Source organism: Asanoa hainanensis (assembly GCF_900188485.1).
GTDB lineage: Bacteria > Actinomycetota > Actinomycetes > Mycobacteriales > Micromonosporaceae > Asanoa > Asanoa hainanensis.
In genome coordinates, this window is sequence record NZ_FZPH01000016.1 from 1 (window position 1) to 57,192 (window position 57,192).

48 protein-coding genes (1 of these 48 only partly in view) are annotated in these 57,192 nt (G+C 70.7%); 23 read left to right on the forward strand and 25 right to left on the reverse strand.

Going from position 1 to position 57,192, the window contains the following annotated elements; genetic code table 11:
• The coding region (locus CHC05_RS31125) for a transposase (protein ID WP_144022854.1) at window positions 1–319 on the forward strand (319 nt) is incomplete at its 5' end.
• Between the two features lie 180 nt (window positions 320–499).
• Here the strand turns inward: CHC05_RS31125 and CHC05_RS31130 are convergent.
• From CHC05_RS31130 to CHC05_RS31175, 10 genes are all read right to left on the reverse strand, one after another.
• Complete coding sequence (locus CHC05_RS31130) at window positions 500–1,810, reverse strand: Nramp family divalent metal transporter (RefSeq protein ID WP_089254198.1); 1,311 nt, start codon at window positions 1,808–1,810, stop codon at window positions 500–502.
• A 10-nt stretch (window positions 1,811–1,820) separates the two neighbouring features.
• Window positions 1,821–3,512 (reverse strand): chaperonin GroEL, encoded by a 1,692-nt coding sequence (gene groL, locus CHC05_RS31135; protein WP_089254199.1) that lies wholly within the window; start codon window positions 3,510–3,512, stop codon window positions 1,821–1,823.
• Window positions 3,513–3,524: 12 nt separating this feature from the next.
• Window positions 3,525–4,550 carry an NAD(P)-dependent alcohol dehydrogenase gene (locus CHC05_RS31140; protein WP_089254200.1) on the reverse strand — a complete coding sequence of 342 codons (1,026 nt, stop codon included), beginning with the start codon at window positions 4,548–4,550 and terminating at the stop codon, window positions 3,525–3,527.
• A complete protein-coding gene (locus tag CHC05_RS31145; RefSeq protein ID WP_089254201.1) occupies window positions 4,547–5,239 on the reverse strand; it encodes an iron-sulfur cluster assembly protein in 693 nt (230 codons plus the stop codon). The genes CHC05_RS31140 and CHC05_RS31145 overlap by 4 nt, the downstream gene beginning before the upstream one ends.
• Complete coding sequence (locus tag CHC05_RS31150) at window positions 5,236–6,285, reverse strand: amidohydrolase family protein (protein ID WP_089254202.1); 1,050 nt, start codon at window positions 6,283–6,285, stop codon at window positions 5,236–5,238. The genes CHC05_RS31145 and CHC05_RS31150 overlap by 4 nt, the downstream gene beginning before the upstream one ends.
• Before the next feature lie 5 nt (window positions 6,286–6,290).
• Window positions 6,291–6,662 (reverse strand): propane 2-monooxygenase effector subunit MimD, encoded by a 372-nt coding sequence (mimD, locus tag CHC05_RS31155; protein ID WP_089254203.1) that lies wholly within the window; start codon window positions 6,660–6,662, stop codon window positions 6,291–6,293.
• Window positions 6,659–7,825 (reverse strand): ferritin family protein, encoded by a 1,167-nt coding sequence (locus CHC05_RS31160; RefSeq protein WP_089254204.1) that lies wholly within the window; start codon window positions 7,823–7,825, stop codon window positions 6,659–6,661. Before CHC05_RS31160 ends, mimD begins: the two co-directional genes overlap by 4 nt.
• Complete coding sequence (locus CHC05_RS31165; RefSeq protein WP_089254205.1) at window positions 7,822–8,868, reverse strand: FAD-binding oxidoreductase; 1,047 nt, start codon at window positions 8,866–8,868, stop codon at window positions 7,822–7,824. Before CHC05_RS31165 ends, CHC05_RS31160 begins: the two co-directional genes overlap by 4 nt.
• Window positions 8,869–8,877: 9 nt before the next feature.
• Window positions 8,878–10,530 carry a ferritin family protein gene (locus CHC05_RS31170; RefSeq protein ID WP_089254206.1) on the reverse strand — a complete coding sequence of 551 codons (1,653 nt, stop codon included), beginning with the start codon at window positions 10,528–10,530 and terminating at the stop codon, window positions 8,878–8,880.
• A 69-nt stretch (window positions 10,531–10,599) separates the two neighbouring features.
• Entirely contained in the window at window positions 10,600–10,839 is a 240-nt protein-coding gene (locus CHC05_RS31175; RefSeq protein WP_089254207.1) for a hypothetical protein, read from the reverse strand.
• Window positions 10,840–10,990: 151 nt separating this feature from the next.
• Here CHC05_RS31175 and CHC05_RS31180 point away from each other — a divergent pair, with 151 nt between their 5' ends.
• From CHC05_RS31180 to CHC05_RS31195, 4 genes are all read left to right on the forward strand, one after another.
• Entirely contained in the window at window positions 10,991–12,787 is a 1,797-nt protein-coding gene (locus CHC05_RS31180) for a sigma-54-dependent Fis family transcriptional regulator (RefSeq protein ID WP_089254208.1), read from the forward strand.
• 254 nt (window positions 12,788–13,041) lie between these two features.
• Window positions 13,042–13,560 (forward strand): hypothetical protein, encoded by a 519-nt coding sequence (locus CHC05_RS31185; protein ID WP_144022855.1) that lies wholly within the window; start codon window positions 13,042–13,044, stop codon window positions 13,558–13,560.
• Window positions 13,547–14,158 (forward strand): helix-turn-helix domain-containing protein, encoded by a 612-nt coding sequence (locus CHC05_RS31190; protein ID WP_144022856.1) that lies wholly within the window; start codon window positions 13,547–13,549, stop codon window positions 14,156–14,158. Before CHC05_RS31185 ends, CHC05_RS31190 begins: the two co-directional genes overlap by 14 nt.
• On the forward strand, window positions 14,155–14,592 hold the full coding sequence (locus tag CHC05_RS31195; RefSeq protein ID WP_089254211.1) for a hypothetical protein: 438 nt from the start codon (window positions 14,155–14,157) through the stop codon (window positions 14,590–14,592). The genes CHC05_RS31190 and CHC05_RS31195 overlap by 4 nt, the downstream gene beginning before the upstream one ends.
• A 13-nt stretch (window positions 14,593–14,605) precedes the next feature.
• Here the strand turns inward: CHC05_RS31195 and CHC05_RS31200 are convergent, their stop codons facing one another.
• A complete protein-coding gene (locus CHC05_RS31200; RefSeq protein ID WP_089254212.1) occupies window positions 14,606–14,962 on the reverse strand; it encodes a PRC-barrel domain-containing protein in 357 nt (118 codons plus the stop codon).
• A 10-nt stretch (window positions 14,963–14,972) separates the two neighbouring features.
• A complete protein-coding gene (locus CHC05_RS31205) occupies window positions 14,973–15,806 on the reverse strand; it encodes a LysR family transcriptional regulator (RefSeq protein WP_179266464.1) in 834 nt (277 codons plus the stop codon).
• Between the two features lie 104 nt (window positions 15,807–15,910).
• Between CHC05_RS31205 and CHC05_RS31210 the strand changes: the two genes are divergently transcribed.
• Together CHC05_RS31210 and CHC05_RS31215 are read left to right on the forward strand one after the other, a co-directional pair.
• Window positions 15,911–16,396: a nuclear transport factor 2 family protein gene (locus CHC05_RS31210; RefSeq protein ID WP_089254214.1), complete on the forward strand. Its 486-nt coding sequence runs from the start codon at window positions 15,911–15,913 to the stop codon at window positions 16,394–16,396.
• The gene (locus CHC05_RS31215; protein ID WP_089254215.1) at window positions 16,393–17,394 is read left to right on the forward strand and encodes an NADP-dependent oxidoreductase; all 1,002 of its coding nucleotides are present in this window, start codon (window positions 16,393–16,395) and stop codon (window positions 17,392–17,394) included. Before CHC05_RS31210 ends, CHC05_RS31215 begins: the two co-directional genes overlap by 4 nt.
• Here CHC05_RS31215 and CHC05_RS31220 read toward each other — a convergent pair.
• Entirely contained in the window at window positions 17,326–18,183 is an 858-nt protein-coding gene (locus tag CHC05_RS31220) for a helix-turn-helix transcriptional regulator (protein ID WP_089254216.1), read from the reverse strand. The genes CHC05_RS31215 and CHC05_RS31220 overlap by 69 nt on opposite strands.
• Before the next feature lie 75 nt (window positions 18,184–18,258).
• On the opposite strand from CHC05_RS31220, the gene CHC05_RS41760 reads away from it, so the two are divergent.
• From CHC05_RS41760 to CHC05_RS31235, 3 genes are all read left to right on the forward strand, one after another.
• Complete coding sequence (locus CHC05_RS41760) at window positions 18,259–18,756, forward strand: cyclophilin-like fold protein (RefSeq protein WP_089254217.1); 498 nt, start codon at window positions 18,259–18,261, stop codon at window positions 18,754–18,756.
• A 64-nt stretch (window positions 18,757–18,820) separates the two neighbouring features.
• Window positions 18,821–19,240: a DoxX family protein gene (locus CHC05_RS31230; protein WP_089254218.1), complete on the forward strand. Its 420-nt coding sequence runs from the start codon at window positions 18,821–18,823 to the stop codon at window positions 19,238–19,240.
• Between the two features lie 66 nt (window positions 19,241–19,306).
• The gene (locus CHC05_RS31235) at window positions 19,307–20,617 is read left to right on the forward strand and encodes an NAD(P)/FAD-dependent oxidoreductase (protein ID WP_089254219.1); all 1,311 of its coding nucleotides are present in this window, start codon (window positions 19,307–19,309) and stop codon (window positions 20,615–20,617) included.
• Here the strand turns inward: CHC05_RS31235 and CHC05_RS31240 are convergent.
• Window positions 20,614–22,614, reverse strand: a complete 2,001-nt coding sequence (locus CHC05_RS31240) for a S9 family peptidase (RefSeq protein WP_089254220.1) — start codon at window positions 22,612–22,614, stop codon at window positions 20,614–20,616. The genes CHC05_RS31235 and CHC05_RS31240 overlap by 4 nt on opposite strands.
• A gap of 143 nt (window positions 22,615–22,757) precedes the next feature.
• Between CHC05_RS31240 and CHC05_RS31245 the strand changes: the two genes are divergently transcribed.
• Window positions 22,758–27,680 carry a carbohydrate-binding protein gene (locus CHC05_RS31245; protein ID WP_089254221.1) on the forward strand — a complete coding sequence of 1,641 codons (4,923 nt, stop codon included), beginning with the start codon at window positions 22,758–22,760 and terminating at the stop codon, window positions 27,678–27,680.
• A 42-nt stretch (window positions 27,681–27,722) separates the two neighbouring features.
• Here the strand turns inward: CHC05_RS31245 and CHC05_RS31250 are convergent, their stop codons facing one another.
• The 3 genes from CHC05_RS31250 to CHC05_RS31260 are packed head-to-tail and all read right to left on the reverse strand — an operon-like array spanning window position 27,723 to window position 30,846.
• Window positions 27,723–29,171 (reverse strand): hypothetical protein, encoded by a 1,449-nt coding sequence (locus tag CHC05_RS31250; protein ID WP_089254222.1) that lies wholly within the window; start codon window positions 29,169–29,171, stop codon window positions 27,723–27,725.
• Window positions 29,168–30,112 carry a radical SAM family protein gene (locus CHC05_RS31255; protein WP_089254223.1) on the reverse strand — a complete coding sequence of 315 codons (945 nt, stop codon included), beginning with the start codon at window positions 30,110–30,112 and terminating at the stop codon, window positions 29,168–29,170. The genes CHC05_RS31250 and CHC05_RS31255 overlap by 4 nt, the downstream gene beginning before the upstream one ends.
• Window positions 30,109–30,846 carry a hypothetical protein gene (locus tag CHC05_RS31260; RefSeq protein ID WP_089254224.1) on the reverse strand — a complete coding sequence of 246 codons (738 nt, stop codon included), beginning with the start codon at window positions 30,844–30,846 and terminating at the stop codon, window positions 30,109–30,111. Before CHC05_RS31260 ends, CHC05_RS31255 begins: the two co-directional genes overlap by 4 nt.
• A gap of 262 nt (window positions 30,847–31,108) precedes the next feature.
• Between CHC05_RS31260 and CHC05_RS31265 the strand changes: the two genes are divergently transcribed.
• Complete coding sequence (locus CHC05_RS31265) at window positions 31,109–31,744, forward strand: hypothetical protein (RefSeq protein ID WP_144022859.1); 636 nt, start codon at window positions 31,109–31,111, stop codon at window positions 31,742–31,744.
• A 412-nt stretch (window positions 31,745–32,156) separates the two neighbouring features.
• Here the strand turns inward: CHC05_RS31265 and CHC05_RS31270 are convergent, their stop codons facing one another.
• Both CHC05_RS31270 and CHC05_RS31275 read right to left on the reverse strand, forming a co-directional pair.
• Entirely contained in the window at window positions 32,157–33,428 is a 1,272-nt protein-coding gene (locus CHC05_RS31270; RefSeq protein ID WP_089254226.1) for an MFS transporter, read from the reverse strand.
• A gap of 5 nt (window positions 33,429–33,433) precedes the next feature.
• Window positions 33,434–33,949, reverse strand: coding sequence for a hypothetical protein (locus CHC05_RS31275; RefSeq protein WP_089254227.1), 516 nt, complete (start codon window positions 33,947–33,949; stop codon window positions 33,434–33,436).
• Window positions 33,950–34,051: 102 nt separating this feature from the next.
• Between CHC05_RS31275 and CHC05_RS31280 the strand changes: the two genes are divergently transcribed.
• Window positions 34,052–35,485 carry an alpha-amylase gene (locus CHC05_RS31280; protein WP_089254228.1) on the forward strand — a complete coding sequence of 478 codons (1,434 nt, stop codon included), beginning with the start codon at window positions 34,052–34,054 and terminating at the stop codon, window positions 35,483–35,485.
• A gap of 44 nt (window positions 35,486–35,529) precedes the next feature.
• Here CHC05_RS31280 and CHC05_RS31285 read toward each other — a convergent pair whose 3' ends face one another.
• The 3 genes from CHC05_RS31285 to CHC05_RS31295 form a co-directional block, all read right to left on the reverse strand.
• Window positions 35,530–37,365: a laminin G domain-containing metallophosphoesterase family protein gene (locus CHC05_RS31285; RefSeq protein ID WP_089254229.1), complete on the reverse strand. Its 1,836-nt coding sequence runs from the start codon at window positions 37,363–37,365 to the stop codon at window positions 35,530–35,532.
• Window positions 37,366–37,475: 110 nt separating this feature from the next.
• The gene (locus CHC05_RS31290) at window positions 37,476–38,120 is read right to left on the reverse strand and encodes a response regulator transcription factor (RefSeq protein ID WP_089254230.1); all 645 of its coding nucleotides are present in this window, start codon (window positions 38,118–38,120) and stop codon (window positions 37,476–37,478) included.
• Window positions 38,111–39,856 (reverse strand): sensor histidine kinase, encoded by a 1,746-nt coding sequence (locus CHC05_RS31295; protein ID WP_144022860.1) that lies wholly within the window; start codon window positions 39,854–39,856, stop codon window positions 38,111–38,113. Before CHC05_RS31295 ends, CHC05_RS31290 begins: the two co-directional genes overlap by 10 nt.
• 107 nt (window positions 39,857–39,963) lie before the next feature.
• Here CHC05_RS31295 and CHC05_RS31300 point away from each other — a divergent pair, with 107 nt between their 5' ends.
• On the forward strand, window positions 39,964–41,454 hold the full coding sequence (locus CHC05_RS31300; RefSeq protein ID WP_245871319.1) for a TRAP transporter substrate-binding protein: 1,491 nt from the start codon (window positions 39,964–39,966) through the stop codon (window positions 41,452–41,454).
• A 5-nt stretch (window positions 41,455–41,459) separates the two neighbouring features.
• Here CHC05_RS31300 and CHC05_RS31305 read toward each other — a convergent pair whose 3' ends face one another.
• Together CHC05_RS31305 and CHC05_RS31310 are read right to left on the reverse strand one after the other, a co-directional pair.
• Window positions 41,460–43,001, reverse strand: a complete 1,542-nt coding sequence (locus CHC05_RS31305) for an ATP-binding protein (protein ID WP_089254233.1) — start codon at window positions 42,999–43,001, stop codon at window positions 41,460–41,462.
• A gap of 6 nt (window positions 43,002–43,007) precedes the next feature.
• On the reverse strand, window positions 43,008–43,361 hold the full coding sequence (locus tag CHC05_RS31310; RefSeq protein ID WP_089254234.1) for a response regulator: 354 nt from the start codon (window positions 43,359–43,361) through the stop codon (window positions 43,008–43,010).
• Between the two features lie 115 nt (window positions 43,362–43,476).
• On the opposite strand from CHC05_RS31310, the gene CHC05_RS31315 reads away from it, so the two are divergent.
• From CHC05_RS31315 to CHC05_RS41765, 5 genes are all read left to right on the forward strand, one after another.
• The gene (locus CHC05_RS31315; RefSeq protein ID WP_089254235.1) at window positions 43,477–44,052 is read left to right on the forward strand and encodes a dihydrofolate reductase family protein; all 576 of its coding nucleotides are present in this window, start codon (window positions 43,477–43,479) and stop codon (window positions 44,050–44,052) included.
• Between the two features lie 33 nt (window positions 44,053–44,085).
• On the forward strand, window positions 44,086–44,310 hold the full coding sequence (locus CHC05_RS31320) for a peptidoglycan-binding domain-containing protein (RefSeq protein ID WP_179266466.1): 225 nt from the start codon (window positions 44,086–44,088) through the stop codon (window positions 44,308–44,310).
• 73 nt (window positions 44,311–44,383) lie between these two features.
• On the forward strand, window positions 44,384–46,213 hold the full coding sequence (locus tag CHC05_RS31325) for a hypothetical protein (RefSeq protein ID WP_144022861.1): 1,830 nt from the start codon (window positions 44,384–44,386) through the stop codon (window positions 46,211–46,213).
• Window positions 46,213–47,895 (forward strand): MmpA family trehalose lipid delivery protein, encoded by a 1,683-nt coding sequence (locus tag CHC05_RS31330; RefSeq protein ID WP_089254238.1) that lies wholly within the window; start codon window positions 46,213–46,215, stop codon window positions 47,893–47,895. The genes CHC05_RS31325 and CHC05_RS31330 overlap by 1 nt, the downstream gene beginning before the upstream one ends.
• 35 nt (window positions 47,896–47,930) lie before the next feature.
• Window positions 47,931–48,089 carry a hypothetical protein gene (locus CHC05_RS41765; protein ID WP_176985296.1) on the forward strand — a complete coding sequence of 53 codons (159 nt, stop codon included), beginning with the start codon at window positions 47,931–47,933 and terminating at the stop codon, window positions 48,087–48,089.
• On the opposite strand, the gene CHC05_RS31335 is transcribed toward CHC05_RS41765, so the two are convergent.
• Window positions 48,074–49,276 carry a glycosyltransferase family 4 protein gene (locus tag CHC05_RS31335; RefSeq protein ID WP_089254239.1) on the reverse strand — a complete coding sequence of 401 codons (1,203 nt, stop codon included), beginning with the start codon at window positions 49,274–49,276 and terminating at the stop codon, window positions 48,074–48,076. The two genes, CHC05_RS41765 and CHC05_RS31335, sit on opposite strands and share 16 nt — an antisense overlap.
• Window positions 49,277–49,392: 116 nt before the next feature.
• On the opposite strand from CHC05_RS31335, the gene CHC05_RS31340 reads away from it, so the two are divergent.
• The 4 genes from CHC05_RS31340 to CHC05_RS31355 form a co-directional block, all read left to right on the forward strand.
• Window positions 49,393–51,000 (forward strand): substrate-binding domain-containing protein, encoded by a 1,608-nt coding sequence (locus CHC05_RS31340; RefSeq protein WP_089254240.1) that lies wholly within the window; start codon window positions 49,393–49,395, stop codon window positions 50,998–51,000.
• Entirely contained in the window at window positions 50,997–55,853 is a 4,857-nt protein-coding gene (locus CHC05_RS31345; RefSeq protein ID WP_245871305.1) for an alpha-(1->3)-arabinofuranosyltransferase domain-containing protein, read from the forward strand. Before CHC05_RS31340 ends, CHC05_RS31345 begins: the two co-directional genes overlap by 4 nt.
• A gap of 59 nt (window positions 55,854–55,912) precedes the next feature.
• Complete coding sequence (gene pgfA, locus CHC05_RS31350; RefSeq protein WP_089254241.1) at window positions 55,913–56,932, forward strand: cell envelope lipid trafficking protein PgfA; 1,020 nt, start codon at window positions 55,913–55,915, stop codon at window positions 56,930–56,932.
• 82 nt (window positions 56,933–57,014) lie between these two features.
• A protein-coding gene (locus CHC05_RS31355; RefSeq protein ID WP_089254242.1) for a TenA family protein crosses the window boundary here: on the forward strand, window positions 57,015–57,192 show its beginning. 404 nt of this gene lie beyond the right edge of the window; only the first 178 of its 582 coding nucleotides appear in the window; its start codon is at window positions 57,015–57,017; the stop codon falls past the right edge of the window.

Consider the following 57,192-nt stretch of genomic DNA (forward strand, 5'->3'; position numbering starts at 1 on the left):
GCTCGGACGGCCCCGCCGGTGGCCCGGCAAGCTCCACGGCGACAAGGGTTACGACTACCGGTCCTGCCGCGAGGCAGTCCGGCGGCGCGGCATGATCGCCCGGATCGCGCGTAAAGGCATCGAATCGGCCACTCACCTCGGCCGGCACCGCTACGTCATCGAACGCTGCCTGGAATGGGTCAGCCGGTTCCGTCGCCTGGCCCGCCGCTACGAGCGCAAGGCTTCCCACTACACCGGATTCCTCTCCCTGGCCTGCGCCTTGATCTGCTACCGCCGAGCCGTCCGCCTCAACCTACTGACCAGAAACAACCCCAAATGAGACGTGGTCTTAGGGCGTGTCCTGCCGATCAACGTGAGCCGAGCCGGAGTCCAGGTGTCGTCTGGTGGTGGCCCGGGATTGCCGGGATACCGGTGTTGTATCTCGGTGATCCCGGGACGCCGCCAGGCGGCGGCTGGGCCCGGCGCAGGCCGCGTTGATCGGCAGGACACGCCCTGAGCGTCAGCCTAGGAACGTGTCGTACAGCAGGAACAGGTTCAGGGCGATGATCAGCGCGGCGATCGCGCCCGCGGCCACGTTCGTCAGGCGGTTGTTGACGAACGTTCCCATGATGTCCCGGCGGCGGGTCAGCAGCAGCAGCGGCACCAGGGCGAACGGGATGCCGAACGACAGCACCACCTGCGAGATCACCAGGCTGTCCGTGGCCGGCAGGCCCAGGCCGAGCACCACCAGGGCCGGCGCCATCGTGATCGCGCGGCGCAGGAACAGTGGGATCTGGCGGCGGATGAAACCCTGCATGACGACCTGACCGGCGTACGTGCCGACGCTCGACGACGACAGCCCGGAGGCCAGCAACGCCACCGCGAACGCCAGCGCCGCGCCGCCGCCGACCATCTGCCCCAGGCCCGCGTGGGCGCCCTCGATCGAGTCGATGTCGGAGCGGCCGCCGCCGTTGAACAGGGACGCGGCGATCACCAGCATCGACAGGTTGATCAGGCCGGCGGCGCCGAGGCCGACGATCACGTCGAGGCGTTGGAAGCGCAGCAGCTCGCGGCGTTCGTTGTCGTCGCGGCAGGCGACCCGGGACTTGGTCAGGGCCGAGTGCAGGTAGACGACGTGCGGCATGACGGTCGCGCCGATGATGCCGCAGACCAGCAGCAGGCTCTCGCCGCCGGCCAGGTGGGGAACGAGTCCGGCCGCGAACTCGGCCGGTTGGGCGCCGACGACGAGCAGGTCGTACAGGAAGCCGAGGAAGACGATGCCGAGCAGGGCGACGATCGCGAGCTCGAAGCGGCGGTAGCCGCGCTGCTCCAGGGCCAGGATGGCGAAGGCGACGACCGCGGTGATCAGGCCGGCGGCGAACAGGGGCACGCCGAACAGCAGATAGAGCCCGACGGCGGCGCCGACGAACTCGGCCAGGTCGGTGGCCATCGCGATGATCTCGGCCTGCACCCACAGGCCGCGGGAGACCGGCTTGGGCAGGTGCTCGCGGCACAGCTCGGGCAGGTCGCGCCCGGTGGCGACGCCGGCCTTGGCCGACAGGTACTGCACGAGCATCGCCATCAGGTTCGCGACGACGATGACCCAGACGAGGGTGTAGCCGAACTTGGCGCCGGCGGTGAAGTTCGTGGCGAAGTTGCCGGGGTCGACGTAGGCGACGGCGGCGACGAACGCCGGCCCGAGCAGCGCGACCACCCCGCGCAACCGGCCTCGGGACCGTAGTTGCCGCAACGCCGACTCGGTGTCCGGGACGGAAGGCGCAGAGGTCGCCGGGGCGACGGCCGGCACGCCGTCGCCCCTGACCGGACCCATCGGTGCGGTCCTAACCGACCGACGGGCCGAGGCCCAACGACTGCGGCGTGCTCGAGTCCGGCGACGGCTGCCGCAGGCCCTCGTCCAACGGGCCGAACTCGGTCATGAGCGCCGCGCTGCCACCCCACGGCGTCTGCTCCTCGGCGACCAGCGTGTTCGTGGTCAGCAGCAGGCCGGCGACCGACGCGCCGTTCTGCAGCGCCGAGCGGGCCACCCGCAGCGGGTCGACGATGCCCATCTCGACCATGTTGCCGAACCGGCCTTCGAGGGCGTCGAAGCCCTCGTCCGGGCCGAGCTGCGACATCCGCTCGACGACCTCGTGGCCGGAGTAGCCGGCGTTGGCGGCGATCAGGAACGCCGGCTCGGTCAGCGCCCGCCGCACGATCTCGACGCCGGTCGCGTAGTCGTCCTTGAGGTCCAGGCCGTCGAGCGTGCCCTGCGCGTGCAGCAGCGCCGCTCCCCCGCCCGCGACGATCCCCTCGGCCATCGCGGCGCGGGTCGCCGACAGGGCGTCCTCGACCCGGTGCTGGAGCTCCTTGAGCTCGGCGTTGGTCGGCGCGCCGACCTTGATGACGGCGACCTTGCCGGACAGCGCGCCGATCCGCTCGGTAAGCACGTCCTCGTCGGCGCCGAACGTCGCGCGTTCCAGCTCGGCCCGCATCTGGGTCAGCCGGAACTCGACCGCGTCCGCCGACCCGCCGCCGTCGATGATCGCCGTGCGCTCGGCGTTGACCCGCACCTGGGCGGCCCGGCCGAGCTGGTCGATCGTCATCGTCTCCAGGGTGAAGCCGGAGTGGCGGCTGTAGACGGCGCCGCCGGTGATCGCGGCCAGGTCCTCCAGTTTGTGCAGGCGCCGGTCACCGAAACCGGGCGCCCGCACCGCGACGCACTGGAAGACGCCGTTGACGTGGTTGTGCGCCAGCATGGACAGGGCCGTGCCCTCGACGTTCTCCGCGACGATGACCAGCGGCCTCGGTGCCCGCATGATCTTGTCGAGGACCGGCATCAGCTGCTGGACCTTGGTGATCTTCTCGCTGCACAGCAGGATGTACGGGTCGTTGACAATCGCCTCCAAACTCGCCGGGTTCGTCACCATGTACGGCGACAGGTAGCCGTTGTCGAACTCGAACCCTTCGACGAAGTCGACGCTCATGCCGTGCCGGGGTGACTCCTCGACGGTGACGATGCCGGTGTCGCCGACGGTGTGCAGCGCGGCCGCGATGACCGAGCCGACCGCGTCGTCGTCGTTGGCGGAGATGGCCGCCACCCGCGCCAGCTCGTCCTGTGTGGACACGGGCCGGCTGACGCCGCGCAGGTGCTCGACGAGCCGGTCGACGGCCAGGTCGACACCCCGCTTGAGGAGTACGGGGTTCGCGCCGGAGCCGATGGCCGTCATGCCCTCGTGCACGATCGCCTGGGCGAGCACCGTGGCTGTCGTCGTACCGTCGCCGACGATGTCGTTGGTCTTGATCGCGGCTTCCTTGACGAGCTGCGCGCCCATGTTCTCGAACTGGTCCTTGAGATGGATTTCCCGAGCGATGGTCACGCCGTCATTGGTGACGACGGGGGAACCGGTGATCTTCTCCAGGATGACGTTGCGGCCCTTGGGGCCGAGCGTCGACTTGACCGCCTCGGCCAACTTGTCGACGCCGTTGAGGAGGAGGGTGCGCGCTTCAGCGCCGAAGCGCAGTTCCTTGGCCATCGGGAAACTCCTTTAGGGCACGAGAATGGCCCGGCCGCGGACCCGGCCGGCATCGAGGTCCTGGATCGCGTCGACCGCGGCATCCAGCGGGTACGTACGGGTGTGCAAGGTGACCCGGCCGGCCTGGGCCAGCACCATGAGCTCGGCGAGGTCGTTGTAGGTGCCGACGATGTTGCCGACGATGTTCCGTTCGGTGGAGATGATGTCCAGGGTCGGGATGTGCACGGTGCCGCCGTACCCGATGACGAAGTAGGAACCGGCCCGCGCGGTCATCGCGAACCCGTCCTGCTCGGCGCCCTGCTCGGCGACGAAGTCGAACACGACGTCGGCCCCGCGCCCGCCGGTCAGGTCCAGCACGCCCTGCACGTGGGAACCATTCGCCACCACGGTCTCGTGAGCGCCGATCTGCTCGGCCAGCTTGAGCGCGTCCGGGTTGCGGTCCACCACGATGATCTTCGTGGCGGTCAGCGCGGCCAGGCACTGGATGCCGATGTGCCCGAGCCCGCCGGCGCCGATCACCACGGCGGTGGTCCCGGGGAACAGCAGCGGCACGGCCTTGCGGACCGCGTGATAGGCGGTGATGCCGGCGTCGGCGAGCGCGGCGACGTCCTGCGGCCGCGTCGCCGAGTCGAGCTTCACGCACGCCCGCTCGGAGGTCAGCAGCAGCTCGGCCATCCCGCCGTCACCGGACAGGCCCGGGAACGAGCTGTTGGCGCAGTGCATGTCGTCGCCGGCCCGGCACGACCGGCACAGCCCGCACGTCGGCGTCGGGTGCAGGATCACCGTGTCACCGACGGCCACACTGGACACCGCCGAGCCGACCTCCTGCACCCAGCCCGCGTTCTCGTGGCCGAGCGTGTACGGCAGGGCGACACCCATCGCGCCGGCCCACTGCTCCTCGATGATGTGCAGGTCGGTCCGGCAGACACCGGCGCCACCGACCCGCACGAGCACGTCGAACGGCCCCTTGACGGTCGGGTCCGGCACCTCCTCGACCACCGGCAACTGGTGATAGGCCTTGAGCCGTACGGCTTTCATCGATCCTCCACTCCGTAGCGGTGCCGCAGCATGCCGCGGCAGATGCCGGTGTTGGCGTCCAGGCTGGTGCGGGTCAGCCGGGCCTTGCGCAGGTGCAGCGGCACCGCCGCGTCGCCGACGGCCGCGCCGGATGCCGGATCGACGAGCAGGGGGGCCTCGTCGCTCGCGGGCAGGCCGAGCTCGGTCCGGCGGCGCCGCAACCGGTCGAGGGCCGGCGACCGCGGCACCTCGCCCAAGGTCATGGCCGCCAGCGCCGCCGGAGAAGAGCCCGCATCGACGAGTGGCCGGCACACCAGATCGGTGCCGGCCAACACGGCTTTGCGGAGGAAGTCCGCGCGCAGCGAGTCGAGCTCGTCGACCGCCTCGCCCTGGAAGGAGGCGACGAAACCCGCCCGCGCCGCGACCCCCTCGTTGATCGCGTCGGCCGCGAAGTGGTCGTCCAGCACCACCTCCGCCCGGCGCACCCCGTCCACGGTGGACACCGCGTCGTAGGCGTCGGCCACCATCAGGTACGCGAAGTTGGGCGCGCAGAAGTAGGTCGGCAGCCGCAGGTGCACGGCCGCGTGACCGTCCGACGACAGCGACGCGGAAGCTACGAACCCGAGCGTCGTGATCGGCTCGTCGAGCTCAGGGTCGCGCACCTCCTCGAGCGCGTCGAGGAGGGTGCGCGACCCGACGGCGCTGGTCATTGCGACTCGACCAGTGCGGCGTCCTCCCGGGCCGCGGGGGTGCCCTCACCGCTGTCGAGCTGGAACTCCGCCGGCACCTCGATGCCGTACAGCTTCGCGGCGTTGAGCCCGAGGATCTTCTTCTTGGTGGCGGTGGTGACCCGCGGGTAGTCGGAGAACTCGTCGCTCGGGTAGTCCCAGTCGACGAACCCCTCGACCTGCCACTTGGGTTCCCAGATGCCGTAGTCGCTGCCGAAGGTCATCTTGTCCTCGCCGACCCAGAACAGCAGCTCGCCCATGACCTTCGCGAAGAACTTCGGCCGGGCGTGCATCAGGCCGCCGATGACCACCGACAGGCCCGCGTACACGTTGGGCTCCTGGGTCGCCATGAAGCAGAAGTCCTCGATGCGCGGCAGGCCGACGTGCTCGACGATGAAGTTGAGCTCGGGGAAGTCGGTCGCTGCGTGGTCGATGTCGGAGACGTCGAAGGCGTCCTTGTCCAGGGGCCAGATCGTTGGTCCCTTGTGGACGTGGATGTTGACGATCCCGAGGTCCCGGCAGGCCTCGAGATACTTGTACGCGGCCGGGTCCTTGAGCGTCCAGCCGCGCGAGCCCTCGCGCCACTCGGCCGTGTAGAGCTTGACGCCCTTGGAGCCGTACCGTTCGACGTTCTCGGCGAGCTTCTTGAGCCCGTCCTCACCCTCGCGCGGGTCCCACCGCGTGTTGGCGATGAACTTGCCCGGGTGCTTCTCGCCCAGCGCCGCGTTGCGCTCGGTGGTGTTGAAGCCGTCCTTGTACCACTCGGTCAGGTACGTCGGCTGGAACACCGCCACGTCCACGTAGCCGTTCTGGAAGACGTCCTTCATCAGGTCGTCTTCCGTGTACGACATGAACTTCTCGATCGGCCAGTGCGTCTCGGCCGGCGCGAGGCCCTGGTACGCGTGGAAGCACTCGATCCAACCCTTGGCGTAGTGCTCGGCGCCCGGCACCCAGGTCTCCGGACCCGCCTGCCAGTAGTGCATGTGGCTGTCGACGACGAAGTACTTCTCCCCGTCCTTCTCGTACACAGCGGTTACCTCCCGGCGGTGAGGTCGAAGCCGATGTACTCGGCCGCGTCCTCGGGGTTGGCGAACATGATGGTCCGGTCGTCCTCGTGGATCATTCGGCCGTAGTGCGTCGACATGCTCTCCTCGAACTCGGCCGCGTCGAAGAAGCCGGACTCCTCACCGAGCGCCTCGGAGATCTCGTCGTAGACGAAGTCCATGCGATTGACCGCGTCGACCCGGATCATCGACGGCAGCGGGGTCACGGTGACGTTGGGCTTGCTGCGCATCACCTCGGCCACCACGACGCCGACCTGGTTGTTCATCAGCGTGACGCCGCACATGTTGGACGCCGAGTTGTCCGACTTGAACGGGCTCTCCGAAAGCTTGAACTGCGTCACTGGGCCAGCTCCTTCGGTGTCTCCAGGCCGAGGTCGGACACGATGCCGCTGAACCGGCTCTTGGCGGCGTCGAGGGCGTCCTCGAAGCGCGGCGGCTTGGCGTCGGGCTGCGACCACAGGGGCTGCATCGCCCGGGCCGCGGCGATCGATACCGGCACCCAGTCGGCCAGCCACGAGTGCAGGATCCGGGTGTTGTGCTCCGCGAACTCGCGGTCGGCGGTCAGCAGCTCGAACATCGCCTTCGTGTAGCGCAGGTCCCGCTCCGAGAAGTCGTACTCCTCGGCGCCGACGATCGTCGGGGTGACGAAGTCGCCGTTGCGCGGTGCCGCGTGCTGCACGAGGTGGCTGCGGAACAGCTCACCGACGAGCGGCTCGAAGACGACGTTCGCGGCGAAGATCGCCTCGCACCAGTCGTCGACGGCGGTCAGGCGTTCCGCGGCCTCGCGTACGCCCTGCCATGCCGGGTCGGAGTTCCAGGCGTCCAGGTGCGCCGAGCCGTCGAAGTCCGCGATCTCCTCGCTGAGCGTCAGCCCGTACAGCGCCAGGTCCTGTGCGGCCCTGATGCGGTGCATGCTGTTCACCGAGATCGCGTTGTTGTGCATGTTGGTGGGCGCGCGCCGGTTGGCGTTGGCGAACAGGTACAGGCCCAGTCCGTGGTCGACGTGCATCCACGCGCCGACGTGCCGTTCGACGAACCGCACCCAGTTGGGGTTCCACTGCTCGAACGCCTTCGAGCGGCGGGCGGCCTCGACGTTCTGGCCGACCTGGCGCACGACGTTGGCGTTGTAGCGGTAGAGCGAGAGCTCCCACTCCTCGTTCGGGTCGCGGAACTCGTGCCAGCCGTGCGCCGGCCAGTCGTAGCCCTTGCCGCCGGAGCCGGGCCCGCGGGTGGGCTCGGGCCGGTCGGAGCCCCAGGCCTTGAGCACCGTCCAGTCCAGCGGGTAGCCGCCGCGGCCGTCCGAGAACCCGTACAGCCAGCCCTGCGACAGGTAGTGCCGCGGATCGGGCTGGACCTCGACGGTCACGTCCTCGTAGTGGGTCTGCTTCCGCTTCTGCGGGGTGTAGTAGTTGAACCGGCGTGCGGTGGAGTCCGGGAACTCCTTCGCGCCGGCCTCGGCGTCGGTGAAGACGGGCTTGGGAACACTACGTTCCGCGGTCGTCATCGATCCTCCCCACCAGTCGTCGTGAACTTGTCGTAGTAGATGTGTTTCTCGGGCACCCCGAGCTGGCCGAGCAGCGGCATGGCTGCCTCGACCATGGGTGGTGGCCCGCAGAGGTACGCGTGTGCGCGGCTCAGGTCGCTCTCGTGCCGCTTGACCACCTCGGTGATCAGCCCGACCTCGCCGTCCCAGGCCTCGCCGTCGTCAGGCTCGGACAGGGCCGGCACGAACCGGAAGTTCGGCAGCTTCTCCTCGAGCGCCTGGAGCTCGGCGACGAAGCAGAGATCGCGGCGGCGCCGGGCGCCGTAGTAGAACACCGCCCGGCGGTCGATCCCGCGCTCGGCCATGGAGCGCAGCAACGCCAGGATCGGTGCCAGCCCGGCACCGCCGCCGACGAAGACGATGTCCTCGTCGTGCCCCTCGCGGAGCGTGAAGACCCCGAAGGGCCCGGTGAGATCGAGGCGGTCCCCGACGGCCAGCCGGCCGTCGAGGAACGACGAGAAGAGCCCGTCCGGGTAGACCTTGATGACGAACTCCAGCCGCCCGCCCTCCCGGCTGGAGGTGTTCGCCATCGAGAACGAGCGGGTGTGCTCGGTGCCGGGAACGGCGATGTCCACGTACTGGCCGGGGAAGAACGTGATGTCCGCGGGCTCGATGAGCCGCAGCACCAGGTGCCGGAGGTCGTGTGTCACCGGGTCGATCGACACGACCTCCGCCACGGCGTTCTGGATGGGTAGCCCCGAGCGGATCATCTCCTCGTCGAAGTTGAGCAGCTCGATCGTCACGTCCTCGTAGACGTGCGCCCGGCACAGGAGCGTGAAGCCCTCCTCCTTCTCGTAGTCGGGCAGGGCGAAGGTCGAGTACCGGTCGAGCTCGATGTCGTCGCCGTCGAGCACGAACGACTTGCAGGCCGCGCACTGGCCCTCCTTGCACCCGTGCATGAGCATCAGCCCCTGCTCGGACGCGGAGCGCAGCACGGTCTGCTCCTCGTCGACCTCGATCTCGATGCCGACGGGCTCGAACCGGACCCGGTGCTTCTCGCCCATGTTCGGCGACTACTTGTCGGTGCGGGCGGGGCGGCCGGCCGGGCCACCCGCGATGTAGGCGGCGTGGAACGCGTTGCGCTCCTCGTCGGTCATCTCGTTGAGCAGCACGTTCGGCGACAGGAGCGGGTCCATCCGGCGCAGGTGGTCCAGCGTCCACATCTTCGACGGGTCGAGGTTGAGGTGCGGCTGGGCGACCAGGGTCTTGCCGTCGTCGCGCACGAAGCCCATGTCGGAGACGACGTCGGCCCAGTTCCAGCCGTGGTAGAGCGTCTCCCACTCACGGGACCCGATCAGCTGACCCATGTTGGGTGTCTCGCGGCCCTGGTAGGTCGGCCGGAACGCCTCGACGTCCGTCCACCGGCAGGCCTCGTGGCAGTAGGTGCGCCACTGCCCGTTGACTTCGGCCATCACCATGTCCTCGCGGACCAGACACGGGACCATGCAGACCCAGCAGCGGTGCGGGTACTGGTAGTCGACGTCCTCGGCGACGATCGGGTGGTGCCCGTTAGGCGTCGACAGGCGGTTGTAGTTCTCCCACCACTTGCCGTACCGGTCGTACCAGCCGGGGTACTTGTGCTCGAACCACTCGAAGTCCTTGTCGGTCATCGGGTCGATGCGCCAGTAGTTGGCCAGCCAGCCGGTCGCGAAGAACTGGGCGACCTCGTGCACGTAGCCCTTGTTCCAGATCTGGTTCCACGCCTCTTCGATCAGGTCGTGCGGAATGACCAACCCATACTTCTCCAGGGGGACCAGGTAGGAGCGGTAGTAGTCGTCGTAGATCCACCGGCGCCACATCTCGGCGTACGACTCGCGGTCCTTGCGGCGGTCCTTCGTGCCGTATTCGATGAACGTGCCGATCGCGGCGTCGACGACGCGGTGGTTGTTCCACCAGGCGTACCGCAGGTCGCGTTCGAGGAGCTGGTGGTTGCCCTCGTCGGCCAGGGCCATCAGCAGCGTCGCGTACCCGTTGCTGATGTGCCGTGACTCGTCGGACTGCACCGAGTGGAACACCGTGGGCAGCAGGTAGTCGCCGTTCGCGGCGGCCTCGGCCGGCATCGCGACGAACAGCGTGTTGGTGAACGCCGTCTCGGCGACGATCGTCAGGTAGATGCTCGCGGCGGTGATCGCGTCGCCGGTGATGAAGCCCTCGGCGAACTGGCGTCCGATGGTGCCGCAGTAGTCGTTCTGGAAGTTGCGCAGGCTGCTGTTGAAACCGGCCGGGTCGATGTAGTTGTTCATGTACAGGCGCTTGAGGTTCTGCTGGATCGTCGAGTGGCGTACCTCGTCGATCATCTGGATCGCCTGGCCGTTGTGCAGCTCCGGGTTCGGGACCGTGCGGAACAGCAGCGGCATCGCCCGGGCGGCCGAGATCTCCGGCAGCGGGATGATCGACAGGAACAGCTTCTGCCATTCGAGCCAGCGCTCCTGCACCTGGCGGAACATGTTGCCGCGGATCGCGCCGTCGGAGGCGCCGTACACCCGGTGGTCCTTCTCCTCCTGCATCGGGAAGTACGACCGCAGGACCTGCTTGAGCGGGTCCTTCTTCTGCGCCTTGCGGAAGGTGTAGTCGGTTCCGTAGTGGGACACCGGCTCGTGGTACATCGGTTCCCAGGACAGCTCCTGGATTTTCTGATGAGCCCTGGCCACGCTCTGCCGACTCATGGATCACTCCTCACGTTTGACTGTGCGCCATGCGACGGATCAGACCGCAGGTCGTCGCCGGCTGCGGTCTCACATTGAGTCGTTGTCGAACATCGCGGCCCTGATCTCCGCGAGCTGACGTTTGACGTTCTCCCCGACCTGCCGGTCACCCTCGGCCGCGGGCTCGATCCCCAAGGCGCGCAACAGATCCGCGGCCGGGGCGCCCGGGTCGGCGCCGCCGAGGATCGGGTGCAGGCCCTGCGCCGCGAGGTGGTGGAAGACCACGTTGACGACGCTCCATGGGTTGAACGTCTCGTGCGTCGACTCCATCGCTCCACTCCACACCCGTCCGCCGGCTCTGGGGTCTCAACATGAGACGGGCTCGATGGACTCTGGGCGTACGGTGTAACGAGGACGTAACCAGAGCGTGCCCGGCCGTCCCCCCGCCGGTGTGCGTTTCGAGGCGAGCAGGGGGCCGTCAATGGCGCCGGGTTCGACGTTTCCAGACAAGATCAGCGACACCCCACAGTTGGCCAAGACCCGAGAACAGTTCCTGACCGCCGAGGCCGTGGACCCCAACCAGGTACGCGACGCGATCCTGGCCTCGTGGTGGCGGTCCAGGCGCTGGAACGTGGCCGCCGACCGCATCGACCTGCCCTACCAGCGGGACCCCGACCTGGACACGCCGCTGTCGCGCAGCGCGCTGCCGGTGTTGCGCCATCTGCGCGAGCACCTGGACGGGCAGCCGATCAGCATCATCCTCACGGACCCGACCGGCCTGGTGCTGACCAGGATGGACGCCGGGCGGGCGCTGGACTCGCACCTGGACCGGGTCAACCTGTCACCGGGCTTCTCCTATGCCGAGGAATATGTGGGCACCAACGGCATCGGCACGGCGCTGGAGGGCGGCCGGGCGATGCACGTGTTCGGCCACGAGCACTACGCGGAGAACCTTGAAGACCTGGCGTGCGCCGGGGTGCCGATCCACCACCCGATCTCGGGCAAGACGGTCGGCGCTGTTGACCTGACGTGCTGGCGCAAGGACGCCGACCCGCTGCTGTTGATCCTGGCCAAGACCACGGCCGGCCAGATCCAGCAGGCACTGTTGACCGACAGCGGCATCCGCGAGCTCGAGCTGCTGCAGGAGTATCTGCGCACCTGCCGGCGTACCGCCGGGATCGTGTTCGCCCTGAACAACGACGTCGTGATGATGAACGACAACGCACGCCAGGTGCTCGACCCGGCGGAGCAGTCTGTCTTGCTGGCGCAAGCGGCGGAAACGCTGGCCAGCCGGACACCGACAGCGTCCGTCGTCGTTGATCTACCAAGCGGCGTGAAGGCCAGGATCTACTGTCGACCGGTACGGGGCGAGGGCCGCCTGGCCGGCGGGGTCGTGCACGTCAAGCTGTCGTCCCCGGGGCTGCGCCCACGATCGGAACCGCCTCCGAGGATGTTCCTGCCGGGCCTGGTCGGGTCGGGTGCGCTGTGGCTGCGGGGCTGCCACCAGGTACAGGCCGGGTACGACGCGGGCGAGTGGTTGGCGGTCGAGGGTGAGCCGGGGGTCGGAAAGCTCGCGGTGGTCCGGGCGGTGCACCAACACCGGCGGCCGGGGGTGCACTTCGCGGTGCTCGACGGTTCTGGCGCCGGCCGCCGGGGTTGGCTGGCCGACGCCCGTCGTGAGCTCCTGGACGGGGCCGGCGCGGTCGTGATCAAGCACGTCGACCGGCTCAGCAGTGGACGGTTGCGGTCGTTGTCGCGGCTGCTGGAGGAGGCCCGCGCGGAGGCACCGCCGCCGTGGGTAGCGGTGACGCTGAGCCAACGCCACGACGGTGGGGAGATGGCGGGCCTGCTGCGGTTCTTCCCGAGCACGGTCGAGTTGCCACCGCTGCGCCATCACGTCGAGGACGTGCAGGCCCTGGTGCCGTTCTTCCTGTCGCGCCTGGTCACGGGCGGCAAACTGGTCTGCTCACCGGAAGCGATGCAGTTGCTGGTGCGCTCGTCGTGGCCGGGCAACACGGAGCAGCTGTTCCAGGTGCTACGCCGAATCGTGCAACACCGCCGCAGCGGCGCGATCCTGCCGGCGGACCTACCACCGGAATGCCGCACGGTAAGCCGTCGCCTACTAAGCCCACTGGAAGCGATGGAACGCGACGCGATCGTCCGGAGCCTGATCGACTGGGACGGCAACAAAATCAAAGCAGCGGGCTCACTAGGCATGTCGAGAGCAACGATCTACCGCAAAATCCACGAGTACGGCATCGTCACCCCGAGCAGCTGACGGCCCGTTCCCAATGCGACTACTGCCGCTTTCGAACCCGGACAGTGGGTCCGTCGCCAGTCCCGCGTGATCAGAGAGAGTTTCGCGGCGCCGCGATTACGGGCCGCGCTTGACGCACTGGCAGTGATCTTTCAACGATCCGGCGGGATCGATGGCTTTGTCCATATTCAGACCTGACTCTCCGAAGCTGCGGGAGGACCGTCAGTCGCGGAAGGGACTGCGCATCCGAGGCGGAGGGTTTACAGTTGACTAAAGTGACGCGCCGCACGAACCGCACGATCTATGAGGGGGCCTGTTACGTGATCGAATGCGCAGTTCGTTCCGATGGCCTCACGTCGCCCGCCGCGGACTTCTTAGATCAACTGAGTCGAGGAATGTGGATAGAGGATCCCGACTTCGGTGAGCACTTCCCAGACGATGCTCAGATCAGCGATTACGACAAGCTCCTGACGTTTTTCCAGACGCTGGCCGACCGCGGTGAGCCTTGCTACGGGCGCGCCGTCAATGATCTCGACGACGGCATATGGGAGTTCAAGCTAGGCGCGAAGCGGTTGTCCTTCTTCGACACCCCCGGCGACGGGACCTACTACCCGAAGCTCCGCCCGCGAACTGCCGACGAAGCGAGCGGCGGAGACTACTACTGGTTCCCGAACTTCGACGAATACGTCCGGCTTGGGCACGCGTTCCCGAAGACCGGCCGACAAACCACCGACCGGGACTTGGAACTAACTCTTGTCGTTCGAGAGGAGGACCTCGAGCATGACAAGCGATGACCGATCACCGTCGTTCTACGAAGAACGCGCCGCCACCGCGCAAGGGCGCCTCGGACTGGCCGCCGCAGCGGCAGCCGCGAGCGTTTCGCGACTTCTGCACGCAGCGAAGGTCTCATCGGGGTTGACCTCGAAGGACATTGCTGGGGAGCTGGCGGTTACCGAAGGTCGGGTGTCGCAGGTCCTTTCCGGAGACGGCAACCTGCACATCGCTACCGTCGCTCGATTCGTCCGCGCGATGGGCTATGAGCTCAGAATCGGCGCGGTTCCGGTGGAAGGTGACCGACCACCGCTGGACGTCATCGGCCGGCGGCCCAGAAGAAAAACCACGGAGCAGGCGGAAAAGACCTTCGAGGTGTTCCTTCAGACGTTTCTGACCCACGAGGGTCCGGTGAAGGTCCCCATGGTCGTCGCCGCGGATGACGTGCTCAGGGCGACTCCACACGGCACTCCGACGCAGGTGGCCCGGGTGACGGTCTCGCCAAGGGGCCACGTTCGGCGCGTTCCCACGCCGCCGCGCGCCGACGGGTGGACGACCGGTGCGGTCGAACTCACCGGTGGAGTCGAGATGAGATCGCCCGGTCTGGCGAAGACAGAATGACGGACACGGCAAGCGACCTGATCGACCAGCTCACGCTGGAGACGCTCTTCCTGGACGAGTGTCGAGTCACGCGAGGAGAAGCGGAGGACGCGACGCCGGGCAAGGTCGAGCAGGAAATCGAAGTCGAGTTCTCCCACCAGGACGACTTCGTCTTCACGGTCCTGACGACTTTTCGCTTCCTGAACGCGACCGAGGTGTTGGTCGCGCAGATCGATGCGAGCTTCGTTGCGTCCTACTCACACAGCGGCGACGGCGATCCCGAACATCAGGAGATCGAAAAGTACGCGCAGGGTCCCCTGTTGCTCACAGCGGTCCCGTTCATCCGCGAGTTCCTCGCCTCGATGACCAATCGACTCGCCCTGCCGCCGTTCTATCTTCCGTTGTTCGCTCATCGCGGTGCGGTTCTGCGCGCACGGGCGAGAAGCGCGTCCTGACGACCAGCGCGCTTCAGCCGCGGGCCAGGCGGCGTTCGCCGGTGGCTCCGGGCTGGTACTCCAGGTCGTAGTGGCGGAAGATGTCCGGCTCGTCGTCGGCGGCGAGCTCCGCGCCGTCGGCGAGCGCCGGCGCGTTCTTGACCTGGTCGCGGAAGTGCTTGACCCGGACGTAGCCCGGCCCGACCACGGCACCGGCCAGCGGGACGAGGACGGACCGGTGGCGAGTGGGCATGCCGACGGTGACGGTGGCGAAGGTCGGATCGTCGGAGGCGGTGTCGACGTAGACCGCGTCGAAGGTCCCGATCTTGTTGCTCTCGGGGTCGAGCACCGCACTGCCCCGCCACTCGCGGATATCCGCCGCTTCGAACATGCCGTCAACCCTATGACTCAGAGACCGACATGACGCCCAAATCGGCGTGAATGACCGCAGGTCCCGACCTCGCCGCCCTGAGCAGTGCCGAGGCCTGTGGGCTCGGTGGGCCTGATGGCCAAGCGAGCAGCAGCACAGTGTCGGGCAGGTCGGCGACCGGCACCGCGATCACGCCGTCTCCGGCGCGGCGGGCCGCGCTCTCGCCGACGACGACCACCAACTGGTCGAGGGAGACCAGGTCCACCAGCTCGTCCAGGGCGGTCACCGGCGCCTCTGCCTGGTAGTTCGGCTCTTTGTCGAGCTCGGACAGCTCCACGGCCGGCCGGTCGGCCAACCGGTGGCCGCTGGGCAGCAGCGCGAACGGCCGCTCCACGCCGACCTCCACACTGTCCAGGCCGTGTAGGTCGGTGGTGGCACACAGCAGCCCGATGTCGGCGTCGCGGGCGCGCAGCACCGCCGCCTGGTCGCGGGTGAAGACCAGGTCGACCGGGTGGTCCGGGGTCGTCCGGGTGATTAGCTCGCGGAGCAGGCCCGAGCCCGTGCCGGGGTGCGTGGCGATCCGCAGCCGGCCGGACCGGTGCGCGCGCCGGGCCTGCACGACCGCGTTGTCGACGGCGTCTAGGGCCTTGAGGGACTCGGCCAGGAACGCCTCGCCGGCGGCGGTCAGGGCGACGCTCCGGCTCGTCCGGTCGAACAGTGGCGCGCCGACGCGCCGTTCCAGGCGGGTGATCGCGCGCGAGAGCGGCGGCGGTGAGATTCCCAGCCGTTCGGCGGCGTGGCCGAAATGCAGTTCCTGCGCCACCGCGACGAAATAGCCGAGCTCCCGCGTCTCCAATCGATCCATGCTCTCCACGGTAATGATGCTTTCTGACCTGGTCATCGCCGATCTCGCGGCGCCGTGGTGAAGTCGATAACAGCTTCCTAGGCGAGAGATCGAGGAAAGAAATCATGAGCGAGGAACGTCAGGTTCAGCAGGTGCTCGCGCGCTATGTGCGGGCGGTCGACTGGCGCGACGGGGCCGCGATGTCGGCCCTGTTCGTCACCGATGCGAAGGCCGAGATCTTCTACAACCGGGCCGGCGAGCCGGAGAAGGTCGGCGAGCTGGTCGGTGCGGAGGCGATCGGCGCGGCGATCGCCGGGCTGATGAAACCCCACCCGCCGCGCGGGTGGAGTCACCACACCACCCACGACCACCTCATCGAGGTCGAAGGGGACGACGCGACGATCGACGCCCAGTTCGTCGTGTTCAACACCGTCGGGGACGTGCGGCCGGCGGACGGGTGGCCAGAGGGCGTCCGGGGTCCGCAGGGAACCGTCACGCCGATCGAGAGCGGCTACTACCGCCCGACGATGCGCCGGGTCGACGGGCGATGGATGATCACCCACCACCGGATCGTCCTCGACCAGCCGATGGCCTTCCCCAACACGCCATGAGAGCGGCCATCTACCGCGAGTACGGCGGCCCCGACGTCCTCGAGCTGGCCGAGCTGCCGGACCCGAAGGTGCACGTGGACTCGGTGCTGGTCCGGGTGGTCGCCGCGGCGGTGAACCCCGCGGACCTCGGCAACCAGGCCGGATCCACGGCCGGGACGGTGGAGACGTACTTCCCGGTGATCCCGGGTTGGGACATCGCCGGCGTGGTGGAACGCGTCGGGCTCGGGGCGGGCGATCTCGCGCCGGGTGACGAGGTCGTCGGCTACCTGCGCGGCGAGGTCCAACGGCAACACGGTGGGTACGCCGAGCTGGTCTCCGCCGACGTACGCACCCTGGCCCCGAAGCCGCGAAGCCTGAGCTGGGAACAGGCCGCGGCGCTGCCACTGGCCGGGTTGACCGCCTACCGGGCGGTGGCGCACGTCCTGGACGTCCGACGCGGCGAGACGCTGCTGGTCCACGGTGCCTCAGGTGCCGTGGGCCAGCTGGCGGCCCAGCTCGCGGTGGTGCGCGGCGCCACGGTGATCGGCACGGCATCGGTGCGCAACCACGACTACCTGCGATCGATCCAGGTGATCCCCGTCGAGTACGGCGACGGGCTGGTCGAACACGTCCGAGCGGTGGCACCCGGCGGAGTGGACGCGGTCTTCGACGCGGCCGGGCATGGCGCGCTGTCCAGCACGTCCGCGGTCGGCCGCCCAAGCGCCCGGGTGGCCTCGACCACCGACTTCAGTGACCCCGGAGTCCGGCCGGTCTTCGCCCGCTACGACCAGAGCGAGTTCCGGACCCTCGCACGGCTGGCCGACGAGGGGTCCGTCGTCCCGCGGGTCGGCGCCGTCTACCCGCTGGATCGGGCGGCCGACGCACAGCGCGCGGTGGCCGGCGGCGCGGTCAGCGGCAAGGTGGTGCTGCGGATAGCCGCCGGGACACGGTCATCCGAGAACGCCGGCTTGCGTGGCCGCCCAGGTGGCGAGCAGGCGCAGGGCGTCCTCGGTCGGTGAGCCGGGCGACGCCGTGTAGATGGTCAGGGCCAGATCCGGCTCCGCGCGCAGGTCCATGCTGTCGTAGGACAGGTCGAGATCCCCGACCGCGTGGTGGTGGAAGCGCTTGACCCCGGCGCCGTGGGTACGCACGTTGTGCGCGGCCCACCGGCGCCGGAACTCGTCACTGCGGGTGGACAGCTCGCCGACGAGGTCGTGGATGCCCTTGTCGTGCGGGTCCTTTCCGGCCGACGTGCGCAGGTTGGCCACGCAGATGTCCGCGGCCATGCCCCAGTCGGGATAGAACCGGTGGGCCCGGCCGTCGAAGAAGATGAACCGGGCGAAGTTCGGCGGGCCGCCCGCGTCGGTGAAGTGGTCGCTGTACATCGCCCGGCCCAGCGGGTTGGCCGCGACCAGGTCCATCCGGTTGTTGCCCACAATCGCCGGCGTCGCGGTGATCGCGTCCAACGCCCATCGCAGGCTGGGCCGCACCGTCGACGGCGGGGGACGGCGCCGCCCGGCATCCCTGCCGTCGGCCGAGTGGGCCAGCCGCAGCAGGTGTTCGCGTTCGGCTTCGTCGAGGTGCAGGGCGCGGGCGAGCGCGTCGAGGACACCGGGCGAGGCGCCGGCGAGCGAGCCGCGTTCGAGCTTGGCGTAGTACTCCACGCTCATGCCGGCCAGCGCGGCGACCTCGCTGCGCCGCAGGCCCGGCACCCGGCGCTGGCCCGCGGTCGGCAGGCCGGCCCGCTCAGGGCTGACCTTGGCCCGGCGCGAGGTGAGGAACGCGCGCACCTCGGCTCGGTTGTCCATGACGACGACGGTACGACGGACCGCCCGCACCTGGGATACACCAGCGGTGCACCCATCGCCGGTGACTTCCTCGGCATGGCCGCGCCCGGTGTGCTCGGGGGCATGCACACCGCCGCCCTTCGCACCGCCGTCATCGCCCTCACCCTCGTCCTGGCCGGCTGTACGACCGACGGCGCGCCGGCAGACGTCACCCCGCGGGCGGCCGGGGCGGCGCGGGTCGCGCTGGAGTTCGGCGACGCGATCGCCATCGCCACGTTGACCGACACGCCCGAAGCACGGCAGTTCGCGGCGATGCTGCCCACGACCGTGGACCTGCGGGACGTGTGGGGGCAGGCGAAGTCCGGGCGACTGCCGCGAACGATCACCGTCGAGGATGGCCGCCCGATCCACGATCCCGTACCCGGGGAGATCTATTTCTGGCCGTCGACCGAGGTCATCGCCATCTACTACGACGACCTGGGCCAGCGGGTTCCCGACCCGGGCCTGGTCCACCTCGGCACGGTGAACACCGGTCTGGCCGACCTCGCCGAGGCCGGCAGCACGGTCACGGTCCGCATCGAGATTGGTGCTTGAGCGCTCAACCGCAAAAGGCGTACGTTCACGGTGATCGATCCCTTCGCGCAGGAATGGACGCGCCATGGATGTGCTCGTGTTGATCGGAAGGATCCTGTTCGTTCCGCTGTTCCTCGGCTCGGCCGTCGGTCATCTCACCCAGACCGACGGCATGGCCGGCTACGCCAAGTCCCGTGGCGTGCCCGCCGCCCGCATCGCCGTGCTCGGCACCGGCGTCATGCTCGCCGTCGGTGGGGTCCTGGTGCTGCTCGGCCTCTGGGCCGACCTCGGCGCCCTGATCCTGGTCGCCTTCCTGGTGCCGACCGCTTTCCTGATGCATGCCTTCTGGAAGGAGACCGACCCGCAGGCGCGCCAGAACGAGATGGTGCAGTTCCTCAAGGACCTCGCCCTGGCCGGGGCGTCATTGATGTTGTTCGCCTTTTTCGCATATGTTGGCGACGACCTTGGACTCACCATCACCGGACCGCTGTTCGACCTGAACTGATCCGCGGGACCGTCACAAACCAGCCCGCTATCTGGTCTTAGCTGGTGACAGAGAGAAGAGGACCAGATGCGGACGATTCTGGTGGTCGGCGGCGGATATGCGGGCTTCTACACGGCCTGGAAGCTGGAGAAGAAGCTCCGAAAAGAAGAGGCTCGGGTCGTACTGGTCGATCCCCGCCCATACATGACATACCAGCCGTTTCTTCCCGAGGTGCTGGCCGGATCCGTCGAGGCCCGGCACGCGGCCGTCTCGCAGCGCCGACACCTGCGCCGCACGAAGATCATTTCGGGCAGTGTCGTCACCGTCGACCACGCGAACCGGACCGCGACCATCCGGCCCGCCGAGGGTGCCGAGTTCGCTCTCGCGTACGACATCATCGCCGTCACCGCCGGTGCGGTGACCCGCCAGCTCGGCGTGCCCGGCGTGGCCGACCAGGCCATCGGCATGAAGCACGTCGAGGAGGCCGTGGCCATCCGCGACCGGCTGCTGACCAACTTCGACCGGGCCGCCACGCTCGAGCCCGGCCCGGAGCGCAGCAAGCTGCTCAGCGCCGCGTTCGTCGGCGGCGGGTTCTCCGGTGTCGAGGGGTTCGGCGAGCTGCTGTCGCTGGCGACCGCGCTGACCAAGCCGTACCCGGAGATCAAGAAATCCGAGATCGCGTTCCACCTGGTGGAGGCCCGGGACCGGATCCTGCCGGAGGTCACCGACGAGCCCGGCCGGTGGGTGGTGCGGTCACTGGAGAAGCGCGGCGCGCACATCCACCTCAACGCCACGATGCAGTCGGCGGTCGACGGCCACGTCGTGCTCTCCGACGGCACGGAGTTCGACACCGACCTGATCGTCTGGACCGTCGGCAACGCCGCGACCGCGATGGTGCGCAACCACACCGACCTGCCCGTCAACGAGCGCGGCATGCTCACCGTGCGGGCCGACCTGCGGGTGGGCACCGACGCCGAGCCGGTGCCCGACGCGTGGGGCGCCGGCGACGACGCCGCCGTCCCGGACCTGGCCGTGCCCGGCACGTGGACCGTGCCGAACGCCCAGCACGCCGTGCGCCAGGGCAAGCTGCTGGCCAGCAACATCGTCGCCAGCCTCCGCGGCCGCGAGCCCAAGCAGTACAAGCACCACAGCCTGGGCACGGTCGCGACGCTCGGGCTCGGCCGCGGCATCTTCCAGTACAAGCGGATCGTCATCAAGGGCCTGCCGGCCTGGCTGATGCACCGCGGCTACCACGTGCTGGCGGTGCCGACCTGGGAGCGCAAGGTCCGGGTGCTGGCGATCTGGCTGGCCGCCGCGGTCTACGGCCGCGACATCGTCTCCCTGGCCTCGGTGCAGGACCCCCGGCGCGCCTTCGTCGCCGGCGGGAAGGACAGCTAGCCGAGCAGCTCCGGCCGCCTCCACTCGAGCCCGCGCAGGTGGTGGTCGAGGAACGCCAGCACCGTCTCGTACCAGATCATGGCGTTGCCGGGTTTGAGGATCCAGTGGTTCTCGTCGGGGAAGTAGAGGAACTTGTGGATGCTCGACCCGTCCTCGTCCTTGGACCGCGACATCAGGTCCCACCAGAGGCGCAGCGCCTCGCCGATCGGCACCCGGTAGTCCTTGTCGCCGTGGATCACCAGCATCGGCGTCGTGACCGCGTCGGCGAACCGGTGCGGTGAGTTGACCTCCAGGCGCTGGGCATTGAGCTCGCGCGCCCAGATGAACGGCAGGTCCGTGGTGCTCATCATCTGGTCGAGCGACCACAGCGCGGCGTGCGTGACGATCGCGTCGAACCGGTCGGTGTGGCCGGCGATCCAGTTGGACATGTAGCCGCCGAACGAGCCACCCATCGCCGCGGTCCGGTCGGCGTCGACGTCCGCGTGCTCGACGGCGGCGTCGGTCAGCGCCATCAGGTCGGTGTACGGAGCGTCGCCCCACGCACCCCACCCGCGCTTCATGAAGTCGAGGCCGTAGCCCGTCGACAAAGCCGGGTCCGGCAGCAGCACCGCGTAGCCGCGCGCCACGGCGACCCACGGGTTCCAGCGCCACATCCAGGTGTTCCAGGACGAGAGCGGACCACCATGGATCCAGAGCAGCAGGGGTACGGGTGCATCGGTCTCCGGCAGCGCCAGCCAGGCGCGGAGCGGGGTGCCGTCCACGGCGGTGGCGGTGACCTCTTCGAGCCGACCGGGTACGCGGACCTCCGCGCCTGCCGGCCCGGGCAGTCGCCGCACCTCGGACGAGCCGTCCAGCGCGACCCGGACCGGGGCCGGCGGGCTGTCGATCGCGCCACGAAGCGCGTAGACCCAGCGCCCGTCCGGCGCGACCTGGATGTCGGTGTAGGCACCGTCGTCGTGGGTCAGCCGGACGACCTCACCGGTCGTGGCATCCACCTTCCACAGTGGAGCGCGCCCGCCGTCGTCGGCCGCCACGATCAGCGCGGCGCCGTCCGGTGTCCACCGCGGTGTGTTCGGCCAGCGGTCCCAGCCGGCGGTCAGCGCCCGCACCGGCCCACCGGCCAGCGGCACCACGCACAACCACATGTCGCCGGGGTCGTCCAGCCCGGACCGGTGCCGCACGACGAACGCCACGGTCGAGCCGTCGGGCGACACCCGCGGCGCGTGATACTCGTGCGCGACGTCGTCGGCGAGCACGCGCCGCTCCCCGGTGGCGACGTCGACGGCCACCAGCGTGACCCGCGACGACCCCGAGCGCTCGGCCACCGCCCAGGTGGCGACCACGGTGCGGCCGTCCGGCGCGACGTCCCAGTCGCCGTCCTCGTCGAGCGCCCGGCCTGCGTGACCGGTCAGGTCCCGCAGCTCCAGTTGGTCTTTGATCTCCCCCGTGAGCAGCCGCAGCCGGGCCGGGCCGAGGTCGTGGTCCCACAACCGCACCGGGAACTCCTCGTGCAGCAGCGCCGAGACGCCCGCGTCCTTGCGCCGCTTGCGCAGCTCCTGGTCGCTGCCGAGACCGGCGGCCGAGGGCAGCAGAGAGGAGCCCGCCACCACCGTGCCGCTCGCGCTGACGACCACGTTGCTCACGCCGCCGGCCGGGTTCGCCAGCACCCGGGCGTCGCCGCCGCCGGCCGGCAGCAGCCACAGCGCCGCCCGAGCCTCGTCGTCCTCGTCGCCGTCCGGCGCCGGCCGCGCCGACGTGAACACCAGGTCGCCCGACGGCGTGAACGCCGCCGGCGACTCACCCTTGGCGCTGTTGGTCAGCCGGCGGGCCGGCCGCTGGCCGTCCGGGTCGAGCTCCCAGACCGCCGTGCTGTAGCGGGTGTTCTTGCGGTCCGGTGTGGCCACGCCGACCACCAGCCGGCGCCCGTCCGGCGACAGCCGCAGCCCGCTGAGCCGGGGCAGGCGCACGAACGCTTCGAGGTCGGAGAACGAGTCCATCGGGACTTTCTACCACCCCGACTGTTCACATTGGCATCTCCGGGTGATCACTGTGCTGAGCCGGTGCGTTTCTCCACACCGCGCAGACTCAGGCGCCGCGTGGCCTGTCATGCGCGGCGTACCCGAACAAGGAGACGCAGTCAATGATGCGCCGAACACGCGCGCTGGCCATAGCGTTGGTCGTGGTCGCGGCCACTCTGGTCGTGCCCGCCGACGCCGGAGCCGAGCAGGCACCACCGGTCACCGGCGGGGCACCGACCCTCAACCTCCGCAACGGACAGGCGCTCGACGGCACCGTCACCGTCAAGGCCGAGCCGACCGCCGAGAACGACTCGGTCGCCCGGATCACGGTCGACGACGACGCGGTCGACCTGACCCGCACCGCCGGCACCGCGCACCTGGCCTTCGACATGGGTGGCAACGGCACCGAGGCCCGCTACCACAACTACATCACCGTCAACGGCCGCACGGCCGAGGCCGACCGCGTCTACTTCCCCGACATCCCGGGCGGCAACGCCGGTGTGCTCGACTTCCCCGGCGAGTGGCTGCGCCCCGGCGCCAACACGGTCACCGTGCAGGCGGGCGCCAACTGGGTCGACTCGACGAACACCGCCGCGATCGGCTACGAGACGCTGCCCAACGGTGAGGGCGGGCGGTGCCCGAACTTCGACGACTTCCCGCTCAGCGGGATCAGCCTGAGCCTGCTCGGCGTGGTCATCGACGGTGAGCAGAACCTGTTCAGCTACAGCTTCGGCGACGGCACCTGCGGCAGCTCGACGCCGCGGTTGACCCAGACGCTGACGTTCGTGCTCTCGGGCGAGCCGGGCAGCACCGCCGGTGCGCGCGTCGACCTCGACACCCGGTCGCTGTCCAACGGCACCCACCGCGTCGAGGCGTTCACCGCGTCCGGGGCGACCACCGCGGTTTCGGTCACCGTCAACAACCCGCCGGCCGGATCGGCCAAGGTCACGCCCGCCGAGGGCGCCCTGGTCCGGCAGACCCAGCCGATCATCGCGGCCGCGCCGCGCGACGGCGACACCGGCGTCGACGCGATCGCGCTCGACGGCGCGCCCGCCCGCAACGCCGAGACGCTCGCCTCCGGCACGTCGACGTTCACCTTCACCGTCGCGGCCGGCAACTCGATCGAGGCCCGCTACCACAACTACCTGCTGGTCAACGGCAACCGCGTCGACCTCGGTGGGGACTTCGGGGCGACGGCCGCCGAGGCCGTCTCGATCAAGCTGCCGAACCGGTTCCTGCGTCCGGGCGCGAACACCGTCCGGGTGGTCACCGGTGACTACAACTCCGGCAGCGGCGCCACGCTGTGCGCCAACCACGACGACTTCAGGATCACCCGGGGTACGGTCGCCCTGGCCACCAGCACTGGCACGGCGACCCTGGACCGGGTGTCCTACGTGACCGGCGGCATCGCGACCGAGACCGCCGACGCCACGCTCGCGCTCGGTGACGGGACCTGCGGCGCCAACAAGGACGCCGAGTTCGCGTTCACGATCGCCGGCGCGGAGACCGCCCGCACGATCGCGACGCTGGGCAGCGGCGGCGACGCGCGGCTGCGCCTGTTCGTCGGCGGCAACGGCACCGACGGCGGCTACGACAACAAGGTGCTGGTCAACGGCATCCCGCTGCCCATGGGCATCTGGGAGAAGGAGACCGCGGTCCTCTCGTTCCCGAACGAGTGGCTCGTGCCGGGCGTCAACGTCATCGACTTCCAGGCCGGGATCAACCCGACCACCGTCGCCCCGGACTGCCCGACCGGCAACTTCGACGACTTCACGATGCGCGACTACGAGCTCCTGCCGGCCGGCGGCACCGCGACTCTGCTGACCCGCCACGTCGCGCAGACGACCGTGACGATCGGCTCGTCGTCGTACCCGCCGGGCTCGCAGGTCACGACCTTCGTCGGTGACGGCACCTGCGGCAGCACGTACAACAGCACGCTCCACAAGGAGATCCTCTTCGAGGTCGACGGCGCCGCGCGGGGCCTGCGGGCCGACGTGGACACCACCACGCTCGAGGACGGGAAGCACACGGTCGCGGCGACCAGCGGCGACCGGACCGCCACCCGCGCGTTCACCGTCGACAACGCGGCCCCGGTCGTGCAGAGCAGCGTGCCGGCCGAGGGCCAGCGGCTGACCGCGACGATCGCGCTCGACGTGCGGGTCAAGGACGCCACCGGTGTCGCCGGCACACCGACGCTGACCCTCGACGGCAAGGCGGTCAAGCAGGGCGACCAGATCGGCCACGGCCTGCCGGCGGGCGCGCACACGCTCGCGGTCACCGCCACCGACACGCTGGGCAACACCGCCACCCGCGAGGTGCGGTTCACCAGCGCCAGCATCCCGGACGTGCCGACCGACCTGGACTCGGCGGTCACCGGCACCATCGCTCCGGCGGCCACGCTGTCGGCGAAGGTGCCCGGTGAGGACGGCGTGCCGCTGTCGGCCACCTTCACTCGCGCGGACGTGGTCGGCCCGACCGCCGGCTACCAGGGTGTCTCGGCCGGCGTGCCGACCACCCTGGACGTGGCGCACTCGGATGGCGTGGACATCGGGTCGCTGCGCCCGCTGGACGGCCGCACGATCGACACCACGTCCAGCCGCGACGTGGTCTTCCAGCGGTACGACCTGGCGCTGACCGCGGCGCAGAAGGCGCCGATCCTGCGCTGGGAGGGCACCATCGACCCGGCCCGGGTCGTCGCGCTGCGGGTCTGGGACCCGGAGCGCGCGAAGTGGGACGTGCTGACCAGCACGCGCGGTGCCACGGGACGCAACACCGTGCTGAACGCCGCGCTGCCCGCCGGCTACCTCTCCGGTGGCAGCGTGCACGTGCTGGTCACCGGCGAGGACCCGTTCGCCGACGACCTGTCGCCGCGGGACTCCTCGGCCCAGAACGACAAGGACCGGTTCGAGGACCCCGCCTCGTACGACTTCGCCCTCGCGCACTTCACGGACACCCAGTACGTGACCGAGGGTGCGGCCGGCGGCACCTACGACGACTTCGACGGCAAGGCCGAGCCGTCCGACGTCCAGGTCGCCGAGGAGCAGGCGATCTTCGCGGCCGCGTACCGCGAGCAGACCCAGTGGATCGCCGACAACCGGGCCGGACGCAAGATCGCGTACACGGCGCACACCGGTGATGTCATCGAGAACGACTACTACGACCCGCTGGCGCGCAACGCGGACGGCTCGCTGCTGCGGCCGGGCCTGGACGCGCAGGTCACCCGCGAGTTCCAGCGGGCCTCCGAGTTCCAGCAGGTGCTCGACGACAACGGCGTGGTCAACCAGGTCATCGCCGGCAACCACGACAACCAGCTCGGCGCGGAGACCGGCCCTTCGTCGCGGTTCAGCCGGACGTTCGGCGCGGACCGCTACTACGGTGTGGCGCGGTCGTGGCCGGCGGGCGCCGAGTACCACGCCTGGGACGAGGTCACCAACGCCGACGGCAGCGTCACCCCGGGCAAGGACAACCAGAACAACTACGTGCTGTTCTCCGCCGGCGGCCTCGACTTCGTCGCGGTCGGCCTCTCGTACGGCGTCACGCCGGACGAGGCCCGGTGGGCCGACTCGGTCTTCAAGCGCTACAAGGACCGCAACGGCATCCTGCTCTCGCACGACTACCTGCGCCCGTCGACCAGCCCCGACGGCCGTGGTGCCGCGTTCTCGGCGCCGGACGGCTCGCCGCTGTTCAAGATGGTGGTCGAGGCCAACCCGAACGTGTTCCTGGTGCTCGCCGGCCACGAACACGGTGTCGGCACCAACGTGAAGTCGAACGTCGGCGTCACGGTCTCGCACGACGTGGTCGAGCTGCTGGCGGACTACCAGTTCTACACGGTGTCCGCGGGCGAGCTCTGGCCCGGCCGCGCCGACGCCGCCGGCAACATCGACCTCAACGGTGACGGCACGGTCGACCACAAGGCCACCGACCGGCTGCAGTTCGGCGCCAGCTTCCTGCGGCTGCTGCAGTTCGACGTGGACCGGTCCGAGATGCACATCGACACGTACTCGCCGCTGCTCGACAACTTCGGCGCCACCGAGTACGACATCCGGGCCGACGGCAGCCAGCCGAAGCCCCGCTACAACGGCGCGGAGGACAACCTGACCCTCCCCGTCGACCTGACGACCCGCAAGACGTCGTTCTCGACGGACTCGATCGCGGCGTACGTGCCGTCGGGGGTCATCGGCACGGATTCCGTTACGGCGAACGCCACGGCGTCCGTGAGCTGGACCGGTCTGAAGCCCGCCACGTCGTACGCGTGGATCGTCTCGGCCAAGACCGCCGACGGTGGTGAGGCGGTGGCCCAACCGGCCGTCTTCCGCACCGGCAAGGGCGTCCCGACCGTCACTCTTACGTCCACCCCGGTCGCCTGGGGCACGGCGGCGAAGGTGAGCGTGAAGGTCTCCGCGGATCCGGCAGCGGTGACCGGCACCGTCACGCTTCGCGAGGGTGACAAGGTCCGCGGCTCGGCTCCGTTGGTCGCGGGAGCGGCGACGTTCACGCTGCCGGTCGGCCTGGCCGGCGGCAACCACGCGCTGACGGCTTCGTACTCCGGCAGCGACTCGTTGGCGGCAGCCGAGGGTGCGGTCACGGTGACCGTCAACCTCCCGCCGGCCTGGTCTGCCGCCACGGTCTACAACAACGGCGAGCGCGTCACGTACCAGGGCAAGGTCTTCGTCGCTTCCTGGTATGCCAAGGGTGACAAGCCCGGTGACGTGAACGGCCCGTGGCAGGAGCTGGCGATGACCGAGGAGGGCGTCGCGATCTGGACGCCGTCCCGGGTGTTCAACGCCGGTGACATCGCCATGCACGAGGGCAAGAAGTGGAAGGCCCGCTGGTACACCCGCCACGAGCAGCCCGGCAACCCGAACGGCCCGTGGGAGGAGATCGCCCCGCCACCACCGGGTGGCGGACCGGCGGCCTGGACCCCGACCACGGTGTACGAGGCGGGAGACCGAGCCACGTACCAAGGCAAGGTCTACGAGGCCAAGTGGTTCAGCCGCAACCAGCCGCCCGGCGACAAGAACGGCCCCTGGAAACTGATCGGCTAACCATCGGTCCGGCTGGCGTCCACCACGGGCGCCAGCCGGACCTCACGGCCGTTCGTCGTAGCGCAAAAGCCAGCTGTCCACCCACGGAACCAACCACAGATCGCCCAACGCCGGCCACTGGCGCAGCTCGTGCATGGCTACGTCACCGCTGGAAAGTGCCTCGTCCAGCAGCGGCTCCAGCTCCTCGCGATTGAAGTCGCGGAGCAGCACCTGCCTGATGATTCTGTGTCGCGGCAGATTACCGACGGGAATTCTGGCGATCTCGTCTCGCGGCACCTCGCCGGGTTTCAGCTGCTGACGAGCGAAGTACGCGTTGAGTCGCAGCATCGTGCCCGGACTGTCGGCGGGCTCGGCAGCGATGGCCACCTCCGCCACAGCCCACGCGAATGCGTATCGCTCCTGGTTGAGGATGCGCTTGAGAAGTACCCGAAGCTCGCCGCTCAGCAGACGCCGGAGGCGCTCGACGAGCTCTCGGTCGTCGGCCTCTGCCTTCTCGGCCACCCGCACCATCATCCGGATGGCAAAGCCGAAGCAGAATGCGCCAAGCAGCTCGGCTAACAGTTCCATGCGCCGCTTGTCCAGGTTGTAGAGCAGGCGGTCGAGGTCAACGGGTTCGCCGTCGTGCAGCTCGTCCACCGTCGTGTGGACGATGGCGTGTCGCACATCGAGCAGCAGCGCCCATGCCGCGTCCATGGTGTCGCCGTGCACCAGGCCGGACAGGAGACCCTGCTCCAGAGCTGTCAGGTGGGGGTCGAACAACGGGGCACCCAGCGCGCCACCAAACGTGCGCGCGAAGGATGTGGTGTTCTTGTTGTCCCTGTCCATGTATCCGGTGACCGTGTCCGCGAGCACCTCGGCGGTCGTGTTGAGGCGAGCGAGCTGTCTGGGCGTCGCCGGGTACACCGCAAGATCGGCGTCGTGCAGGCAGGCCATCAGCTCGTCTCGTAGGACGCTTCGGCCCAGAAAGAGCACCGCGACACTGATGATGTCGCGGATGAACCGTTCGGAATGCTCGATCAGCACCGAGAACCAGGCGTTGCGCCTGAGCTGGCGGGAGTCCGGCACCGAGGTGTGATACTTCAGCTCCACCAGAAAGTCCCACGCGGCCGAGAAGCTGCCGAACTCGTCCGCGAGGTCCGAGGTGGAGACGTTGAGCAGATTCTCTATCTGCGATCGCTCGCCGTCACGGCTGAAGGTCGCCAGTCGAGGCTTCAGCTCCTGTTGCAGGAGTTCCATCGCGCCGCGGAACCGTTCGTCGTCGTCGTCGACCAGTTGCTTGGTGGAGGATTGTGGATCATGCCGCGCCGGCTGCTGGGGCAGCCTTCTCGTGCGGTGGCGAAACTCTCGGACGATGCCGCTGAGGTCGTTGGTGTCACCTTCGGCGGCCACCTCGGCCGCCCACTTGCGCATGAAAGCGGTGAACTCGATGATGCGGTCGCAATGCGACGAGGTCTCGAACCAGTATTCGACCAGAGATGGGTTCTCCGTCACCGATCGACCCTGTTCCTCAAGAAATCCACCGCCTGCTCGCTACGCATGAAGTAAGGGACATCGAGCTTCGCGCACGCTTCGGCGACTGCCGCCTCGGCGACAGGATGGCGGTAGGTCGTCCATTTCGTGTCGTCGACCGAGAAGTCGAGTGGGCCAGGAGGCTCGAAGACCGGCGCGGGCGAGATGCGACCAAGTTGGGGCTCCAGCGCCACACGCGTCAGTCCGTCAACCACGCCGGTCTCGTCGGCGTACCAGTCGCCACCCAAGACCACCGCGCGGCAGTCAGATCCCTGGCGCACGATCTCGACGTACTCGTCCGCGGGGATGTAAGGGAGGAAGGGCCGAACCGTCAGGATCACCGGCGCACCGATGCCGTGCAGCCAGCGGACCTGGGCGAGCCGTTCTGCTGGAGGCGGCACCGGGTGCGGCTCCAGGTTCGGGTAGTTCAACTGGGAGACGCTGATGCACGGTATGAGCAACAGACCGGCTTCGGCATACCGTCGAGTCAGCACTTCGATCTGCGACCGCTCAGCAGCGGAGAAGACGTAGCGCGTGGTGTAGAGCACGTCGACTGGCTCCTTGAGACTGAGCAGCATGTCAAGGAGCTCGATGCCCTGCGCGGTCCGCGGCTTGGCGAACGAGTCGGTATCCCCGCTGACGTAGACGATGTCGTAGGGCGACTTGCCCATTGAGGTCGACGCCCGAGAGTCCAGCCAGTCGACGATCTCCTTCGCCGTTCGCGTCGCGTAGCGCGGGAACGGACCCTGCACATAGCAAAACGCGCACTTGTAGGTGCAGTACGTCTTCGGACGCAACGGCCCGAGCGACACCATGGCACGTCGGTTCAATCCTATGAAGTACGGCTCGCGGAGCGCGCCTTGCCCCGCGACCACACCGGCTGCGCCGTCGCCCATGCCACGCGCGCCTGCCTGCTCCGTCATCGTTCTCCTTGTTGAGCTGGGTGCCGGATGCCTTCGGCGAAACGACCGTCGTGACGACTCCGCAGCGGAGACGCCGTTCCGGTTCCCCAGTTGTAGTAGGCAGCTAGCCAGTGTGCCTTACTGACCACGTCGGGCGATACGTCGCTTCGGCCGCTGAGTCGCTCGATCTGCCGCCGGAAGGTCATCCGGCCCGGCCCGTTGAGAAAGGGCAAGAAATGCACGAACACCGAGTCGTCGGCAAGATCCGTTGCTAGGGGCAGCGGTTCGTCGTCGCGATCGAGCTGGGCCGCTTGATCGCGGACTTCGTCGGCCAAAGCCACTCGGGGCATCGCGGTCTCGTGCTCGAGCCGCACCGCCCGGACGATAGCCGGGCCGAATACGAGGTTCTCGGCGCAGAAGAAGCTGTCGATCGTGACGCCACCTCGCACCAGCACACCGTTGCTCGCGAAGATCGCGAGCACGACGGCTACCGACTCGAGAACCAGCGACAACGCTTGTGGACTGTCCTTCGGGGCAGCGATGCAGACCAGGTCCGAGAAGACTTGGTGGTCCAGTTTGTGTACGGCCTGCCGGGCGCGCAAACGAGCCACGACCTGCTCGTAGGAGCGATAGAGCCGATCCAGGAAATCCAGCGACGTGCTCGGGTCGTCGGAAGCAGCAGAGGAACCGAGCGCGTCGAGATAGGCGACGGTCGTCCGGTAGAACTCGACTGAGGGCGGTTGCGTTGCTGCCATCGGTCCACTTTAGGAGGAGCCGGCAGGCGCGAAGGACTGACGACACCTTCTCGACGCCTACGAACGCAAGGTCACCTGGTCGAACCATGACCCCACACTCCCGAAATGCGAACCGTTCTCATGGGATGGCTGCTAAGTGCGGCCGCCTCCGCGCGCCACCTCTGGCGAACTAGCCGGATTGCTTGGCAGTATATCCCGATAGGGCATTTCAACTGGAATGTGTGCCTCGAAGAAGATGCGCGATGCCGCGAGAGGTGACGACGTGGATCCCGTACCGATAGACGAACGCGTTGTTCCCAGCCAGGGTGCGTCCGCAGCCGACGATCCGGTTCGCCAGAACGACCCAGTCGACCATTCCTGGGCCGACGCTTACGAGAGCAGCATCCAAGCCTTTGTGGATCATGCATGGGAGGTGATGCGTTGGCACCGCCAGCGAGCGGAGGCCTGGGATCGACTGGCTATGCAGGTGGTCGCCTTCAGCGGCCTCATCGTGGCGGTTATCGGAGCCAATATCAAGTTCCTTGAGGACATCCTCGACAACCAGCATCGTCGGCTCGTTATGGTGGGACTCACTGCGACACTCGCTGTTCTCGTCGTTGCCTGCTTGGTGTCTCTCCTCAGCCTTATGGGTCGGCTGAGAACAGCCCAGAGCAAGACAGAGGAGATCCAAGAACGTTGGGGAGAGTTTTCCGAAGACCCCCGAGCCAACCGCGCGGAGTTGCTCGCGATGGTCGCCGACTCGTTGATCGGAAAACCGGGCGGACCGTCGACAGCCATCATCGAGATTCGCGATGCGGCCGACCGCCGCGAGTTCAGGACGCGTACCGCGGCCGCCCTGCTCTGTGTCGGCGTTCTCGTCATGGCAGCGGCTTTGTTCGGTGTGCTCGCCTGGCGGTGACCCGAGGCTCGGCAACCGAGGGCCGTCGCAACCGATCGGCCCGGGCCGCGCGGCGACAAACCGCTGTGGACGCACCCGTCCGGATTACGGGCGCGTGTCTCAGTCGTGCGTCACCGGGGGTGGCGGCCTACGCTCCCCGCATGGGTCGACGCCTCCGCGGGCAAGGCGGCACGTCGCTGGGTGTCGTCGCGCTCTTCGTGGCTGGCCACACCGTGATCGAGTCGGCGAAGATCGTTGCCGGATTCGATGGGCGACCGGTTCCCTCCCAGGTCGCCAGTCTCTGCGTGGTCGTCGTACTCACGATCGTGCTCACGCTCGTCGCGGTGCTCGGCTTTTTAAAAAGCCGCGTATTCCGGGTTCGCCGGACACCAACTGCTGCGGTGGTGCCGGCGGGCAGAGCCACGCGGCCACGTCACTGCTCACTGGCCACTCCGCTGCGTAGGCCGGAAGAGGCCACCACCGGCGGTTCAGGAGCCACCAGCGTGGCGGGGCCGCGGCCGGCTACCAAGCGGAACAGCAGCCCCGCGACGACGCAGCCCGCTCCCTGGATCGTGAGTAGGTTGAGCAGGCCGATGCGTTCGCCGAACGGGCCCGCGATCGCCGTGCCGGCGATGCCCGCCAGTGATGCGCCCATCCAGATCACGTTGAAAGCCCTGCCGCGCAGGCGGTCCGGGGTTTCCAATTGGAAGAGTGTCCACATCGCACTGACGTGGATGCCGACCGGGATGCCGACGACCACGAACAGGGCTACCACCGGCCACAGCGTGGTGTCCCAGCGCGGGTAGTTGAAGATGACCACGTCGACCAGGCCGAAGAAGACCCAGCTCGTCATGATCAGTGACGTCGGTCGGAACCGGGCGATGACCCGGGCGGCGACCAGGCTGCCGAGGATGCCGCCTACCGCCTGGGCCGACATCAGCCAGCCGAGCTCGCGGCCGCCGGCACCCAGGCCGTCGACCACGTAGAAGACGAACAGCGTGCCCATGATGCCCTCGCCGACCGACGAGATCGCCAGGATGAGGAAGACCGCCAGCACGTAGCGGTTGCGGCCCACGTAGCGCAGGCCCTCCCACAGCTCCCGCCCGAGGTGCCGCTCGTCGGCTCGGGACGCCCGATGACGGCCGCCGATCAGGGCGCACAGTGTCGCCGCCAGCGCGAAGGATGCAGCGTCAAGAGCGGCCGCGCCGTGCAGGCCGACCGTCACCGCCGCGATGCCGCCGAGGGCCGGGCCGACGAGGCGGGCGACGATGTTGTTGAGGACGTTCAGCGCGTTCGCGGCGGCCAGGTCGTCGCCGCGGACCAGCCGTGGCAGCAACGCGTTCTCCGCCGGTTTCGAGAACTGTTCCAGGGCCTGCTCGCCGAACGCGACGACGACCACGATCCAGACCCGGTCCGCCGAGGAAACCAGCAGCAGCGGTGCGAGCAGCAAAGCCTGGAGCCCGTTGATCACGACCAGGATGCGCCGGCGGTCCCACCGGTCGACGTAGGCGCCGGCGAACGCGCCGAACAGCAGGTTGCCGGCCAGCCCGGCCGCGACGATCAGCGATACGGCGGCCGGCGACCGCGTCAGTTGCAGGACGTAGATCGGCAGGGCGACGGACAGCACCCAGTTGCCGGTGAGCGAGATCAGCCCAGCCCACCAGAGCAGCCCGAAGTCGCGCTGGCGCAGCGGACCGAGGCGCATCCGCCTCAGCCGCCCAGGTGTGACACCACCAGGGTGGCCAGCTTGGTGGTCTCGGCCTGGCTGCGATCGGTGCCCTTGCCGTCGCGGACGCCGGTGGTGACCAGCAGCAGGTCGTCGCCGACGAAGACCAGGATCTGGCCGTTCGGGGTGTCCCAGTAGGCGGCGTCGCCGAGGCCGTCGATGGTCACCGCGTCCGCGGTCTGCTGGTTCGCGAACTGGACCTTGTTGTCCTCGGCACCGGCCGGCGTCAGGGCCGTCCGGTAGCCCACGTTGGCGTAGCGCTTGTCGTCGGCGGTCCACCACACGCACGACAGGAAGTGGGTGTCCTTCGCGCCCGGCTCCACGTCGTCGGTCTTCGGCGTCTGGTTCATCGGGGCGTTCAGCACCGCCGCCGCGTCCTCGTAACGGTGGAACTCGCAGCCTGCGATCGGTGTGGGAGCCGGGGGCGGTGTCGTCGGGTCGCCGGTGCAGCCTGCCAGCGCGGCGACCGCCACGAGGGTCGCGAACCGGATCAATCGCATGGCGTCCTCCGTTTCGGGTCCCCGCCACCCTAGCCATCGACCTGGTTGCGGTCGCCCGGCGCACCACCCACACTGGCGGCTGTCGATACGTGGAGGTTGGCGATGAGACGGTTGGCGTACGCGGTGGCGGCCCTGGTCCTGGCATCGTCGCTGCTAACAGCCCCGACAACGGCCAGCGCGGCACCCGCCGGGCCGAAGCAGGTCATCGCGAACCTGTTCGAATGGAACTGGACCTCCGTCGCCGCCGAGTGCACGAATTTCCTCGGCCCCCGCGGCTACGGCTACGTCCAGGTCTCTCCCCCGCAGGAGCACGTGCGCGGCCAGGAATGGTGGGTCGCCTACCAGCCGGTCAGCTACCGGATCGAGTCGCGCAAGGGCACCCGGACGCAGTTCGCCAGCATGGTCAACACGTGTCACGCCGCCGGGGTCAAGGTGATCGTCGACGCGGTCGTCAACCACATGGCCAACCAGGACAAGACGGGCCCGGGTTGGGCCGGCTCGGCCTGGAGCCACTACGACTATCCGGGCACCTACCAGGTGCAGGACTTCCACCACTGCGGCCGCAACGGCAACGACGACATCCAGAACTACGGCGACCGGTACGAGGTGCAGAACTGCGAGCTGGTCAACCTGGCGGACCTGGACACCGGCGCGTCGTACGTGCGGGGGCGGCTCGCGGCGTACCTCAACGACCTGCTCAGCCTCGGCGTCGACGGGTTCCGGATGGACGCGAGCAAGCACATGCCGGCGGCCGACATCGCCAACATCAAGTCGCGGCTGTCCCGGAGCGCGTACATGGTGCAGGAGGTCATCTTCGGTGCCGGCGAGCCGATCACGCCCAGTGAATACACGGGCAACGGCGACGTGCACGAGTTCCGCTACGGCAAGGACCTGGCCCGGATGTTCCGGTCGGAGCGCCTCGCGTACCTGCGCGACTTCGGGGTTGCCTGGGGTTATCTGCCGTCCGGGTCCGCGGCGGTGTTCGTCGACAACCACGACACGCAGCGCGACGTCGCCGGCGTGCTGACCTACCGCGACAACGGCATCTACGCCCTGGCCAACGCGTTCATGCTGGCCTGGCCGTACGGGTCGCCGACGGTCATGTCCAGCTACGAGTTCAGCAACCGCGACCAGGGCCCGCCGTCGAACAGCGCCGGCCTGACCAACAACGCCACCTGCTTCACCGGCGGCTGGCGCTGCGAGCACCGCTGGCAGGTGATCGCCAACATGGTCGGTTTCCGCAACGCGGTCAACGGCACCGCGGTCGTCAACTGGTACGACAACGGCAACAACCACATCGCGTTCGGCCGCGGCACGGCAGGCTATTTGACCATCAACGACGAGGACGGGGCGATCAACGGCCGCTCGTACGACTCGGACCTACCCGCGGGCCGCTACTGCGACGTCATCCATGGCGAACGCACCGGCAGCACCTGCACGGGCCCGGTGATCACCGTCGGCAGCGGCGGCTGGTTCACCGCCAACATCGCGGCCCACGACGCCGTGGCCCTGCACATCGGCGCGAAGCTGCCGTGACCAGGCGGGGTCCGCGGCCGGCACCACGGACCCCGCGGCTCCGGTCAGGCGCGCAGGAACTTGTCGACGGGCAGGGCCCGGTCGACGATCCTGACGTCGCCGATCCAGCCGTAGAAGCCGCTCTCCACGATCCGGTTGTAGTGGTACGCGCCCACGAACCACGGCTCGTGCGAGGTGGCGATGCCCTTGGCCGGGGTCGACGGGTTGCGCAGCAGTTCCGCGCCGTCGACGTACAGCGTGGTCAGGCGGCCGTCGTTGACCACCGCGACGTGGAACCACTCCCCCGCGCGCATCTCGTGGCCCCAGTTGGTCGACATCGCGTCGCGGTTGGTCGGGTACATCGCCCACTGCAACGCCATGCCGTCCGACATGCCCAGGGTGGCGATCGGCTCGGCCGGGTCGTCGCCGGTCTTGCCCGCGTCGGCGCCCGCACCGAAGCGGCTCACGATGCTCATCCAGGCGTGGTTCGTGGAGCGCACGTCGGACGGCAGCTTCACGAACGCCTCGATCGTGTAGCCGTTCGCGAACGTCGCGTCGTTCAACGGAGCACCCGAAATCGTGCGCAGGTAGCCGCCGCGCGCCGGCTTCTTCCCCCCGTCGAAGAAGAGGCTGGCGTGCGCCGGCTGGTCGCTGTCGTGCTCGTCCGACCACCGCACCGTCGACGGCGCGCTGCCCGGGATCGTTACCCGCTCCAGGTGGTTGCCCTGGCCCGACAGGTCCATGATCCGGAAGCCGTCCGGGACCGCCGTGCCGTCGGCGCGGCCCTGGTCGAACCGCCAGTACGCCACCGTGCCCTTGGTCAGCACCGCCGCCGGGCCGCGCGGCGGACGCGGCGCCACCGGCGCGAAGCCGGCGAACCGCGCCGCGAAGTCGATCGGCATGCTGAACCGGTTGGTCGCGTCGGTCAGCTCGAGCTCGCGCTGCTCGAGCTCGTTGCGCTTCGCCGGCTCCTGGCCGAGGATCCACGGCGAGATCGTCTCGACGTCGATCGTGTTGCGGGCCAGGTCGAAGTGGTACAGCCGCAGCATCGCGCCGCCGCCGTAGTAGCGGTCCTGGTAGTTCGTGATGTGCACGTGCACGTCCCGACCCGCCGCGTTGCGCAGCACCGTCGACGCCGGCGGCCAGTAGTGGCCGTTGAGGGTCAGGAAGATCTGGTCGCTCTCGTCGATGAGCCCGTCCCAGAGCCGCCGGCCGTGGTCCGACAACACCGCGGCCCCGCCGTCGCCCGCGAAGGCCAGGTCGTGGGTGGTGAGGATGACGGGGGTACGCGGGTGCGCCTTCAGCACGTTCTTCGCCCACGCCAGGGTCGCGTCCGACGGCCGCCAGTCCAGCGCGAACACCAGCCATTCGCGGCCGGCCGCCCGGAACACGTGGTAGGTGTTGTAGCCGTCCGGCGTCGCGCCTCGGTAGGTGGTCAACGGCCGGAACCGCTGCGGACCGAACACGTCCAGGTACGGGCTGGGCCCGCGCTGGTCGGTCGTGCTCGCGTTGATGTCGTGGTTGCCGGCGAGCACGCTGTACGGCGTACGCCGCTTGTCGAAGATCTCGAAGACCTGGCCCGCGTCGGTCAGCTCGGACGCCAGCGCGTTCTCGACGATGTCGCCGAGGTGGGCGGTGAAGACGATGTTCTCGTCGGCCTGGTGGTCCTGGATCCAGCGCAACGTCGCGGTCAACGGCGCCGAGTCACCCCGGTCGGTGTCGAACAGGTACTGGGTGTCGGGGATGACGGCGAGGGTGAACCTCGGGTGCTCCAGGTCCAATCGCCTGCCGGCGCCGTGCGCGCTCGCCGCCGTCGGCGCCAGGGCGGCCCCGCCCACCAGACCCGCACCCACCAGACCGGCGCCGGCCAGGAACGTACGCCGGCTCGGTGTCTCTCCCATTGGTCACTCCTCGCTCGCTGTTGATCCGGGCCCAGTAGGCGCGAGAACCGCGAACAAGATCACCGGAGCGCACGAACGCCGACCGAATACGGGGTGAACCTCGGTGCCGGCTATCCCTGCAGGTAGGCCAGGACGGCCAGGACCCGCCGGTGGGTGTGTGGGTCATGCGGCAGGCCGAGCTTGCCCAGGACCGCGGTCACGTGCGCCTCGACGGTGCGTTCCGTGACGAACAGGCGCGCGGCGATCGCGCGGTTGGACAATCCCTCGGCCACCAGCCCCAGCACCGCACGCTCACGGTCGCTGAGCCGGTCGAGCGGACCCGGCGGGCGGCGGCGGCCGACCAGCCGGGCCACGATGGTCGGGTCGACCACGGTCTCGCCGCCGGTCAGCCGGCGCAGCGCGTCCACCAGGACCGCGCCGTCGAAGACGCGTTCCTTGAGCAGGTAGCCCGCCCGCTCGGGGCGCTCCTTGATCAGCCGCGTGGCGTAGCTCGACTCCAGGTACTGCGACAGGACGAGAACCGCCACCGTCGGGTCCTCGGCGCGGATCCGGGCCGCCGCGACCAGACCCTCGTCCGTCCAGGTCGGTGGCATCCTGATGTCGATCACCGCGGCGTCCGGGCGCATGGTCCGGACAGCGCTGAGCAGGTTCTGCCCGTCCTGCGCCTGCGCGGCCACCTCGATGCCGGCGTCCGTCAGCAGCCGGACGATGCCCTCCCGGGTCAGCATCGTGTCGTCGGCGACCACTACCCGCATGGGAGCTCCGCGTGTAGGCGCCCGGCGGCACAGGTCAGCGTGCCACCCAACGCGCCGACCCGGTCCGCCAGGTGGAGGTACGGATCGTCGGCCGCGCCGACCACGTCGACGGCCAGCCATCCGGCCCGTCGGCGCAGCGTGACCCGGAGTTCGGCGCCGTGGTCGGCCGCCGCGGCAACGACCAGGTAGGCAGCCCGTTCCACGTCTCCGGGGAGACGCTCGGCCGGAACGCCGGCCACAGTGATGGGTGCTGCCGCGGTGTCCGCGAGGGTGCGCAGGGCCGGCTCCAGCCCGCCCTCGTCGAGGATCGCCGGGAAGATCCCGTGCGCCAGCTCGCGCAGTTCCGCGATCGTCGCTCGCACCGCGTCCGCCGCCTGGTCGAGAGTCGCCGTGAGCGACCCGTCGGCCTGCGCCCGCGCCAGCCGCAACTCGTAGCTGACGGCGAGCAGCCGCTGCTGGGCACCGTCGTGCAGGTCCCGCTCGAGTCGGCGACGAGCGGTGTCGGCGGCGACGACGATCCGGGTCCGCGACGCGCGCACCTGCTCGAGGTGGGCCAGAGTCCACGCCCGCAGCCGTTCGTTGTCGATCGCCAGCCGGGCCGCCGAGCCGATCTGGGCGGTCAACTCGGGGCTGCCGGTCAGGGCCGGGTCGTGCCGGACGACTGCCACCGGCAGCCCACCGCGCCGGATCGTCGTCGTGCCCCGGCCCGGCGCCGGTGGCGGCAGCCGCCGCCCGGTCGCGTCGACCCAGTGCCGCCCGCTGGGCAGCCAGTAGCCGACCTCGAGCGTGCGGTCGCCGAGCGACGACGCCAGCGCCGCCCGCAGCGTCCCCGGTCGCGGCGACGCGCCGAGCTCGGCGGCCAGCCGCGCGACCGCCGCCCGGCGGCGCCGGCGGCGCCACACGGTCACGCCCAGTCCGGCGGCCAGTGCGGCCAGCGCGAGCCCCCGGGCCAGGAAGAGCGCGAGGAGCGCGGGGTACGCCGGTTCGGTCGGGTCGACGCGCAACGCGTCCGCGTGCCACAGCAGGCCACCCGCGTACGCCGCCTCGGCTGCCGCGGCGGCACCCGCCGGCGCCAGGATGGGCCCCGCGGCGGCTCGGCCGGCCGGCGTCGCGGTCAGCAGAGTCCACAGTGCCCAGAGTGCGAGCTGGGCGCCGGCGGCGACCGCGAACCACAGCCACGCGCGGCCCAGACTCTGGGCGGCCGCGATGTCCGGGGCGGCAAGGAAGACGTTGTCGGCGGCGCAGTCGCTCCAGCAGCGCAGGTCGTACAACGGGTCGCGGAGTGTGGCGAGCCCGAGCGCGATCGCTCCTGTCGTCGCCCAGGCGACCGTGACCACAAGCCGGGCGAGTCGACGGGGCGGTCCGGCCGACGCGAGCACCAGGTGGGCGATGGCCGGCAGCAGCAACGGCGCCAGGACCGCGCCGACACTTCGGGCGACCGTCGGTCCGCCGGTCCAGCCGACCCAGGCCGGCGCCAGCCAGGCCACCCCCGCCGCGATCGCGAGCGGCCCCGTCGGCACGGCCGGCCGCTGCCGCCACACTGCCGCTCCCGCCGCGACCAGGCCCGCGCCGGCGATCACGAAGACCGCGGCCGGGCCGATGCCGACCGCGGCGTAGCTGGTCACCGGCTCCCCCGGCGTCGGCAGCGCCGCCACGACGGCCACGGCGTAGGCGCCCGCCACCACGGGCAGGGCGAGCTCGGCGTGCGTGCGCCACCGCATGGCCCATGCTGGCACGGTGGGCGTCGTTCCGGCATTGCGGCTGGCTCGGATGTGTGACCCCGCCCGCTCTCCATACGGTCGCTGGCACCAGATCGCACCGAGAGGAGAAGGTCGTGAGGACGATGCGGATGGTGGCCGTCGCGGTGGCGGCGGCGCTGGCGACGACGGGTTGCACGGGCTCGGGCGGCACCAAGGCGGGTGGCGGGGGTGAGCCGGTCACGCTGCGGATGGCCAACCCGTACGCGCACCTCGACTACGAGCCCGCGGTGGCGTACTTCGTGCGACAGGTGCAGGAGCGCTCCGGAAAGCTGCTGCGGGTGGAGGTCACGCACGAGTGGGGACAGCTCGCGCCTGACGCCGAACAACAGGTGGTGCGGGCGACCGCGGACGGCACCGTCGACCTCGCCTGGACGGGCACCAGGGTGTTCGACACCCTCGGCGTGACCAGTCTGCGGGCCTTGACCGCACCGCTGCTGGTCGACAGCTACCCGTTGCAGCAGGCCGTGGTCGACAGCGACCTGCCGGGCCAGATGCTCGACGGGCTGGAGCCGGCCGGGGTCACCGGGCTCGCCGTCCTGGCTGGTGGGCTGCGCCGGCCGATCGCGGTGAAGGCACCGCTGCTCGGCCCGGCGGACTGGTCCGGGCGCACGATCCAGACCTTCCGGTCGGCCGGCCAGAGCGCGACGATCCGGGCGCTGGGTGCGACGCCGACCGACGCCGGCCCTCAGGACCGGGACGAGGGACTGGCGTCAGGCGAGATCCACGGTTTCGAGAACAACCTGCTGATCTACGGCAAGAACGGCTTGCAGGCGGTCGCGCCGCACGTGGCCGCCAACGTGGTGCTGTGGCCGGAGACCACGGTGCTGCTGGTCAACCCGGACCGCCTCGCCGGGCTCTCGGCCGAGCAGCAACGGTGGCTCCGCGAGGCGGCCGCGGACGCCGCCGCCCGGTCCAGTGACCTCGTCGACCTGGACGGCGACGTCCTCACCGACATCTGCCAAGGGGGCGCCCGGCTCGCCACCGCCTCGCCGGCGCAGCTCGACGCGCTGCGCACCGCGGTGCGGCCGGTCTACACGGAGCTGCGCCGGGACCCGCCGACAGCCGCGTACCTGGAACGGATCGAGCAGCTCAAGCGAGCCACGTCCGCCAGCGCCCTGCCGATCCCCGCCGCGTGCACCGGTGCCCACCCGCAACCGACAGCCACGGAGGGCGACGGTGGCGATCTGACCGCGCTCAACGGCGTCTACCGTCTGGAGTGGACTGTCAAGGAGCTCGTCGCCGCCGGCCAGCAACAGCAGGAGGCCGCGGAGAACGCCGGCATTCTCACGCTGATGTTCGACGACGGCCGTCTGGTGTGGAACTGGGCGGGCGCCTTCAACTGCGTCGGCCGGTACCGGGTCTCCGGTGCGCGCGTCTCCATCATCTCCGGTAGCGGACCACAGTGGGAGTGCGGTGGCGCCGCCGACTGGGACAAGGAGCATTTCTCGGCCGCGTGGAAGGTCAGCGACCGGGAGCTCGTCCTGAGCGACATTCGCGCCGTCGGACAGTTCGCCGGCGACCAGGACTACTTCGCGGTCCTCTTCGGCGGCAAGCCGTGGACCCGGATCGGCTGACGACGCTACGTGGGCAGCGGCAGCTCGGCGGTCAGCCGGGTGCCGCTGCCCGCGGCGGACTCGACGACGAGCCTGCCACCCAGAGCCTCCACCCGGTCCGCCAACCCGCGCAGCCCGGTGCCCAGCGCCGGGTCGGCGCCGCCCCGGCCGTCGTCACTGATCCGCACGACGAGCAGCGCCCCGTCCCGCCGGACCTCGACCGAGGCGCCGGCGGCCCCGGCGTGCTTGGCCGCGTTGGCCAGTGCCTCGGCGCACACGTACCAGACCGCGATCTCCAGCTCGGCGGGGAAACGCCCGTCCGGTGCGGACACCCGGACCGGCACCGGGCTGCGGTCGGCGAGGCCGGCGAGCGCGACCGCGAGCCCGTCGGCCAGCTCGCGCGGGTGCAGGCCCCGGGCCAGCTCGCGCAGCTCCGCCACCGTGTTCGCGAGCTGCTCCGCCACCCGATCGAGATGTCCACCGGCCGATCCAGGAAGGGTCTCGTACAGCCGCTCGAGCCGCCGCAACGGACCGTCGTGGAGCCGACGCTCGAGCCCTCTCCGCGCTTCGTCTCCGGCGATCACCAGGCGCCGGCGGGATTCCTCCAGCTCCGTCAGCAGCGCCCGCACCTCGTCGCGCAGCGCGTCGTGGGAGCCGGTCAGCCGCGTCGCGGCGGCGACCGCGTCGACCAGTGCCGGATCCTCGAGAACCGCCCGGTCGTGGACGACCACTGCGAACGGCTCATCGCCCCGGCCGACCCGGGTCGCGACCCGTCGATCGCGCGGTGCAGCCATCCGCGCACCGGCGGCATCCAGGTAACCGCCCGTCGCGGCCGACCAGTAGCCGATCTGGAGTCCGGGGTCGCCGAGCAGCCGCGCCAACTCGTCGCGCAGGGTGTCGGGCGGGGCCGCGCCGAGCTCCACCACCAGGTCGGTGACCTGCCCGGCCGGGGTCCGGTGCGGAGCCGCCGCGAGCACGACGGCGACCGCGGCCAGCGTCGCCTCGTAGGCCAGCAGGGCCGGGACGACCGCGTCGCCGGCCGGCACCATCAGGCGCGCGGCGGCGCCGGCCACCAGCACCGCGGCCAGCACCGTGGCTGCCCGGAGCGCGACCCGGGCGGGCCGGCGGGCCGGCCCGGTCCGGCGTGCGTACTCCACCCCGACCGCGGCCACCAGCATCGCCGGGAGGGTGAGCGCCGCGAGCTCGCTCTGCCACACCGGGGTCACTGAGGCCACGTAGCCGAGCCCGATCGCGACCGTCCCGACCCACGAGCGCGGCCGCCAGCCCGGACAGGCGATCAGGGCGTGCGCGATCAGCCCGCGATGCCAGAAGAGCAGGGCCGGGGCGAGGTTGCCCGCGAACCAGGTGAACCCGGTCAGCACGAGCAGCACGGCCGCGCCGCGCCAGCGGTGCCAGGCCGCCAGACCGGCGCCGACGCAGACCAGGCCGACCGCCAGGTCGGGCAACCAGTGCAGCGGGCGGTCCCAGCCGTACGCCACCCGCTCGGAGACCAGGCCGAACCCGACGGCAGCCAACCCGACCGCTGCCTGGGCGACCCGCCGGCGCACGTCGGCCTACGCGAGCAGGCGGCGGAGCGCCGCACCCGACAGGTCACTCTTGGGGAGGAAACCCCGGGCCGGGCTGTCCCGCAGCCGGGCTCCCCACACCACCGCATCGCGGCTGGACACCAGGACCACCTCGGGCGGGCTGGCGAGCCCGGCCAGCAGTGCGGCCACGGCGAACCCGTCGACGTCCGGCAGCCGGATGTCGAGCAGCACCACGCCTGGGCGGAGCCGCGTGACGGCCTCGACCACGCCGCCACCGGTCGCGACCTCGCCGACCACCTCGAAGCCCTCGGCCTCGAGCACGGCGCGGGCGGACGTCCGGAACTCCTCGTGGTCGTCCACGATCAGCACCGTCCGCCCCATCGGCCGATGGTCGCACGATGTTCCTCTCCTGCCACTGTGGCCAGCCACAGGTCTGTCGATTCTGGGATGGCTCGTTCGTATAGCTGGTGGAAGGTCAACCGGCAGAGGAGACATCATGGGCAAGGTCGTCGTGGTCGAGAACGTGACGCTCGACGGGGTCATGCAGGCGCCCGCCGCCGCCGACGAGGACACCCGGGGCGGGTTCACGCGGGGTGGCTGGGCGGTCCCCTACATGGATCGGGTGATGGCCGAGACCATGGGCAAGGGGATGCGGGGCGACGGCTCCCTGTTGCTCGGCCGGCGCACCTACGCGCATTTCCACGGCGTCTGGGCCGACCGGACCGACGGCAACCCCTACACCGAGGTGCTCAACCGCCGGCAGAAGTACGTGGCCTCGCGGACCCTGGCCGAGCCGCTGCCCTGGCAGAACTCGACGCTGCTGCGCGGCGACGTGTCCGCCGCGGTGGCCGCGTTGAAGAAAGAAGGCGACCTCGTGGTGCTCGGCAGCGGCGTGCTGGTGCGCTCGTTGCTCGAGGCCGGCCTCGTCGACGTGCTCACGCTGTCCATCCACCCGCTGACGGTCGGCCAGGGCACCACACTGTTCGCCGCGAAACCGACCACAATGGAGCTGGTCGAGGCGATCCCGACCACCACCGGCGTGCTGATCGCGACGTATCGGACCACCGCGTAAAAGGGATCACCAGAGCTGAATGCCTGCGATAGAGTGCGGATCCTCCAGGAGTCGTTGGACAACTGCTACTGGAACATCATCGGCGCCCAGCTCGTGGCCGACGGTGACTTCGGCAGCAAGACCCGCGACGCCCTGGTGAAGGCGCAGCGGTCGCACGGCATCAGCGCCGACGGGGCCTACGGTCCGCAGAGCCGCCAGAACCTGTCGCACCACGGCCTGCGCACCGAGCAGGGCGCGGGCACCTGCGGCCAGCTCTGACCGGAGCCTCCGCTGGCGGGCCGCCGCGAAGGCAGCCCGCCAGCACCGGCCGATTGCCGCTAAGGTGCCCTGCATGTCAGGCACCCCCTCGTCACCAGTGAACCCGCCGGCCGGCCCGGGCCTGCGCGTCCCGCTGCACGTGCTGGCCGCCGGGCTGATCACGGTCAGCCTGCTCTGGCGGGCCAGCATCACCAGCCGGGGCTACCTGACGTTCGACGACTTCCCGCTGCTGTCGCGGGCCGACGCCGCGAGCATCGGGCCGGACTACCTGCTGACGCTGTTCAACAACCACTTCATGCCGGCCGGGCAGTTGCTGACCTGGGTCGTGCACCGGTTGACCGAGTTCCAGTACTGGCCGTACGCCACGCTGATGTTGGCCGCCCAGGCGCTGGTCAGCGTCCTCCTCTACCGGCTGCTGCTGCTGATGCTGCCGAACGGCCCGCTGCTGCTGGCCCCGCTCGCGCTGTTCCTGTTCACCCCGCTGACGCTGGAGGCCAGCTCGTGGTGGGCGGTCGCCGTCAACGTGCTGCCGATGCAGCTCGCGATGGTGCTCGCGACCGGCGCGTTCGTCCGCTACCAACGCGGCGGCGGGCGCCGGCACCTGGTGACCCTGGCCGCGGCGATCGTGCTCGGCCTGGTGTTCTTCGAGAAGTCGCTGCTGATCGTCGCATTCGTTGCGCTTTTCGCCGTCTTCGTCTACAGCCCCGGCGGTCCGGTCCGGGCCGTCGTCGGCGCCGCCCGCCGGTGGTGGCCGGCCTGGCTGACGCTGACGGTCGTGTCGCTGCTCTTCCTGGCGCTCTACCTGTCGCAGGCCACCTCGTCGCTGCGCCAGCCGGCCTCCGCCAACGAGGTCTTCACCTTCCTGCGCCAGCTCACCACCTTCACGGTCATCCCGGGCCTGCTCGGCGGCCCGTGGCGCTGGCTCGACGGTGCCGACGGCGCCCCGCTGACCGCGCCGCCCGAGGCCGCCACCTGGGTCGCCCTGGCGGTGTTCGCGGCGCTGGTCGCGCTGACCGTCGTGCTGCGCGGCAGCCTGGCCACCCGGGCCTGGCTGCTGCTGCTCAGCTACGTCGCGCTGGACGCGGCCCTGCTCGGCGCGACCCGGCTCGGCTCGGTGTTCAGCGGCGTGGCCGGCGCGGTGCCCCGCTACGTCGGCGAGGTCGCGGTGGTCGCCGCCATCTGCCTGGGCGTCGCGCTGTGCGGACTGAAGTCCGAAGCCGAACAACCCCAGAAACAGCCCCAGTGGCGGCCGGTGTTCGGCTACCTCGTCCCACCGGTCGCGATCCTGTTTCTGGTGAGCTGCTTCTGGAGCGGCCAGGGGTACGGGGACGACTGGGCGATCAAGGCCGGCCGCGACTACCTCAACACCGCCCGGGCCGACCTCGCCGCCGCGGCGCCCGGCACGGTGTTCATGGACCAGCCGGTGCCAGAGGCGGTCGTCGGGCCGCTGTCGGCGCCGTACAACCTGCAGTCCCGGTTCTTCGCCCCCCTCGACCAGGACCCGACCTTCGTCACCCAGGCCCGCAACCTGTGGATCTTCGACCAGGCCGGGCACATCCGACCCGCCTGGGTCGCGGGCACGCACGGCGCGCCCGGCCCGGAGCAGGGGTGCGGCTACCGGGTGACCGGCGACCAGCCGACCACGCTGCGCCTGGAGAAGAGCGTCGGTGACTACTGGTACGCCGCCCGGATCGCCTACATCAGCGACCGCGACGCCACCGCCACGGTGCGCCTCGGCGCCGGCCACGAGCACCAGTTCGACGTGCACCGCGGCCTGAACGCCATCTTCCTGCTGCTCGACGGTGGCGGCTCCGAGCTGACCATGAAGCTGGGCGACCCGGCCGCCAACATCTGCACCAACGAGATCGACGTCGGCTCGGTCGTGCCGCAGCCGGCCGGCTGATGCGGCTCAGGCACTGGCCCGGCTGGCCCGGCTGGCCCGAACGGCTGGCCGCCGCCGCGATCACCGTGGTGGTGCTGGCGCCGCTCGTCCTGCCCGGCTACGTGCTGCGCTACGACATGGTGTTCGTGCCCCGGCAGCCCATGACCGCCGACCTGTTCGCGCCGGCCGACGCGCTGCCCCGCGCGGTGCCGCTGGACGCGCTCGTGTCGCTGGCCAACCTCGCCGTGCCGGGCTGGGCGCTGCAACGGCTCGTCCTCGCGGCGATCGTCTACTTCGCGGCGCTCGGCATGGCCCGGCTCGTGCCCACCCAGCGGACCCTGCCCCGGCTGGTCGCCGCGCTGGCGTACGCCTGGACCCCGTACCTGGCCGAACGGCTGCTGCTCGGCCAGTGGGGCCTGCTGCTCGCCTACGCCGCCCTCCCCTGGCTCGTGGCCGCCGCACTGGACCTCCGCACCGCACCGGACCGGCCTCGCGCCCTCGCTCGCCTCGTGCTCGCGGCGGCCCCGGCCGCGGTCACCCCGACCGGCGGCCTGATCGCCCTGGCCACCGTCGCGGTCCTGGTGCCGTTGCGGGCGGGCCTCGCGGCGATCGCCGCCACCGCCGCCCTGTGCGCGCCGTGGGTGGTGGCCACCGCGACCAGCACCGCGGGCGGCACCTCCGACCCCGACGGCGTCGGCGCCTTCGCCGCCCGCGCCGAGAACTGGAGCGGCGCCCTGGGCGCGCTGGCCGGCACCGGCGGCATCTGGAACGCGCAAACCGTGCCGGGCAGCCGATCCTCGGTGCTCGCGCCGTTCGCGACGGCGCTCCTGCTGGCCCTGGCCGCCGCCGGCTGGCGAACCCTGCGGCAGCGGTGGCCCGACGGCACGGTCCGCCTCGCCGTGTTGGCCGCCGGATCGTTCGTCCTGGCCGCCGCCAGCATCGGCCCCGGCGCGCGGGTCATGGAATGGCTGGTGGTCGACATCCCCGGCGCGGGCCTGCTGCGCGACAGCCAGAAGTTCCTCATCCCGTACGCCGTCCTGCTCGCGGTCCTGGCCGGCCTCGGTGCCGAGGTGCTGGCCGACCGCCTCGCCGTGCGCCTGGACGCCAACGCCGGCCGCGTCGTGCTCGTCGCCGCCCTGCTGCTGCCGGTGGCCATCCTGCCGGACCTCGCGTTCGGCGCCGCCGGCCAGCTACGCCCGGTGCGGTACCCGGCGGACTGGGACACCGTGGCGACCCAGGTGAAAGCGGCACCCGGCGAGGTGCTCTCGTTGCCGTTCTACGGCTACCAGAGCTACGCCTGGAACCGGGGCGTGATCGTGCGGGACCCGGCACCGCGCTACCTGGCCGCCCCGGTGCTGATCAACGACGAGCTCCAGGTCGGTCCGGTCACGGTCGACGGGGAGAGCCCACGAGCGGCCGAGGTGCGGCGGCTGCTCGACACGGGTCAACCGGTCGCGCCGCTCGGCATGCGGTGGGTGCTGGTCCGGCAGGAGTCCGGCGTCGCGGTGCCGCCGGCCGTCCTGACCGGCCTGCGGCCGGTGTTCTCGGGGCAGCACCTGGCGTTGTGGGAGAACCCGTCCGCCGCCGCGACGGCCGTCGCAAGCCATCGACGGTGGCCAGCCGTGGCCGCGCACCTGTTCGCCGCGCTCGTGATCGTCTTCGCCGCGATTCTGGTGCTGCGCCGCAGACCTACCGCGTGGTAACGTCCCGCCACGCAGTACGTCGAGGAGGGGTATCTATGGCCCGGTTGGCCACGTTCGTCGTCGCCGCCGTCCTCGGTGCGACGTTGGGTCTCATCGGCATCATCGCGACGATCGGCCAGATCAGTCCTTCGGCCGACACCGTCGCGAACCAGTCCGACGACAACCCGGCGGCGACCATTTACGGCACCCGCTGACCGTGCGGCCGGGGGCTCGCCCCCGGCACGCCGGCAGCACCGGCCCGTAACTGCTCGGCGATCACCCCCGCGAAGGCCTCACCCGAGGCCGCCCAGGTGAACTGTTGCGCGTGCTTCTGCGCCGCCACACCCAGCTCCGACCGCCGTTCCGGGTCGCGCAGCAGCCGGCGCACGGCGCGCAGGAAGTCGACCTCGTCGTGCACGAGGATCCCGGTCTCCCCGTCGACGATCGCGTCGGCGACCCCGCCGGCCGACCGGAACGCCACCCCCGGGGTGCCGTGCGCGCCGGCCTCCACAATGGTCAGTCCCCAGCCCTCCTTGAGCGAGGGCACCAACGACAGCCACGAACGGCAGAGGAGCTCGTGCTTGTGCTCGTCGGTGACGAAGCCGGTGAACCGCACCCGGTCCTCGATGCCGAGATCGCCGGCGAGCTCCCGCAGCGGCTCCTCCCACCAGCCGCGGCCGGCGACGACGAGCTCCAGGTCGGGCAGCTCCGGCGAGAGCAGCGCGGTCACCCGCAGCGCCAGCTCGATCCGCTTGTGCGGCACCAGGCGCCCCAGCACCAGCAGGCTCGGGTGCGCGGTGCGCGGGGCGGGCGGACCGGAGGCCTCCGGGGTCCCGTTGTGCACGACCCGGATCAGCTCCGGGTCCACGCCGAGCTCGACGAGCTCGCGGCGGCTGGTCGGGGAAACCGTGACGTAGCGCCGGTTCCGGTAGACGCGCACCGCCAGCCGCGACTCGACCCACCAGCCGATCCGGGACACGACCGGGCCGAAGACCACCGGCCACTGCTCGCGGTGCACGTGGTGGACCAGCGTGACCACCGGCCGGCGGGAGTAGAGCGGGCTCAGGAACGGCAGGCCGTTGCAGACGTCGACGATCAGGTCGGGACGCCCGAAACCCCGGCGGGACAAGGGTCCGAAGCCGAAAACACCGGCCAGGTACGCGAGTGCGGCGCGCAGGTAGACCGTGTGCCGGCCGCCCTGACGCACGATCGCAACGCCGTCGGTCTTGACCTCACGCGCCTGAGCGCTACCGTGTGCCTGGCAAAAAAGCGTGACACGGTAGCCGCGCGACACCAGCTCGGCCGCCATCCGCTCGATGTAGACCTCCGAGCCGCCGCCCTCGGGATGGCGCACATCGCGCCAGTTCAGGAACACCAGGTGTGGCGCCAAAGCATCCGTCATGGTCTACTCCGCCACCCCTACCAGCGAGTAATATTCGCGACCGCGTCACCCTAGGGCGCGGTCGGGTTGGTTGGCAACGCTTGGCGTCGATGATCTGTGAAAGGTAGGTAGGGAGCGTGGCGGACAACCGCCGACCGGAGTTCTGGCCGGTCGTGCTGCTGAGCGCCGCCCTCGTCGTGGTGCTCGCCGGCTGGGCCGCGCTCAGCTACGTCGACCGCACCGGCGACGACCCCACCTGCGAGCGGCGCATCGCGCTGCGGGTCATGGTCGCGCCCAGCGTGGCGCCTGCCGCCCGCGAGGTCGGCGGCCAGGTCGCCACCCGCGAGCGCTGCCTGGACGTGACCGTCGAGGCCCGCGAGTCCGCCGACGTGCTGCGCCTGCTCACCGCCGGCGTGCGGCCCGACGTCTGGCTGCCGGAGTCGACGCTGTGGCTGCGCCGGGCCCGCGCGGCCGGCGCCTTCCAGGTGCCCACGACCGGCGTCTCCGTCGCGACCACCCCGGTCGTGCTCGCCCTCGACGAGCGGTCCGCCACCCGCCTCGGCTGGCCCCGCCGCACGCCGGGCTGGAAGACCCTGGTCGCCGCCGACGACCCGCCGCTGCCCGTGGTGCTGCCCGACCCGGCCACCAGCCCGCTCGGCTTCGCGGCCGTGGCCGGCATCAAGACCCTCGCCGGAGACGGCGCCGGAGCGGCGGCCGCCATCATGCGCCGGCTCGCCCCCCGCACCGTCGCCGTCTCCGGCGAGGCCGCACCGACGCCCGGCGGACCCGGCGGCGCCGAGTCCGCCGTCGTGAGCACCGAGCAGCAGGTGCTGCGGGCCGGCGCCCAGGTCGCCGTCTACCCGCCGAAGCCGTTGCCCGGCCTCGACTACCCGTACGCGGTGCTCGCCGGGGGCCAGGCCCGCGACGGCGCCGCCGCGTTCCTGCGGCTGCTGCTGGCCGCGGACGGGGTCGCGGCCCTGGCCCGCGACGGGCTGCGCTCACCGGCCGGCGCCCCAGCGACCGGCGGCGCGCGCCGGATCCGCACCAAGGCCTACCCGCCCGTGCCGGTGCCGCCGGAGGCCGAGACGACGGACCTGCTCAACGCCTGGGGCGGCGTGCACCTGTCCGCCCGGCTGCTCGCCGTGCTCGACACCTCCGGCTCGATGGAGGCCGCGGTCGGCGACGGCGGCGAGACCCGCATGTCGGCCACGATCAAGGCCGCGCAGGGCGGCGTGGGCCTGCTGCTGGGCACGACCGAGATCGGCATCTGGACGTTCTCCACCGACGTCGACGGCGCCCGCGACTACGTCGAGAACGTGCCGGTCGGTCCGGTCGGCCCTCGGCGCGCGGAGATCGTGCGCGAGCTCGGCCAGATCCGGGCCAAGCGCAACGGCGGCACCGGCCTGTACGACACGCTCCTCGCCGCCTACCAGGACGGCACCCGCAACTGGACCCCCGGCCGGATCAACCTCGTACTGGTGCTGACCGACGGGACCGACGACAACGCCAGCGGGATCGGCCAGGCGAAGCTGCTGGCCGAGCTGGCGAAGCTGCAGGACCCGCGCCGCCCGCTGCCGGTCCTGTTCATCGGTGTCGGCCCCGACATCGACGCCGGGGAGCTCAACACGATCGCCAAAGCCACCGGCGGGCGGGTGGCGCTGACGCCCGAACCGTCCGGGATCCGCCAGATCTTCTTCTCCGCGCTCGCGGAGTTCAGCTGCCTGCCGCCGGAGTGCCGACGTTGACCGCCATCACGCAGGAGCCGGTCACGGCCGAAACCACCGCCTCGCCGGCTGAGAGGCCGGCGCGCCGGAGCCGGCGTTGGATCGGCACCGCCGCCGGCGCCGTGCTGCTGGCGGTCGTCGCGTTCCTGCAACGCCCCGGACAGTCCACTTTCGACACCAAGCTCGACCTCGCCGTCGACCCGATCGGCTTCATGGGCCGGGCGCTGCACCTGTGGAACTCGGAGGCGACCTCGGGCGAGCTGCAGAACCAGGCGTACGGCTACCTGTTCCCGATGGGGCCGTTCTTCGCCGGCGGCGACCTGCTCGGCGTGCCGACCTGGATCACCCAGCGGCTGTGGTCGGCGCTGCTGCTCGTCGTGGCCTACCTCGGCGTGCTGCTGCTGGCCCGGGCCATCCGCATCGGCTCGGAGCCGGCGCGCCTGCTCGCCGCCCTCGCGTACGCGCTGGCACCCCGGATGCTCACCGAGGTCGGACCGCTCTCGGCCGAGATGCTGCCGGTGGTCATGCTGCCGTGGGTCCTGCTGCCGCTGGTCACGGTGCGCTCCCCGCGCCGCGCGGCGGCGCTGTCCGCCCTCGCCGTGCTGTGCATGGGCGGCATCAACGCCGCCGCCGTGCTGATGGCGCTGGTGCTGCCCGGCATCTGGTTCCTGACCAGGCGCTGGGACCGCCGGCACACCGCCCTCGCGGCCTGGTGGACGCTGTGCGTGGCCGCGGTCAGCCTCTGGTGGGCGCTGCCGCTTCTGCTGCTCGGCCAGTACAGCCTCCCGTTCCTCGACTTCATCGAGTCGTCGGCGACCACCACCGCGGTCACGTCGCTGTTCCAGGCCATGCGCGGCACGAACCAGTGGGTCGGGTACGTCATCCAGGGCGAGCCCTGGTGGCCGGCCGGCTGGGTGCTGATCGACAGCCCGGTGCTGATGGTGGCGACCGCCCTCGTCGCGATCGTGGGCCTCGTCGGCCTCGGGCTGCGCGGGCTGCCCGAGCGGCGGTTCCTGGTCTTCGGCATGCTGACCGGGCTGACGTTGCTGGCGGTCGGCTACCTCGGCACCTTCGACAGCCCGTTCGCCGGCCCGGTCCGCGACCTGCTCGACGGTCCGCTGGCACCGTTGCGCAACGTGCACAAGTTCGAGCCGGTGCTGCGCCTGCCGATCGTGCTCGGCCTCGCCCACGCGGCCAGCCGCGCGTTCGCGGTGCGCCGGTTCCGGCTGCCCGTCGCGCCGGTCGTCGCCGCCGTGCTGATCGTGGCGGCCGCCCCGGCCTGGTCCGGTGCGCTGCGGCCCGGCCCCGGCTGGTCCGACGTGCCCGACTACTGGCGCCAGGCCAGCGGCTGGCTCGCCGCGCAGGACTCCCGCGCCCGCACGCTGGTCGTGCCCGGCGTCGGTTTCGCGCAGAACGCCTGGGGCCGCACCGTCGACGAGGTCATCCAGCCGCTGGCCGGCGCGCCCTGGGCGACCCGCAACCAGATCCCGCTGGGCTCCGAGGGCAACACCCGGGTCATGGACACCGTCGAAGCGGTGCTCGAACAGGGCCGTGGCTCCCCCGCCCTCGCCGACTTCCTCGCCCGCTCCGGCTATCGCTTCCTGCTGGTGCGCCACGACATCGACCGCACGGCGACCGCCGCGCCGCCGATCGCGGCCATCCGCCAGGCCGTCGCCAACTCACCCGGGCTGCGTCCGGCGGCCCAGTTCGGGCCCACCGTCGCGGCGGACCCCGCGGGCAGCCCCGCCGACGCCGGGACCGCGGTGCCGTCGATCGAGATCTTCGAGGTCGAGCGCGACGTGCCGGTCGCGTCAGCGGTCTCCTCGGGCGACGTGCGGGTGGTCAGCGGCGGCCCGGAGTCGCTGCTGACCGCGCTGGAGCAGGGCGTGCTGGCGGAAGGCACCCCCGCGGTGCTCGCCGGCGACGACCTCACCACGGATGAGCCGGCGGAGGCGACACCGGTCGTCACCGACGGCCTGCGCCGGCGCGAGCTCAACGTCGGCCGCGTCCGCGACAACCTAAGCCAGACGATGACCTCGGACGAGGAGACCCGGCAGGGACGCCAGCGCGGCGACCTGCTCCCGTTCCCGGCCGCGGGGCACGAGACCCTCGCGGCGTACCAGGGGATCCGGTCGGTCACCGCCTCCAGCAGCGCGGCCTTCGCCGACACCCTGGCGCCCACCGACGTGTCGCACCTGCCGTTCGCGGCCCTGGACGGCGACTCCCGCACGGCCTGGCGGTCCGACCCGCTCGCACCGGCCGCCGGCCAGTGGCTGGAGGTCACCTTCGACACGCCGCGCCGCGTCGACCAGCTCACCGTCGACTTCGACACCGACCTGCGCGACGCCACCCCGGTCGGCTACGTGCGGGTCAGCACCGACCAGGGCGACATCGAGCGCCAGGTGTCGCAGCGCCCCGGTCCGCAGCGGCTCGACCCGTTGCCCGGCCTGACCACGACGGTCCGGGTTACCGTGCTGGGTCTGGCCCCCGGCTTCCCGAACGGCGCCGTGGCCCTGCGCGAGCTCGGCATCCCTGGGCTGGCGGCCGAACGCGCGTTGCGGGTGCCGGCCGACGCGCCCGCCGGGTCGCCGCCGATCTACGCGTTCGCCCGTGGCCTGGAGGACCGGGCCGCCTGCTTCGCGCCGGCCGGCACCGTCCACTGTGACCAGTTCCTGCGCCGCACCGGCGAGGAGCCGCTCGGCCTGGACCGGATCTTCACCACGCCCACGAAGGCCGACTACGGCCTGCGGCTGACCGCCCACCCCCGGCCCGGCGGCACGCTGCCACTGGACGCGCCGGTGACCGCCGCGGCCTCGTCGGTGCTCGCCGGTGACGCGCTGGTCGGCGCCGACGCCGCCGTCGACGGCGACCCCGCGACCGCGTGGCTGGCCGAGCCGGTCGACCCGGCCCCGTCCGTCGACCTGGCCTGGACCGGCAAGCGCCGCGTGGACCGGCTCCGGCTGGTCGTCCCGGAAGCGCCGGTCGCGTCGACACCGCTGGCGGTCATCGTGCGCGCCGCCGGGCGCGACCTCCCGGCCGACATCGGCGCCGACGGCTGGGTGCGGTTCCCGGCGGTGACCACCGACCGCCTCTCGATCGTCGTATCCCGGTCCGCGGAGGTGACCGGCGACGCGCGCGGCAACGGCTGGCCGGCGCCCGTCGGGTTCGCCGAGGTCGAGATCCCCGGCGTCACCGCCCGCGGCGCGCTGCCCGCCGTCGACGCGCCGTGCGGCGCCGGCCCGACCGTCACGCTGGACGGCACCGCTTACAAAACCTCGGTCGCCGGGAGCCTAGCCGACGTCCGGGCCGGGCGCGGGCTGCCGGTGACCATCTGCGACGTGTTCGCGAGCGAGTCCGTGACCTTGGAGGCCGGCGAGCACCGGCTGCACACCACGCCGTCCACGGCGTTCCTGCTCGACACCGCCACGCTGACGCCGGTCGGCCTACCCGCCGCCACGCCCGCCGCGACCCGGGCGGTGACCGTGACCCGCTGGGACTCGACCGTGCGCACGCTGACGGTCGCGCCCGGTGCGGCGGCGTTGCTGGTGATCCCGGAGAACTTCAGCGACGGTTCTGCCGCGACCCTCGACGGGGCACGCCTGCACAAGGTCCGCGTCGACGGCTGGCAGCAGGCGTACGAGGTGCCGGCGGGCCAAGGCGGCACCGTGACGCTCGAGTTCACCCCGGACCGGTCGTACCGGGCGGGTCTGGCCACCGGCGCCGGGGCGGTGCTCCTGGTCGTCCTGCTGGCGCTCGTCCCGGTCCGGCGCCGCGCATTCGCGTCCGGTGTCGTCGCGGCGCGCCCGCCCACGTGGTGGATCGTCGTGCCGCTCGGCGCGGTCGCGGTCGTGCTCGGCGGTTTCCCGGCGGTGGCGTTGCTGATCGCGGCGATGATCGGCCGGCAACTGTGGCCCCGGCTGCTGCCGGTGGTGGCGGCCGCCGCCGCGCTGCTCGGCACCGGCATCGCGGTGGTGGGCCGGATGCAGGGGCACGGGCAGGACTGGGCGTACGTCGGGGCGACGCAGGCCGCGTTGCTGGCCGCGGTGTGCGCGGTGGCCGCGACCCTGGTGCCGTCGGCCAAGGAACCGCCCGCGGGACCGCCGCCCTATCGGGCCACCCTCGGGCGAGCGGTGCGACTGTTCCGGGCGTTCCTGCACGAGCAGAGCGATCCGGACCGGTTCTACTCGACGCTCGCCAGGGACTCGGTGCGCCAGCTCGGCTCCTATGTGGACCTGCGCGACGCGGTGGTGCTCGACGTGGGCGGCGGGCCCGGCTACTTCGCCGAGGCCTTCCACGGGGCCGGGGCCACGTACCTCGGTCTCGACCCCGAGGCCGGCGACCTCCCAGCTCCCGGCAACGGCGGTGCCGGGGCGCCGTCCGTGCGCGGCAGCGGCACCGCGCTGCCGGTGCGGACCTCGTCGGTCGACGTCTGCTACTCCTCCAACGTCGTCGAGCACGTCTCGACCCCGGAGCGGATGCTCGACGAGCTGGTCCGGGTGACCCGCCCCGGCGGCACCCTGTTCGTCTCGTTCACGCCGTGGCTCTCGCCGTGGGGCGGGCACGAGACGGCGCCCTGGCACTACCTCGGCGGCAGCCGCGCCCGGGCGCGGTACGCGAAGAAGTTCGGCCGCCAGCCCAAGAACCGCTTCGGCGAGACGCTGTTCCCCGTCAGCGCGGCCCAGGTGCACCGCTGGGCAAAGGCCGCCGCCCGCCAGGGGCAGGTCGAGATCGTCGATGTCCTGCCCCGGTACCACCCCTGGTGGGCGCAATGGTCCGCCCGGGTGCCGTTGCTCCGCGAAACGATCACCTGGAACTACACATTGGTACTGCGACGTCCGAAATCTTGGGGGTCGCGGACGGATGTGACTGAGTAGTAACCTGCTCGCCAGCAGCGCGTTCCCCCCTGTCAATACCTACATTGTGGAGGCACCCCATGACGTCCCGCGCGGTCAGTGCCGTGCTCTTCGGCGTCGGCGTGGTAGCCGTGGTCTTCGCCGCCGGGCTGGCTTTCGTGGTCGGCCCGCGAGCGGCCCAGCTCCCCTACGACCTCGAGCCGACCCAGTCGGTGGCCGAGGCGCCCAACGCCACCTTCATGCAAATCACCAACGGCTCGGTGGCGATCAACAAGGGCACCCTGCGCTCGACCATCCGGGTCCAGGCTGACCGGAAGGCGACCGCCGCGCTGACCGGTGACCTCGACGGCTCGGCCGCCGTGTGGCTGGTCGGCCAAGACGTGGTGCGCACCGACAACAACGAACGAGTCAGCGCGTACAGCACCTCCCTCGCGGTCGACCGCAAGACCGCCGCCGCCCAGAAGTGGGACGGGCAGTGGCTCGACACCGGCGGCAACCGCGAGGACGTCGACTACTCGGGCCAGATCTACAAGTTCCCGTTCGGCACCGAGAAGCAGGACTACCAGATCTTCGACCGTGACGTGCTGGGCACGCAGCCCGCCAAGTTCGTCAAGACCGAGGAGATCGCCGGCCTGGAGACGTACCAGTTCACCCAGGAGATCCGCGAGGCGCGCCAGCAGGTGCCGGCCGACCGGATGTCGGTGCTCGTGGGCGCGCTCGCCCCGGGCGCGACGTCGGGCGAGATCGTCTACGACAACACCCGCACCGTGTGGGTCGAGCCGACCACGGGTCAGTTCATCAAGGTCCAGGAGGTCCAGCACAAGAACCTGCTGGCCAACAACGGCGTCTCGGTGACGATCCTCGACGCGACCTTCACCTACACCGACGACACCATCAAGAAGAGCGCCGACACCGCGTCGAGCAACCGCCAGCTGCTCATGCTGGTCAAGCTGTGGGGCCCGCTGGTCCTGCTGCTCATCGGCCTGGTCCTGATCGTCGCCGGCCTGCTGCTGTTCCGCCGCCGCCCGGCCGCCGCCGCCCCCGCGGCGCCGGCCCCGCAGCCGGAAGAGGTCGGCGCGGGCCGACACGTCAAGGAATAAGCCTTATCGCGACCGACGGCGGCGGAGCCCTTGGGCTCCGCCGCCGTTCGCGTCACCAGGCCGCCGGGTAGGGTCGCCAGTTGTGCAGCTAGACGATCTCTTGCGCCGGCATGCCGCGGCCTGGGCCGATGCGACCGAGCATCCGTTCCTGACCGGGGTGCGCGACGGCACGCTCGCCCCGGCGGCGTTCGCCGAGTGGCTGGTCCAGGACCACCACTTCGTCGCGGACCTGCTGGCGTTCCAGGCCCGGCTGCTGGCCC

What these genes read in the sequence shown, in the direction of transcription:
- CHC05_RS31130 (WP_089254198.1), bottom strand. Translation starts at nt 1,810, where the DNA reads ATGGGTCCGGTCAGGGGCGACGGCGTGCCGGCCGTCGCCCCGGCGACC.
- groL (WP_089254199.1), bottom strand. Translation starts at nt 3,512, where the DNA reads ATGGCCAAGGAACTGCGCTTCGGCGCTGAAGCGCGCACCCTCCTCCTC.
- CHC05_RS31140 (WP_089254200.1), bottom strand. Translation starts at nt 4,550, where the DNA reads ATGAAAGCCGTACGGCTCAAGGCCTATCACCAGTTGCCGGTGGTCGAG.
- CHC05_RS31145 (WP_089254201.1), bottom strand. Translation starts at nt 5,239, where the DNA reads ATGACCAGCGCCGTCGGGTCGCGCACCCTCCTCGACGCGCTCGAGGAG.
- CHC05_RS31160 (WP_089254204.1), bottom strand. Translation starts at nt 7,825, where the DNA reads ATGACGACCGCGGAACGTAGTGTTCCCAAGCCCGTCTTCACCGACGCC.
- CHC05_RS31165 (WP_089254205.1), bottom strand. Translation starts at nt 8,868, where the DNA reads ATGGGCGAGAAGCACCGGGTCCGGTTCGAGCCCGTCGGCATCGAGATC.
- CHC05_RS31170 (WP_089254206.1), bottom strand. Translation starts at nt 10,530, where the DNA reads ATGAGTCGGCAGAGCGTGGCCAGGGCTCATCAGAAAATCCAGGAGCTG.
- CHC05_RS31175 (WP_089254207.1), bottom strand. Translation starts at nt 10,839, where the DNA reads ATGGAGTCGACGCACGAGACGTTCAACCCATGGAGCGTCGTCAACGTG.
- CHC05_RS31180 (WP_089254208.1), top strand. Translation starts at nt 10,991, where the DNA reads ATGGCGCCGGGTTCGACGTTTCCAGACAAGATCAGCGACACCCCACAG.
- CHC05_RS31190 (WP_144022856.1), top strand. Translation starts at nt 13,547, where the DNA reads ATGACAAGCGATGACCGATCACCGTCGTTCTACGAAGAACGCGCCGCC.
- CHC05_RS31195 (WP_089254211.1), top strand. Translation starts at nt 14,155, where the DNA reads ATGACGGACACGGCAAGCGACCTGATCGACCAGCTCACGCTGGAGACG.
- CHC05_RS31200 (WP_089254212.1), bottom strand. Translation starts at nt 14,962, where the DNA reads ATGTTCGAAGCGGCGGATATCCGCGAGTGGCGGGGCAGTGCGGTGCTC.
- CHC05_RS31205 (WP_179266464.1), bottom strand. Translation starts at nt 15,806, where the DNA reads ATGGATCGATTGGAGACGCGGGAGCTCGGCTATTTCGTCGCGGTGGCG.
- CHC05_RS31210 (WP_089254214.1), top strand. Translation starts at nt 15,911, where the DNA reads ATGAGCGAGGAACGTCAGGTTCAGCAGGTGCTCGCGCGCTATGTGCGG.
- CHC05_RS31215 (WP_089254215.1), top strand. Translation starts at nt 16,393, where the DNA reads ATGAGAGCGGCCATCTACCGCGAGTACGGCGGCCCCGACGTCCTCGAG.
- CHC05_RS31220 (WP_089254216.1), bottom strand. Translation starts at nt 18,183, where the DNA reads ATGGACAACCGAGCCGAGGTGCGCGCGTTCCTCACCTCGCGCCGGGCC.
- CHC05_RS41760 (WP_089254217.1), top strand. Translation starts at nt 18,259, where the DNA reads ATGGCCGCGCCCGGTGTGCTCGGGGGCATGCACACCGCCGCCCTTCGC.
- CHC05_RS31230 (WP_089254218.1), top strand. Translation starts at nt 18,821, where the DNA reads ATGGATGTGCTCGTGTTGATCGGAAGGATCCTGTTCGTTCCGCTGTTC.
- CHC05_RS31235 (WP_089254219.1), top strand. Translation starts at nt 19,307, where the DNA reads ATGCGGACGATTCTGGTGGTCGGCGGCGGATATGCGGGCTTCTACACG.
- CHC05_RS31240 (WP_089254220.1), bottom strand. Translation starts at nt 22,614, where the DNA reads ATGGACTCGTTCTCCGACCTCGAAGCGTTCGTGCGCCTGCCCCGGCTC.
- CHC05_RS31245 (WP_089254221.1), top strand. Translation starts at nt 22,758, where the DNA reads ATGATGCGCCGAACACGCGCGCTGGCCATAGCGTTGGTCGTGGTCGCG.
- CHC05_RS31255 (WP_089254223.1), bottom strand. Translation starts at nt 30,112, where the DNA reads ATGACGGAGCAGGCAGGCGCGCGTGGCATGGGCGACGGCGCAGCCGGT.
- CHC05_RS31260 (WP_089254224.1), bottom strand. Translation starts at nt 30,846, where the DNA reads ATGGCAGCAACGCAACCGCCCTCAGTCGAGTTCTACCGGACGACCGTC.
- CHC05_RS31270 (WP_089254226.1), bottom strand. Translation starts at nt 33,428, where the DNA reads ATGCGCCTCGGTCCGCTGCGCCAGCGCGACTTCGGGCTGCTCTGGTGG.
- CHC05_RS31275 (WP_089254227.1), bottom strand. Translation starts at nt 33,949, where the DNA reads ATGCGATTGATCCGGTTCGCGACCCTCGTGGCGGTCGCCGCGCTGGCA.
- CHC05_RS31280 (WP_089254228.1), top strand. Translation starts at nt 34,052, where the DNA reads ATGAGACGGTTGGCGTACGCGGTGGCGGCCCTGGTCCTGGCATCGTCG.
- CHC05_RS31285 (WP_089254229.1), bottom strand. Translation starts at nt 37,365, where the DNA reads ATGGGAGAGACACCGAGCCGGCGTACGTTCCTGGCCGGCGCCGGTCTG.
- CHC05_RS31290 (WP_089254230.1), bottom strand. Translation starts at nt 38,120, where the DNA reads ATGCGGGTAGTGGTCGCCGACGACACGATGCTGACCCGGGAGGGCATC.
- CHC05_RS31300 (WP_245871319.1), top strand. Translation starts at nt 39,964, where the DNA reads ATGCGGATGGTGGCCGTCGCGGTGGCGGCGGCGCTGGCGACGACGGGT.
- CHC05_RS31310 (WP_089254234.1), bottom strand. Translation starts at nt 43,361, where the DNA reads ATGGGGCGGACGGTGCTGATCGTGGACGACCACGAGGAGTTCCGGACG.
- CHC05_RS31315 (WP_089254235.1), top strand. Translation starts at nt 43,477, where the DNA reads ATGGGCAAGGTCGTCGTGGTCGAGAACGTGACGCTCGACGGGGTCATG.
- CHC05_RS31325 (WP_144022861.1), top strand. Translation starts at nt 44,384, where the DNA reads ATGTCAGGCACCCCCTCGTCACCAGTGAACCCGCCGGCCGGCCCGGGC.
- CHC05_RS31330 (WP_089254238.1), top strand. Translation starts at nt 46,213, where the DNA reads ATGCGGCTCAGGCACTGGCCCGGCTGGCCCGGCTGGCCCGAACGGCTG.
- CHC05_RS41765 (WP_176985296.1), top strand. Translation starts at nt 47,931, where the DNA reads ATGGCCCGGTTGGCCACGTTCGTCGTCGCCGCCGTCCTCGGTGCGACG.
- CHC05_RS31335 (WP_089254239.1), bottom strand. Translation starts at nt 49,276, where the DNA reads ATGACGGATGCTTTGGCGCCACACCTGGTGTTCCTGAACTGGCGCGAT.
- pgfA (WP_089254241.1), top strand. Translation starts at nt 55,913, where the DNA reads ATGACGTCCCGCGCGGTCAGTGCCGTGCTCTTCGGCGTCGGCGTGGTA.